This is a genomic window from Microcoleus sp. B5-D4 (assembly GCF_036705145.1).
GTDB lineage: Bacteria > Cyanobacteriota > Cyanobacteriia > Cyanobacteriales > Microcoleaceae > Microcoleus.
Genome location: NZ_JAUBTV010000026.1, coordinates 1 through 57,671, shown reverse-complemented (window position 1 = coordinate 57,671; position 57,671 = coordinate 1). Strand labels below are relative to the sequence as shown.

Here is a 57,671-nt window from a genome sequence, read left to right as displayed (position 1 = left end):
AAATTACTTTATGTTGTATAGCCTATCATCTGTCTCGGTCAAGAGCCCTGCTTGCGCGCTCCCGTAAAGTCTTCCTTGCGATCGTCGGTACAGCCTTGCACCGGACAAGGCAACGTCGTTTCCCTACGGATATTACGTACAATTATCGCGCAGTGCGATCGTCTCCCTGTCAGCGATCAACTTACCAAACATCTGGTAGCATCTCACATCAAAAATCTCATATCGATTGACGGCTGCCCCCCAAAGCGGCTACGCTGTGAAATTAAGGTTGCTTTGCTTGCAGAGGAAGCAGCCCGCGTCGCCCGAAAATCTAGTTGCACTGCCCAAAGCTGTTACCAGCAGCAATGGACAGCTAACCGCCAAACTGAGTACACCAGTATGGAGGCTAGTTGAGAATCGTAGCATTCTCTGTAGCCGCCCTGCTTGCGTTACCGTGCGGGGCGGCTGGGTTTTTTGGTTTTTCTAGAAAAAAACCAAAAACCAGGAGACCATATTATGTCACAGGAATTCTTGCCTGACGATAACTTGTCCGAGCGTCCAAATTCCGACTCAGCAGCATCCGAACAAGAAGTCGTGCAAATCACGGTTTTAGGTTCCCGCAAGGCCGTGTTAGAAACCATCCACACCTTATATCGGCTGGGATTTGCGGCTGTTGGCGATTGGAGTCCGCCACAGCGAGGCGCACAGCCGGGACAAGTGATAAGTGTCCTGATTCGCCGATCGTCGCGCAAAGCCTAGTCGAAATTGGGCGGGCCTCATAGGCGATAAGTCCAGGCGCATCTAAGTCGGGACTTATATCAATTCCGGTTGCATCGGAATTAATATCACCCGAAATCAGGATACGGCGAGTGCCTAAGTCCCTACAATAAATCTGGCGTAGGGAAACGGCACTGCCGTGTCCTCGCTGATCATTCCGGCGCAGCCGCCGGAATTGATATAACTTACCAAGGACTGCCGATAATGCTGAATGCTGCCCAATAATACGGATGGGATAAATCTTTGCTGTCGAGTTTGGGGATGGACGGGGGCAAGGGAGTGTCGCCTCGCGCACTTCGCAGTTGACCGCCTTCGATCGTCACTTTGCCTTCGATCGCGGCAATTTGTGCTTGCCTGAGAGCTTCAGCTTTAATGATTGGAGGGTCGTTTGGCCTGCGGATTTTTAACTGCTGGTAAAACTCTGTCATCAAGGCGAGAGTCCCCGCATCGCTGACGTACCACAGGCTGGCGAGGGCTGATTTTGCTCCTGATTGCAGCGCTAAGCCGGCAAATCCGAGTTCTGCTTCTTTGTCTCCCAAGGCGGTTCTACAGGCGCTTAATACTAACAGTTCAAGAGGCGGATTGTTCCATTTTAAATCTCTCATTTGATCGAGGCCGAGTTGGGTGTCCCAAAATTGAATGTAGGAGTTATTTGGGGTTCCGGGGCGGAATTCGGCGTGGGTGGCGAGGTGGATGATTCCGTATTTTTGTTGCAGTCGCTGGGATTGCAAGTTTACTATGGTGAAGTCTTGGTTGAGAAAGGATTGACCGGGCCACTGTCGGGCGATCGCGCCTAGTTCTAAGGGCACTGCTGGCAGCGGTTCTTTGTTCGCCGTTTCTGCGAAATCAGATGCTCCCATTGCTAGGACTTGCACGTTTCTGATGTCGGTGTAATTGCTGTCTGTGAGTTTGAAGGCGGGGATGCGGGCGAGGCTGTATTTTTGGATCAGAAATTGCTTTCCGTCGTGCATTGCTGCTAAGGGTACGGTTCGCAAACCTTGGCCGACACAGAACAGCAAGGTTTCAATTTTTGCTGTTTGCAAATCAGTTTCTAGGGGTGCAACTATCCATTTGTAGAGTTGTTGGGCTGGTTCTAGATAGGTGGTGGTGTTTAGTTTTACGGGGTTGGTGATTTCGCTACCTAATTCTTGGACTACTGAGAGCAGTTTCTCTTGTTTGGCTTCCGGGACACTGCGGAGAATGGGCGGGCGATCGGGTAATATTAAGATTAATTCTAGTTGGTCGGTGCGGGGGATAGCGTAAATTAAAGCTGGTTTTTTCTTGGTTTGAACTGCTAGACGGGAGAGAGTTTTTGATATTGCTTCGGCCGTTTTCGCACGGGTTTCAAAGTCTTGTTCAAAGTATGTTTGATAGTCTTCTTCCCAGCTTTCTTCGATTCTGGTTACGGCTTCGGTGAGGTTTCCCCGATCGAGCAAATTTCTCATTTCTTGCCCGTTAAGCCCGCCCTGGTCTGTGTTTTGGGCAATTGTAGCGAGGTTCGCGGTACTCCAGCAGAAAAATATTGCTGTCAAACAGTAAAAAATAGCTTTTTTAATTTTTTTCTGAGTCGTGTGTTTTTGGCGTTGCTGCTGAGATTGGTAGTGCATGATTTTGGGGCGGTTAATGGCGCCGTTGGTGGCAGCAGTTGGCAAAAGTTTGGATGTGGCTGGGAATTTTGACTGTGCTGGCGATCGCCGGCCGATTATAGCATTCAAGACCAACCCCAAATATCTACCGTAGGGTGTGGATACCAGCAGCAACAGAGGCCCCACGCCAAGAAATTCGCGATTTATGTAAAAGTTTGTAAATTATGCAGGGGTTTTGCATAAACAGGACTTACGCAAAAAACTGAGATGTTGCACCATTTTCAATAATCCTTTTATGAACAGGCTTTCCGGCCTGTTCCACAAAAAATTCATCTTTTGTGGAACGGGCCGGAGAGCCCGTTCTTAAGAATGGTGCAAGATGTGAGTTTAACCGGCATTAGCTATACGGGCGTCTTTGAATTTTTGCGGCACATCCGCACTTCTCAGGTTGAATCGAGTTTTGCCTTGGTATTAAGTGAGGAATACCCTGCATCGATCGCCGATATATTGAGTTACCTGAGTAGATATATTCTCTGTATTTACTTATTTTAAAATAGTTAGGTTTTTTCGCGCCAACTTACTTAAAGCTCGACTGATTAATTGTTTGGCATCGGATATCTACGCGGTTATTTATTACAATTCGTCGAGACTGCCTTTGGCCTAAGATTTTGCCGAAAACCTCCTAGTTTTTTAGAATCATTGGCGGCGGTTGCCAAGAGTTGATCAACATAAATAAAAACACTTAATTATTTAGAAAATTTTACTCTATGCGGGCGATCGCTTTTTCCTTGTTGATTCTTGCTTCTCTCCTAGATAACTGAAGCCTTCTTCCTTCTGCTATACATTGTGTGCGATCGAACTTGGCACGGTGCGTTAGCGAAGCACTCGTTGCAGGATCGCGATCCGATTGGGGGATGTGTCTTAGTATTTCTTCACATATCCTGATTTCGGTCTATGATATATGCCTTATGGCGTATTTGTGTTTAAAGCCCGTTACCGCGTACCGCTGATGAGTCAATCAACCAATTCACCGCTATCCCAACCAGTTTCTCGAAGAACCGCCCTCAAATTCCTCGGAGTCGGTGCCGCAGGCGGGCTGCTGGGCTACTCTCGATTTTCCAAGCCAGAGCCCGCCGTTTTTGTGCAAGATTCTCTTGACTTGCCGCGAATGCTGAATAACCGCAAAACCGTTGCAGTTGTGGGGGCAGGCTTGGCAGGGCTCGCCTGTGCTTACGAGCTATCCCAGCGAGGTTTCGCCGTAACATTGCTCGACAAATCGCCCCAACTCGGCGGCAAAATTGCTAGCTGGCCGATACAAGTCGGGAACGAAACTTTTATGATGGAACACGGTTTCCACGGTTTTTTTCCGCAATACTACAACCTCAAAAGTGTTGTCGAAGAACTAGAAATTACCGATAACTTTGTATCTTTAGAATCCTACGCCGTTGTGTTTCGAGACGGCAAATACAAACCCGAAGTTTTCCGTCCCAACCATTCAGCTTTTCCCTGGAATATAGTTGACTTGGGGATATCTTCTCCCAATCGGCTCAAGTGGGGAATCAATCTTACAAAACCCGCTCACTGGCAAGTATTTCGAGAAATCGGCGGTTTTCAAACTCAAAAAAGTTTTGCTCGCCTCGACAATATATCAGTAGCCGACTGGGTAAAAGGTGAATTTCCGCGCGGGCTTTATGACTTGTATTTTCTGCCTTTTGCCAAATCCAGCCTCAACGCTCCAGACGAATTGAGCGCGGGAGAATTAATGCAATTTTTCCACTTTTACTTTTTCGGAAATCCAGAGGGTTTGGCATTCAACGGTACGCGGCAAGATATGGGCACGAGTTTGGTGCAGCCTATTGCCAGAGCCATTGAAAGCAAAGGCGGCAAAGTATTGACAGATGTCGCAGTCAGTGAAATACGCTGGGAAAACGGCAAGATTGATTCTCTGAGTTATCAGTCAGGAGACGTGCAAAGTAAAATACCTTTTTGGGTGAAGCGAAACAGGCTGTTAACTGACAGCAACTCTACCGAATATTTCGGCGCTGGGGACAGCGTATTTGCCGCCGCGCCGTCGGGAAAAGAGGCAATTTCTCTGAGCTGCACTCACCAAGGCTGCACAGTTCAGAAACAAAACGACGGTCAATTTCACTGTCCTTGTCACGGGGCAGTTTTTGATGCCGAAGGGCGAGTTGTGAGCGGGCCTGCTCAGCGGGATTTACCTCGATTTAAGGTAGTAGATGAAAAAGCAGATGAAATACAGTTAGTAGCAGCGGTTAAGCAATCGCAGCCGCAAAATTTGGCGGAAACATTGAAGGCTGATTACTATGTTTTTGCGGCAGATGTTCCGGGGATGCAGCATTTGTTTAGTTTGGCCAGCGGTGAGGTAAATCCGCAGGTGCAGAGCCGGATAGAGAGCTTAAAAATAGCAGATCCGTTTGCGGTGGGCCGTTTTTGGTTCGATCGCGAATTTCCGTGGGAACACAGCAATTTCAGTTCGCTTTCCGGCTACAAACTGACTGACAGCATTACGCTTTACCACCGAATTCAGGATCAGTTCATCGAGTGGAATCAGAAAACTGGCGGTAGTGTTGTGGAACTGCACGCTTATTGTTACAAGGAGAAAGAATTTCCGAATCAGGAAGTTTTGCTGGCGACTTTTGAGCAAGAATTGTACGAAATTGTACCGGAATTAAAAGAGGCAAATATGCTGCACCGGGAATTGGTAAATCAAAAGAATTTCTCTGGCTATCCGCCAGGTAGTTATGCGGAACGCCCGGAGACTTGCTGCGCTGTACCTAATCTTTTGTTTGCGGGAGATTGGGTGAAAATGCCGTTTCCGTGCGGTTTAATGGAAAGGGCAGTGAGCAGCGGTTTGTTGGCAGCTAATGCTATTTTATATCAAGAGGGTTTGCAGAGGCGATCGCTCTTGACGGTGAATCCCGAAGGCGTGTTAAAAATCTAAGGTTTGCAGTGGGGCGGGCTTTATAAATCGTCAATCATCGGCTGGTATCCTCGGTGAAACCCGCCCCCAGCCCTACCATTTTAGATTTTAGATTTTAGATTTTAGATTTGAAGAAATGGGAATGACTGATCCAATAAGGGTTTAGAGGTTTCCTACAGTTGCATTCTTTTTTTAAGATTAGTTACGGTTTGCGGGGGTGGTTTCGCTGAGGGGAAAAGGCAGAGCTTGCGAACCAAAAAAATATCTGCGTTAAGCGGGGTGGATATGCGGTTAAAATATTATTGAATGAGTATAAAGCAATAATAAATGCTAAATAGTAACTGCAAAATTCGCAATAAATCTGTAACTTTTGATGCTTTTGCAACAGAATACGATTTCGTGGCCTCGTTGCAAAACCAGAACGATTTCTTTACTAACAACCTATCGGCCAGCAAAGGTGCAGCATTAGATATTGGCTGCGGTTCTGGAATTCTTGCTTTTGAATTAGCCCAGTATTACGATAATGTTGTCGCCGTCGATTTGTCAACAAAAATGCTGGCGATCGCCAGTCAAAAACGCTCAGCCCCCAATATCGAATACATCCAAATGGATGCCAGTCAATTAGCGCTCGATCGCCAATTTGATTTAATAGTTAGTGCTGCTACTTTTCACCACCTGCCCAACCTCCCCGCCGCCCTCGATGCAATCAAAAAAATGTTAAAGCCCCACGGAAAAATCGTTTTTTTAGATAATATTTCGGAAGTCGAAACACCTGCTACAATAGGCTACATATTAGGTGCTGCGAGAGATTTTAGACCCGACTGTTCCACCTACGGATTTCGCAATGCTTTAAGATTATTAAAATTTCGATTGTCGCCTGGGTGGTTGAAGCATTTAGCTAGCGATAGGTATTTGTCAGAACGGAGATTTAGAAAAATTTACGGTCGTTGCTTTCCGGGCTGTTATTTTGTAAAATTGGGTTGTTTTATGGGCGTAATTTGGGAACATTTGTAATGCAAAACAACGCGATAAAATCGGAATCTGCAAGGGGACAAAAAACTCACATCCGCCAGTTGGGCATTAATCTCGATCGCTGGTATGCGATCGCCCGCAGTACCGAGGTGGAAACTGGGCCCGTCGCTGCGAAAATCTGGAATCGGGCGATCGTACTTTTCCGCGACAGTGCAGGCAGAATCAACGCTTTAGAAGATAGATGTCCACACCGACAAGTTAAACTCAGCCACGGTCAAGTTAAAGGCGATTTAATCGAATGTGCTTACCACGGATGGCGGTTAAATGCAAGGGGAGAATGCGCCGAAGTCGATTATTTAGCAGAAAATCAAAAGCTACCTAACTGCAAAATTCGCTCCTATCCAGTCCAGGAAAAAAACGGTTTTATCTGGCTGTTTCCCGGCGACGAAACCCAAGCCGAAAAAACTAATTTACTGGATGTGCCAGAGTGGGAACATCTCAATTATATTGCCACTGTTTCAGTCATCGACTGTCAGGCACACTATTCATTTTTAATTGAAAACTTGATGGATATGTACCACGGGCACTTGCACGATGATTGGCAAGCTTGGGCCAATCCAGTCTTAGATAGTTTAGAAGAAAACGAGCATCAAGTAACTGCTCGCTATCAGGCCCAAAGTTATTACAAAATAGATAAAATTTGGTCAATTTCTCAGTTATTTTTTAAATCTTTGCGCCGACTGCACCCGGAACCGCTGGAGGTGAGCTATGTTTACCCGCATTGGGTTTCAACTTTGGGGAGCGACTTTAAGATTTACTGCTTGGTTTGTCCGGTGAGCGAGACAGCAACTCGCGCTTATTTAATTCATTTTACCTCATTAAATGCGTTTTGGCGGCTGCACAAATTGCCTGTTTGGTTTCGCAAGTTTATCAAAGATAGTTGTTTCGGTGCGGCTCAAAAGTTATTAGATGGTTTGGTGCGGCAGGATGTGTTAATGATTGAAGAAGAACAGCAGGCTTTTTTGGATAATTCAGAAAGAAAAAGTTATGAATTAAATCGGGCTTTAGCCAGCGTGCAAAAGTTGATGAGAAGTCAGGCAGAAAATGGATAATTCAGGATCAGATGGAGATCTGCACAGGCTAATATGTATATTTCACAAAAATCATGGAAGTACAACCGAGGGAAATTCGGCGTTATATTATAAGTGATGGCAGAGTTCCTTTTGCCGAGTGGATAGATTCCCTGCGCGATCGCAATACGAGAGCTAAAATTAACAATAGGCTAAGACGAGTAAGTCTTGGCAACCTGGGAGATTATCGCTCAGTAGGAGGAGGGGTTTTTGAACTTAGAATTGACTGGGGCCCCGGCTACCGCGTCTACTTCGGACAAATCGGATTAACAATTGTGCTTCTCCTCTGCGGGGGCGATAAAAGCACTCAAGATAGAGACATTCTCAAGGCTAAGGAGTATTGGGCAGAATATGAAGAACGTGATAGCGCAAACCAGTGATAGCTGGCTCAACGCACTAATTGAATCTCTCAAAAACCCCGCCGAAGCTGCGGCTTACCTTAGTGTGGCTTTAGAAGCAGAATCACCGGATTCTCAAATGCTGCGGGCGGAAATTCAAGACGTAATTGATGCACGTTTGCTGGCGAACAATCTTTCAAAGCAAGCTAAAGTACATCACGAGAAACTCGATAAAATGCTTTCGGAAAGTGGCGCTTCTGAAATTTACACTTTGATCGCGTTATTGGATGCGTTAGGATTTAGGCTAACAGTTACTTTAAAAGAAGATGAATTGGCGATGGGGGAATGAAACCCCTCGCCATTCATCTGCGTTAATCTGCGTCCATCTGCGGTCAAAAAAATCTAAATTCCGTCAGAACCAACTTTACTTTTTAGGTTGCTGCTTCTGGTAAACGCTGATAACTTTATCGGCATAAGTAGCAGTTGCGCCACTTTTACAAGCTGCGGAGTCCCCTGTCATCCACCAGCAAGCGGCGCGGCGTACAGCGGTTAATTCATTGTTGCTGCTAGCTTTGTATTCGTCGCGCAGCAAATCGCCCACGATACAGGTAACAATTGATTTGGCTTTTGTCGCGTCAGCCTCAAATTGTTGGGGTGTTAAATCTTGTTTGGTACAGAATTTGGCCCAGCGGGAAATATTGTTCGGTAAAACTTGCCACTGACTGTACATTCCGTCATTTGCGGCTTGTGGGGGGGCGGCTTGTCGCAGCGCTTCTACAAGGGCGGAAACTTGCGCGTCGGTGACTGCTTGTGCTGCTGCTGGAAGTGCTTGCAATCCGAGGCTAATTATCAGGCTGCCGAATAGTAGATTGGTTTTTGCGATCGATTTAAAATTCATTCACAATGCCCTGTTTGATTTAAACTTTGTTTCCTCAAACAAGGTTTACTATTTTGTCGCTCGAATACCTCTGTCTTAAGTATGATTTATTTGCCCACTTAATGCACTGTCATCGCACTTACGATAGAAATTGCCGAGCAAGTGCGATAAAATTATGGAAGTACAACCCAGGGAAATTACAAGTTACGGTACATCAGATGGCAAATTTCCTTTCGACGAATGGCTTGATTCCGTCCGCGATCGGAAAGTCAGAGTTAGAATCAAGTCTAGGCTTGACCGAGTTCAACAAGGCAATCTCGGAGATATCAAGTCAGTAGGAGAAGGAGTTTTTGAGCTCAGAATTAATTATGGCCCGGGCTACCGCGTCTACTTCGGACAAGTTGGGTTGACAGTGGTGGTCATCCTGGTAGCCGGAGATAAAAGCACTCAAGAACAAGATATTCGACAAGCCATAGCATACTGGAAAGATTATGAAAGACGTGAAAGCACCGACAAGTCATAGCTACCGCGAGTACCTAATTGAATCTCTCAAAGAGGCTGAAGAAGCTGCTGGTTACATCGGGGCTATTTTGGAAGAAAAAGACCCTGAACCCGCACTTTTGAGAAATGCCATCAGAAATGTGATTGAGGCTAAAATCAGGATGAATGCTCTTTCGGAGTCAGCAAAAGAGCATCACGAAAAACTCGATAAGATGCTGACTGAAAGCGGCGGTTCGGAAATTTACAGTTTAGTAGAATTGCTCGAAGCATTAGGATTTAAACTAGAAATTACTGTCGCAGATACTGAGTTGTCGGCTGACTCGGAATCAACTGATTTTGGGGAATCAGAATTATCGCCCGAACCAGCTAATTTCTAGCAGATTGTACCCTTATTTCGATCGCAGTAAAGGTTAATCTAGATTATTGGTTGTGTGGGGGCGGGTTTATATAAATTGTTTGCGGGTATTAAATATTATTGGTGAACCCGCCCCTACAGACATTTGTAGGGGCGGGTTTTACCAACCATTTATGTTAGAAACCTACCATCTCAAAAACCCGCCCCCACAAGGCGAAAAATATTTCATTTCGATCGCAGTAAAGGTTAATTTAGATTATTGGTTGTGTGGGGGCGGGTTTATATAAATTGTTTGCGGGTATTAAATATTATTGGTGAACCCGCCCCTACAGACATTTGTAGGGGCGGGTTTTACCAACCATTTATGTTAGAAACCTACCATCTCAAAAACCCGCCCCGCCCAGCGACAAATCCGCAATTGGTAATATCATCGCAGTTCGATCGCCCTCACCCTTCCCTCACAAAATCTAACAATCGGTGAGCCATTTCTAGCTTGCTGCAAGGTGCTATTTCTACTTGCTTGCCGGCGGCATTAATTAATATTGCTTGATTGGTATTGCTGCCGAAACCAGCACCTATTTGATCGATCGGGTTTGCGGCAATTACATCGAGTTTCTTCGCCCGCAATTTCTCCAAAGCAGGCTTGACAATATCCCCAGTTTGTGCTGCAAACCCGATTAATTTTTGATGCGGCTGTTTCAATTTTCCCAACTCTGCCACAATATCCGCTACCGGTGCCAACGGTAAACAATTCGGGAGCGATCGCTTCGGCAATTTCTCACTACTGTACTCAGCCGGCTTCACATCTGCTACCGCCGCCGCCATCACTGTCAAATCCGCCTCGTGAAAGCATTGCAGCATCGCCTGCCGCATTTCTTCTGCACTCGCAACTGCGATCGCCCGCACACCTGACAGCGGCAATTCGCCAGTTATACTGTGTACCAGCGTCACTGTAGCGCCGCGGTGCTGTGCAGCTTGCGCCAAAGCTATGCCCATTTTGCCGCTGGAAGGATTGCCGATAAACCGCACCGGATCGAGGTGTTCCCGCGTTCCTCCCGCACTGATCAACACCCGAAGCCCCGCTAAATCTCGATCGCCCTTCGCATACAACAGCGATTCAATATGAGGCAAAATCTCATCAGGTTCTGCCATCCGGCCGACACCCGCGCGATCGCACGCCAGCATTCCCGCCCCCGGATTCGCAGCATGATAGCGCCGATAACTCAACACTTCCCGCCAATTCCGCTGCACCGCCGGCTGTTCCCACATATCCGTATTCATCGCCGGTGCCAGCAAAATTGGGCAATTAGAAGCTAAGACAGTATTAGTCAGCAAATTATCAGCAAAACCCCCCGCCAACTTAGCCAAAGTATTAGCTGTCAGGGGAGCAATTACAAAAACTTCCGCCCATTCTCCCAGTTGAATATGCAGGGGGCGCCCGTGACTTGGTTGCCAAAAATCTTTGTCAGTAAAAGCAGGATGGCGGCAGAGAGTAGCAAAAGTCAAAGGCGTTACAAACTCATCGGCCGCATCAGTAAGAATAGCTTTAACTTCCGCTCCAGCTTTCGCTAAAGTTGAAACTACTTCGCAAACTTTGTAAGCCGCAATCCCGCCACTAACGCCGATTAAAATTCGTCTGCCCTTCATGTCATACCATTTTAGATTTTAGATTTTAGATTTTAGATTTTAAATTGGGAATGACTGATGAATACCAGGGTTGAGAGCTGGCCTACATTCACATTCTTTTTGGAAACGGGTGTCATTTTTTCATAAAAAAGAATCAAGAAAGAAATTAAGATAAAAACAGACTCAAATCTCTAATTCATCTGTTTAATCTGCAACCAAATATGCTGCTAACTTCTTCCTCAATTCCGTCGAAATTTTTGAGCTAGATTTTTCAGTCTATGCTTCGTCGTAGGCTTCCATATCCAGAAGGTGGAGATAAGGTTCAACCAGCTCCGGCCGCTGAAAAGCAAGCGATCGCAACAAATGCCAATCATTCAATCCCTCAAAAGGATCTGTATAATCGTCAACTTCCAAACGGACAGCCAATTCTGCCACGTCCTGAGAAGTAAGTACAGCTATATCGCGCGATGCTTTGGTTAAAGTTTTCATTTTTTTCCCCTGCCCGAGACTTCCGCCATACTATATACTAAACCTTTAATCAGATTTCGACACAGTTTCTACAACAAAACTTCGCATTACCTCTATAACTTCCGGCAGAATCTCGTGTCCCATGTTAAATTCTCGATACTGCACCGCAGCTCCCCAAGCCGTCAAACTCTCGCGCGATCGCACAGCAGCACTAATGGGCACAATAGTATCTTGAGTACCGTGTACGATTAAAACAGGTGGCAAAGCACTCCCAGCAACTGGCGAAATCTGGTGTAAATAACCGCTCAGACAAATTAAACCGGCTACGGGCAAAGTCAATCCCACATCTAGAGTCATCGCTCCACCTTGAGAAAAGCCGCCTAAAATTGTGCGAGACAAAGGCACGCCCGTGCTGCTTTCCAAAGACAGCAAAAATTCCCTCAGCAATTGCCGGCTTTCTACCAATCCCTGAGCGTCTTTGCTTTGAAGGTTATACCACGCTTTGCCACTCGTTACCTGGGGATGGGGAAAGGGGGCATCGGGAAACATAAACTGATAATCCGGCAAATTGAAAAAGGGTGCTAAGGAAGTCAAATCGCGAGCATTAGCACCCCATCCATGCAAAGCGACAACCAAAGCGACAGGTTTGCGATCGGTTTTTGGCGGAATGCTAATAAATTGTAAAGACATCGTAGTTAATAATTGGTAATCTGGCATCGCTACAATTATAAATTGTCACGACGGCTAAAACCCCAGATATTTGTTTTCGGCAGTATTCCAGTGGGAATTAGCACGCGCTTGCTAATAACTATAATAGTTGACTGTTGACTGTTAACTGTTAACTGTTAACTGTTAACAGTTGACTGTTAACCGTTGAAAGTAGAGTGCGACATCGCACCTTTCCAAAGTAGAGTGCGGATAGTTCACCTTTTCTAAACAGGAATTAGGGAGCATCTCCTATTTGTAAAAACACTTCTTCTGGCTCCTTCCTTCTGCCTCCTTTCTTCTTCCTCTTTCCTCCTGCCTCCTGCCTCCTGCCTTCTGCCCCCTGCCCCCTCCTGCCTTCTGCCCCCTGCCCCCTCCGGCCTCCTATCTCCTGCCTCCTGTCTCCAATTTATAGCTGGGCTGCTTTCATTGAGATGCTCCCAGAAAGACTCCGCTAGAAGCGAGATTTGTTCCGCTAATTCCAATTGACCGAAAGCATCCAGGATACAAGCCCCCAGATTAATCTATGAAGAAATAAAAAACTTATATCCGATGAAACTTGCCGAACGTATTTATCCGTGGGGTCGCCTCTAAAATCTAAAATCTAAAATCTAAAATCGATTGACACCTACCGCAGGTAAAACCTTAGAAACAGATTGCTTAGACTGTTGTCGCACCGGCACCTCAATCCAGAATTCAGTTCCCTCTCCCGGAGCCGATACGCACCTGAGCGAACCTTGGTGTTTGTCCACTATTTGATAGCCGATCGACAATCCCAAGCCAGTACCTTTGCCTACAGGCTTGGTAGTAAAAAACGGATCAAACAAACGTTTTTTGACATTCTCCGTCATCCCCGTTCCGTTGTCAGCGATTCGCACGCATACACAATTAGAACTTAAAAGTTCAGTGCGAATCCTAATCTTAGGTAAAAAAGCCGAATCATAGGAAGTTTTACCATTAGGTAAAAATTTACTTTTTTCTTCATCTAAAACATCAATGGCATTGCTCAAAACATTCATAAATACCTGATTCAATTGTCCCGCCCAGCACTCCACTAAGGGCAAATTTCCGTATTCTTTGATGACTTGAATGCCCGGAAAACCAGGTTGGGGTTTCAGCCGACTATCCAAAATCATCAAGGTGCTGTCAATGCCTTGGTGAATGTCAACAGACTTCATTTCAGCTTCATCTAAACGTGAAAAATTCCGCAGAGAAAGGACGATTTGGCGGATGCGTTCTGCTCCCATATTCATAGATTTTAGGATTTTAGGCAAGTCTTCACTGATAAACTCCAAATCAATCTCTTGGAGTTTCGCTTGCACTTCGGGCGTTGGGTTCGGATATTGCTGCTGGTATATTTCCACAAGTTCCAGTAAGTTTCGCGTATATGCACCTGTATGGATCAGGTTGCCAGAGATGAAGTTGACAGGATTGTTAATTTCGTGGGCAACTCCAGCCACTAACTGCCCCAAGCTGGACATTTTTTCAGTTTGGATTAGTTTAAATTGAGCTGCCTGCAAATTTTTTAGTGCTGTTTCTAGTTCAGCGGTGCGCTGTTTTAGTTGAATTGTACGATCGTACACTTGCTGTTCTACTTTTGCAGTACGTTCTAGAGACATCAACAGGTAAATCGTCAAGCTGCCAGTCATCAATAGCCCGATCGCGCCAATTGCCAGCGAACCCTGATGCGTCCTCATACTGTTGTACCCCTTTCCAGGCAAAACTAACAGTTTCCACTGGCGGTCTGCTACGTTAAATAAGCGAGTGCAAGCACTAGGATTTTGACAGATTTTTCCCCGCAAATTAGTTAACTCTGGCTTTTCGTGTTTTGGGTTATCTATCAACTGCTTAGCTTGTGAGTCGTAGCGCACCAGAAAGCGTTCTTTCTCTATAGCAGAGTTGTCATAGAGGTAAAAATTAATCTTGTCTAAATTCAGCGATTCTAAAGAAGAATCGACCATACTGGTGATCTGAAACAGACCCGCAATAACTCCCATGAGGTTTTGGCGGCCGTTGACCGAGTTATCAGCAGAAGTTGTGCGGCGGGGTACTGGTAGAAATACTTGCAATCCCGGTTGATTGTTGCTGACTAATCTAATCCGCGCGGAAGCCGCTATTTTCCCGGTATTCACCGATTTCTCTAAAGCTGTTTTGCGCTCGGGGCTGGAGGCAACATCAAAACCGATCACTTTGTTATCTTCTTCTAATGCTTCTCTGTAAATAATTGGAAAGTATTCCGATCGCACTTTTGCTTTGACCTGCTTTTTGTCAGGAGTTCGCTCGTAAATTTGAAATGCCGGAAAACCTTCGGCTCGAATTCTCCGTTCGTAAGCTGCTTTTTGGGCCATCGGCACGCGCCGAATCCAGTTAACAGAATGTATAGCAGTATTTCGGGCGAGTGCAGGTTGAGTGAATTGCTTAAAATCTTGTCTTGTAACTTCAGTAGATGCGCTGTAGAATGCTTCAAGTGAGTACAGAAATTCTAAATTTTTGTTGATGCTTTGCTGCAATGCCACATTCAGGCGATCGGCTTGCTGATGAAATTCAGCTTGCATTCGTTGGTTTTCCGAATGCCACACGACGGCTGCTGCTGCCAATGACAAACTCGTACCGGTGCAAAGAGTCAGCACTGCTGGAATGTAGCGACGGTGCGACAGTAAACTTTCGGTCAGCGAATTAAACCAATTGCTCGCAACATTCATATTCCCACACCTTCTGCCACCGGAGTGCAATTCGTTTAAGGACTTGTGAATTTCCTTGATAGCACGATCGACAGCGCACAAACCAGATTGTCTAAAAACTTATGATAGCAGGAATATGACTTACCCCGATCAACCGAATTTCTACGAAAATATTGATTTGGGAACGAGAAACCTGGGAAGAAACCGGGTTTTTTACCAATAGTGCATCCACGGCTGAGGAATTGAAACCAATTGTAACTAAGTGTAACGAAGCGAGCTCCAATCTGCGCGCTCCCCAAGTTCCTGCCCCGGAAGCACCCGCGAACGAGAAAAAGCCTTTATCGGGTGGGGCGGGTACTCAATACCCGCCCTATAAAGCCAACTTAAATGTGGAATAGCTTACAAAACAGTCCCTATTTCCTTCAAATAAACCCGTGTAAACGGTTCATCATCCCCCAGAGTATACTGTTCGATCAACCCTTGGCGGCGAATAGAAATACTATTTCCTTCCCTCACCACAACAGTATCATCATCCGTGCTTTCTCTGACCAACATCATCTCTGTTTCCCCCGGATTGTCCAGCACCACCATATTGCTCCCCCGATAAAACATTCCCTCAGCTTCCAAAATATTTCCGGGATATTCAGCAATTAACAAATCGAGCTTGGGATTCCGCAGCAAACTTTGCACGTTAAGATTGTAATTGTTATTCAAAACTTTCTCAGAACGGTTGACAAAAAGTCCCCCACGACAAACAGCACCGATCGTCCAATCGGGATGCTGCAATAGAATGTGGTCGATTGTTTCTTGCAGATCGTGCACCGAAATTCGGTTGAAAGTAATAATCGGAATTCTGGCGGATTTTCCCGAGTCAAAGAAAGTTTCGATAATATGCGAAGGCACATCAACACCCTCCCCGACAGCCGGGTTTAGGTGCATAAAAATTCCCGGCGCGGCATTGATTTCGAGAATCCCAAAATTGCCTGTTTTCCAAGATTTGGCGAGAGTTTCTGTTACCACATCAACCCCCAAACAAGCTAACCGAAAATGTAGGGCGATATCTTGAGCCAAAACAATGTTATCCGGGTGAATATTGCGGGTAGCGTCGATGCTGACGCCGCCTGCGGAAAGATTAGCGACTTTGCGGAGATACACAATGCGATCGCGCTCTAGGACACTATCCAATGACAGCCCTTGTTCTGCCAGATACATCTCCATCGCTTCGTCGGACTGAATTTTGCTCAGGGCCGAAGTTGGCGTATCCAAACGTTGGGATTTGCGGTTTTCACGGCGGATCAATTCGCGAATTGTTGAGTCGCCATCACCTGTTACCCAAGCAGGTCGGCGTTCAGTTGCCGACACAAATTTGCCATCAACGCACAACATCCTAAAATCCGATCCTTTGATGCTGTTTTCCACAATTATTCGCACCGGCTCTGTTTCGGGAATTGCCTTAACAGCTCTTTTAAAAGCGGCCTGCAATTCCTCACCATCTCGGACATCTGCTGTGACGCCAATTCCTTTATGACCGACTACTGGTTTGACAGCAACTGGATAGCCAATGTCTTTAGCAACTGCCAGAGCTCCGCTTTCTGTGGAGACGATATCGCCTTTGGGGACAGGAAATCCTAATGTAGCGAGAAAAGCTTTACAATCGTCTTTGCGCGTGGTAAAATCTGAGTCTAAATGGCTGTCAGAATCAAAAGTAGTTGCAGAGCCGCGAACAAGTTTTTTGCCGTACCCGTATTGCATCAATCCTTCATCCCACAAATAAAATACGGGAATGCCTTTTTGAGATGCCGATCGCATTAATGAATAAACTGTCGGGCCTCCGTAAACTGACTGCCGGAACATATTTTGCAGCGCGTCTATGTGTGATTCCAAGGGAAAGTCTTGATTTTGATTGATGGCTTCAAACCAATCCCAAACAGCGTAAACTACGGCTCTGGCGCTGCGGGCGTGAACTGCTTCTATGCTGATTCTGTGAAAGTGAGAAAACGGCTTGATGTTCCAGTGTTGGAAGTGCAAACCCATGTCGAGTTTTGCTACTTCTGAGGCGGTACGAGCGAACAGTTGGGCATGGTTGGAGAAAGTTTCGTGCAGCAGTTGCGGGTAGCGATCGCCAATAATTTCCTGGTAATGTGCGATCGGCAAAGGTTCGCTCGCGCCCGTCACCGCTAAATCAAAAACTAAAGCCGCGGTGTCTAAATAAGGGTTTGGCCCCATATAGTGTTTGAAATTGAAAACATCAAAAATATCGGTTTTTCGAGCATTGATGCGTGCTGTTTCTGTGCTTTTTTCTTGCAGCATTTTCTAACCTCCTTTGAGCTAATTTTTTACGTTAGCTTTATAGTCGGTGCATGGGATACTACCTGCGGGCATAGATATTATTGCACTGCTCAGTTGAGACAAATACTCCGGCCAATTCTGCCTCAGCATTGCGAGAGTGGGGGGAGTGGGGGAGTGGGGGAGTGGGAAAGTAGGGGAGATGGGAGAGGGGGAGAGTGGGAAAATATTCCTTCTTCCTTCAACATCTGACTAAGCATTCATGACTAAGTATTGATGACTAAGTATTGATGACTAAGGCTAGATAACTAAGCACTTATGACTAATGACTACTTCTTTCCCCCCTCCCAAAAAAAAGCTATAACTTTTGAGAGGTACACTCTGTACTTATAATTGTTTATGACAGTGAAAGAAAATTTAAGAGGCAGCAAATTATGAAGATCGCACAAACTGCTCTCAGGGACAAAGTTCACCACTTAGCTGAGGAAGCCTTTCACCGGAAGCTAATTTCTGGCTACGGCGATGGTCAAAACAGCAACGAATATCAGATTGTCTGGAACGGCAAACCCAGGCACCTCCCTTTAGAACGGGCGAGTACCATATTGAGCAATTTGATCGAGCGATCGCACTAACGGGCGATCGGGCTAATTGAGGACTTACGCTCATCAATCCGATTTCTACGAGCAATCAGAGGAGGATTAGCGAAGAAGCGGATCAGAAACCGGATTGATCACCGCGCGCGCGTGGGCCCTGTAATTTAAGCTCATTGGTTGACCCCCCCTATCTCCTGTTAGGGGGGGTAAGTTTGTTTTGTCTGTCGATCATCAAGGATGAGTAAACTCCCATATCACCCTTGCTGTGTGCGTCCTGCAGGGGTAGAAGTCTGAGAGGTTTTTGGTATCTATATATACCTTTTGGCGGTTTTCGGAAAAAGGAATTTTGTGTTTTAGTGAAGTTTAATAAATTAAAAGTGGAGATAATATGGCGAGCAACGAAATTCAGGGGAAGTTGCTAATTATTGGTGGCGCGGAAGACAAAGAGGGGGACTGCAAAATTCTGCGGGAATTCTTGCGCTGCGCCGGAGGAACTAAAGCCCGCATTGTAGTGATGACGGCTGCAACAAGCCTGCCGGGAGAAGTAGGAGATAATTACATCCGAGTGTTTGAGCGACTTGGCGCTCAAGATGTGCGAGTTGTTGACACCCAGAAACCGGAAGATGCCAACAATCCAGATTATTTAGAAGCGATCGAACAAGCGACCGGCATATTCTTTACCGGCGGAGATCAAGCGCGGATTATTAGCTGCTTGAAAGACACAAAACTCGACGCAGCGATGCACAAACGCTACTCTGAAGGGATTATCATTGGCGGCACCAGTGCCGGCGCGGCAATGATGCCAGACATGATGATTATTGAAGGAGACTCCGAGACAAATCCCCGCGTTGATGTGGTAGCAATGGGCCCTGGAATGGGTTTCCTCCCCGATGTTGTCATCGACCAGCATTTCGCCCAACGAGGTCGTCTGGGACGCTTAGTTTCGGCACTCTTGCTGCAACCGGCCGTGTTGGGATTTGGTATTGACGAAAATACAGCTATTTTAGTCCACGGTGACGAGTTGGAAGTCATTGGCGAAAGCGCTGTAACTGTCATCGACGAGTCGGAAAAACTCCACGACAATGTAGATGGACTTTTGAAGGATGAGGCTTTGGCGATTTGCGGCGCCAAGTTGCACATCCTCCCCCACGGATACCGGTTTAACTTGAGAACTCGCCAGCCGGTGCTCCATAACCTAGCAATTACAGCAGACAGGGAAACGGCGATCGCCTAATTTACTTGCAACTGGCAAACATCTTAAAATTATCTAAGGTGAGCACTGCAAACCTTACCCATTCTAGCAAGTAGGATGGTTAAAAACCCAGTTGCTCTCTCCACAAGTAATAAAAAGAAGAGGATTTTTCCTCTTCTTTTATTGCTGCGGTTTCGGGTTTTTTAAGCACTTTTCTGTTCGCCAAAAATCGACTGCTGCCCTTCTGCAGTCGATATTAAATTCCACCCTTGAGTTCTCAGCTTCTGATATGTTGCCCATCCCTTAGAACCGCCCGGTTCCCGGTAGTCGGATACAGCGAACTGCGGAAAAGCTGTATAAGGCCGCCACCCCTGACGGGCATCGGTGCGTAAGTGCAATATCTTTTCTCCATTGCGTCCCAATCTGGGCAACCAACACATTTGTTTTAGCATTTTTAACACTCCAGAGTTTTACAGTAACGGTAATTCGCCAACATCCCACATTAAACTTTTAGAGCCTTAGAGCCACTGCTCGGAATATCTAACGGGTAACAGGGACGAATGAGATTTTCACCAATTACCAATTACTGAGGTAGCAGCAGTCGTTAAAGCTGATGAAAGGTTCTACAAAGTTTACCCGTCACAAACTATAAAACAAGTAATCCCAAGACATAAGCAAAAATAATCATTGCTATTCTCGGCTCAAACTTGGCTTAAAGTCGCGGGAAAACCCAGTTGAATAAAGGATTCATGGTTCGGGTTTCCCTTGCCCTATAATTACACGCTCATCCTCGCTCTTTCCGCATAAAATGACATCTTTCTACGGTATTATTCCTGTAGCGTAAAAAATGTTTCTTTAGTTACAAATGTTAAATTTTCACCACGATTTATCTAGTTATCAAAAGTTAAATTACTTTTCATACAATACTTCGGACAGTTTTTGATAGCCAACCGTAGAATAAGGGTTTCAAGGCTCTAAGGCAAGTTCGCTATCAACGGAAAATCAAGGCTTTCAGACTACGAACTCAAAACAGTCCGCACTATTGTTCATAAACAGCGCTTAATAATTTTTAGTTACTTTCACTACATTTTTGATTAAAATCAGGTTTCCGGGTGCCTAGGGGTGTACCTTACTCAATCGCTAGGGTTCGCACTACTAAATCTTCCGGCTGCGCCCCCAAGTACCTTACAAAATAAGAGTTAGAGGTTTAACTCTTAAGAACGATGGCGACAGATTTACCCAATTGTAAAAATCAATACTAATCAAACTTATAAGTTCTGAAAACAAGGTATTCATGGCCGCTGCAATTGAATTCAAACTCTTCGCTCCCAACAACAAAGCAGCTACACTGCTCGGCTCGTTTTCCCAATGGGAAGAAGTTGTCTTAGAAAAAGATGACAAAGGTTATTTCCGCACTAACATTAAGTTAGAAGACGGTAAGTATCAATACAAATTCCGAGTTCAGTCGCAAAGTCCATGTTTTGAACCGGACGAATGGGTAGAAGTCAATGACCCCTACGCGACTGAAATTGACCGCACTACTAATACAAGTACAGTTCGCATCAAAGCAGGCGCGCGAATTATTGATACCTATGTTTGGCAGCACGACGACAAAAAACTCCCCGAAAATGAAGAATTAGTCGTTTACGAACTGCACGTTGCTGATTTTTCCGCCCCAGATGGTTCCGACAGTTGCAGTAAATTCCAGCATGTGAGGGAGAAATTAGATTATCTGTGCGATTTGGGGATAAATGCGATCGAACTAATGCCAGTTAATGAATATCCGGGCGATTATAGCTGGGGCTACAAAGTCCGCGATTTCTTTGCCGTAGAGTCCAGTTACGGCGCAACCGCAGATTTGAAGCAATTGATTGACGAGTGCCACGGACGGGGCATTCGGGTGATTCTGGACGGGATTTATAACCACTGCGATGAAGAATGTCCCTTATTGCTAATCGATCGCAATTATTGGTACTACCGCGACAAACACTATCCCGAAGATCCCGCTAACTACTGGGGCCCGGAGTTTAACTACGAAAATTTCGACCCAAAACTCGGCATTCGTCCCGCTTGGAAATTCATCGGCGATGTCGTTAATTTCTGGATTCAAGAATATCATATCGACGGCATTCGCTACGATGCTGTGCGGCAGTTGGACAATCGAGATTTCCTGCACTGGATAACTCGTGAAGCGAAAAAAACCGCCGGTAACAAGCCATTTTACAACATAGCAGAACACATTCCCGAACTTCCCGAACTCGTCGCTGCAGACGGGCCGATGGACGGGTGCTGGCACGAAAGTTTTCGCATTTTTGCCATAGAAAATCTGGCGGGGAAGACTTTCGATATCGAAAAGCTCAAGCAAGTTCTAGAACCCAAACAACAAGGCTATCAAAACACAACTAATGTGATCAATTATTTAGCCAGTCACGACCGTGACCACTTGCTGGCCGAAGCCAGCTTTCGGGATATCGCTCAAGAAGCGGCTTTTAAACGCGCTAAATTGGGAGCGGTTTTGTTAGTGACAGCAGTAGGAATACCGATGCTGTGGATGGGCGAAGAGTTTGGACAATCCACTGGGCAAACTCCCAACCAGCCGAATAAACTGCAATGGTCTTTGTTGAAAAATCAGCCAAATCATGAGTTGTTGGAATACTACAAACACGTGATTCGGCTGCGGGAAAAAATTCCGGCACTTTATACCGAAAACATTGAATTTATCCACGAAAATCCCGAATCCAAAGTGCTGGCTTACTATCGCTGGAGCGATGAGGGAACGCGAGCAGTAGTTGTCGCTAATTTTTCGGATACTTATCTATCTGATTACTGCATTCCTAAGTTTCCGGCGGGAACTTGGCACGAGTGGATGTCTAACAAAATAGTAGAAGTTGGGGAAGAAGGGTTTAAGTTTGATTTGCCGGAATGGTCAGCGCAAGTATTTGTCTGAGAGTGGGAGAATTATGTCTCCAGGCAGATGATCGGCACAGTTGTACAACAGTAAATTGTATTTAGGATGGGCGCACCCAACTCAACAAACCGGGTTTTTCTACCTAGGTGGATGGCTGTAACGATACTTTTTTGTAAAAAAACTCGGTTTCTGCATCCAAGAGTGCGATCGTAATTCCTGGTATTGAGAATAACAATTACAGGGCGACTTGCCAACCGTGAATTAACAAGTCAATTAACACGTCAATTAACACAAACTTTGTCGGAGGACAAACTCTATGGGCTGGCTAAAAAGATTGTTTGGTTTAGAAAAACTTGAAAATCAAGAAACTGTTGACGCTCCTGCTTACCAAGCACCTGTAGCTCAATCTCAAGCTCAAGCTCAACCTGCTGCGAGCGCTCAGACAATCCCGCCGGAACGCATGGGCTTGAATGGAGAATACGATCAAAGCGGTTTAGCTAAACGGGTGGCTCAAGCTTTCGATGCAAATCCAGATGTTGCGGATATTGAGACTGTTTATGTGGCTCAACTTGGCACTACGGTGGTTCTCAAAGGTACAGTTCCCAGTCAGGAAATTGTCAACAAGTTGGTGACAATTGCTAAAGGTGTTAAGGGTGCCACTGGGGTGCAAACTAATGAAGTTACTGTCGGCTAACGCGACGGTTATTTCTAACAGTTAGCAGTTAGCAATTAACAGTTAACTTAACTGCTAACTGTTAACTGCTCACAGTCTTTTTTATCTCTCATGGTTTTAATAAAAAATATGACAGGGGAAACCTTAGAACCTACTCGGGGGAAATTAGAACGGACTCTTTCGCAGGGAATTCAAGCTTTGTACCGCTCTCAACTCGGACATCCAACGAGTCAGGCGCTCTGCAATCTTTTGGATAACAAATTGATAATTGTTGTCGAAAATGGGCTTACTCAACCCGAAAAATTACTGGCTCAGAACGGTCAGCAAGATTTGGCGTTGCAGGTGCGGACACAATTAGAATCTGTTCTCGAATCGCCACTGAAAGAATTAATCGAAAAGGTTTTGGGCGTGGGAGTCACTGATTTGCTCCGCGATGCGACCTTGGAGACAGGCCGCACTGGTACGATCGCAATTTTGGACTCTGCACCTCAAGTTCGTGATTCTAATTATAAATCTAAAACTCAACCAAAACCATTTGAGAGCTGACATGCTGACGGATAACACTTTCTAAATCTTTGATGTTAAAAGGTTTGGAAAGGTATTCCACGCAGCCGGCTTGGAGAATTCGAGCGCGGTCTTCTGGTTTTGCTAGTGCTGTGACAGCAACAATCGGAATATGTCTGATCTCGGGGTTTTGTTGGACGCGCTTTACTACTTCCATACCGTCTATATCCGGCAGGCAAATGTCGAGTACGATTAGGTCTGGAAGTCGATCGACTGCTGCTGAAAGAGCTGCGTACCCGTCAACTGCTCCCACGCACTCGCAGCCGAATAAATCGAGTATTTGTGTCAGCAGTTCTAAGTTGTCTGGATTGTCGTCTACAGCCAACACTAAAGGACGCTTCTCAACCGGGGGTTGACCGCTAATCACAGACGAGGATTCCAATTTATTGTTCCAATGAGGGTAGTTCATAAATGCCGATCGAAACGATCAAAAAAATTGTCCCCGAGGCATTCTTCAAGTGGCGCTGCGGCACTTGAAACAGATTGGCTCGTATTTGTAGCTCTCCCATGACCATTTTTTGGTCTAACCCGATACAATATGGCTGCAAGCTGCGGGCAAAAATACCGCAGTTGATTAACCCCATAGCATCTGCTTAATTCTACCTCTCCGAGCGCCAATTACCAACTGAGGCCGTCTTGGTGCCTCAGCATTGGTAAAAATACGCAATAAATACGAAAAATCTTACCAAGAAAGCATCCTCGCTTAATAGCATTGAATAGTGGCGACAGCTTTTTAGGATATTAACCACATTAAACATGGCTTCCCATACAGGGATCTACCTAAAGGAAGATTCTCACCGATACTTAATTTTAATAACTTCCACCTGCTGAGAGATACTTGATTACTCTACTTTAGACTTCAATGTTTTTAAGTAGTAATCATCACAATTTAAGCCAGTAAAAAAATTCAGTTTTTACATGAGCTTTACCGGATATTAACCTAGGAGGTTTTAATGACAATTCCAATCAGAGACGACCTGACTTACATTTTGCTCAAAAAGATTGGCAGCGGCAACGGCAGGGGAGAGTCGGAAATTAGGAATGCAGCGGAAGAATATGTCGGTCACCCGGTGGCCGAAGCGGAATTGCTCGGTCATTTGGACTACCTCAACCAAAGGGAATTTATCAAAGCGGACTTTAGTGGCGAGCCTTATGGAGGAGCTGAGTTATTGCCGCCTTTAGTGGCATTTCAACAAGCTGATTTAACAGAAAAAGGTCGCAAACTGTTACACAAAATGGAGACGAATCCTCCGACCTCGCTCCACCAGGAAGGATCGGCAGTTCCTATCGCTTCAAAGGATATGCCGTTTTTGGAAAAAGTGATGGTAAACGGTAACATGGAGGATATTTTTGATGCCCGCGACATTACCGAAGTAGTGTACCGGGTCATGCGCGACGTGATGACAAAAGACGCCATCGAGCACGTGGAATCTGAATTGCACAAAGAAGTTTTGCCTACGGATGACAAAACCCTGCAACAAGAAATAGCAGACCTCTGGAAAGATACAAATCCGCTGGTGGGATTGCTGAGCCGGATACGTCAGCCTTTGACCGGCCCGCCTGCACCTGCGGGGATCGATGGCAATTTGTTTGCACGCAGGGTGGAACTAGAAGGCGCACTTCCTTCGGGTGTAAAACCGGAAACTGCGATCGCCGCTGTATTTTCGGCAACGAAGGATGAGCTGTCCGAGGAGCGAATTCAGGAAATAGCTGGCTTTTTGCCGGACAGAATTCGGGGAATTTGGGAGTCGGCTTAAAAAGACCTTTTAAGGTATAAATACTTACCAGCCGGGTTGAGCAACCAGTATTCTCCCTCCAGAGGGCAGAATACTGGTTGGTCAACCCGGTTTCTCTATACCTTTTATCTTGTAGCTCTGCAATTGCTTTGTAGTGAGGACGAAAGTCCGATCGCACTCGATCGGACTTTCGTCCTCACTAATTTTCTGATTGCTCTTTCCTTGCCTTGTAAGTGCTGTGAAAAACCCGGTTTATCACTGAAATTTGTCTAAAAAGTGGAAATATCCCCAGAAACAGAGTTTCGCGCTCTTGGGTTGGGTCAAGCCCCTAGACGGAACGAAAGTATTGTAATGTATAATACAGGGCAAGTTAAGACTGTGGCTCGCAAAAATGCTGTCAACAGCCCGGGAGATCAAAAGGCATGACCCGCACCAAAGTTACACAAATGTCACGATCGACTTTAGAACAAGAGATTTTACTCAATCGAATTACCAATCGCATCCGCAACTCTTTAGAACTCCAAGAGATTTTGACGACAACTGCCCGAGAAATCCGCAGCTTTTTAGAGAGCGATCGAGTAAAAGTTTATCGCTTTGAGACCGACGGTAGCGGTGAGGTAATTGCTGAGTCCATCAACGGCGACAAGTTGCCCTCGATGCTGGGTTTGCGCTTTCCAGCAGGCGACATTCCCCAGAGTGCTCGGGAAATGTTTCTCAAAGCGCGGCAGCGAGTGATTGTAGATGTGGAATTGCAGCATCAAACAATTAATCGGTTAGATTGTCCCGAAACCGGCAAAACTTTAGCAGTTGAAGATATTAGCTATCGTCCTGTAGACCCCTGTCACGCTGAATATCTGAAGGCTATGGGGGCACGTTCTTCTCTGACGGTGCCGATTTTGCATCAAAATCACCTTTGGGGACTGTTGGTGTCTCATCACAGCCAACCGAAACGGTTTAGCGATCGAGAATTGAAAATGGTGCAGTTGCTTGTGGATCAACTTTCAATTGCGATCGCCCAATCTTTTCTGCTGAGTCAAGCTAGACAGCAAGCGCGCGACGAAGCCGTTATCAACCAAATTACCAGTTTGCTGCATTCTCCTCTGGAACTAAACGAAATTCGGAAAGCAGTTCTCGAACAAACTGTCAAGCATTTGCGTGGTTCAGGAGGGCGACTCTACCTTGCAGCCGAGTTTGGCGATCGGCCCGCTTTGCTTTATACCTGTGGCCAGCAGCCCACGGACATCGACCTTGAACTCAGCCCGTTTTGGCAGCAGATTATGTGGAGGGCAAACCAAGACGATCGAGCACAAACTGCTAATCATAAAAGCCAATTAGGTATTTTTGAAAATCTCTATTCCCAGCATTACAGTTCAATTGACAGCAATATTTCTAGTTTTCTCGTACCGCACTTGTACGCCATTTCCGATATTTCTAAAGAACCTCAACTTAAATCTGTATCTGCCAATTTAGTCGCAGCTTCCATTCGTTCATTTTTGGCAGTACCGCTGCAATATCGTCAACAGTGCATCGGCTGTCTCACAGTTTTTCGCAGCCCTATAGAAACAGAAATTTTGTGGGCGGGCCGTTGCATTTCGGACGCCCGGAACGATCGTCCCCGACAGTCCTTTGCAGCTTGGAAAGAAATCAAAACAGGCGAAGCTCAAAAGTGGACCAGCGAGGAACAGAAGCTAGCACAATCTTTAGGAACTCACCTTTACATGGCTGCAATGCAGAGGCGCGTCGAGGCGATGATCCGACATCAAGCTTCTCACGATCCATTAACGGGTTTACCTAATAGATTACTGTTTAATGAAAGGCTGTCTTTAGCTTTAGCTAGCGCTCACCAAAATGGAGAAATGCTGGCAGTAATCTTTCTAGATTTAGATAGATTTAAAAATGTTAACGATACTCTCGGTCATCCCGTGGGCGATTTGTTGCTGCAAAGTGTATCTCGGCGTTTGACTAACTGTTTGCGCGTCGGGGATTCGATGGCTCGTTGGGGCGGAGATGAATTTACTGTGCTGCTATACAATATCAACACCCCGGAGGAAGCAACTAAGATTTGCCAGTTAATTATCCAGAGTTTAAGCAGTCCTTTTGATTTTGAGGGTCTGGAACTTTATATTAAGGCTAGCTTGGGAATTGCTTTGGCTCCTTACGACGGAGAAGATGCAGAAACTTTGCTGAAAAATGCTGATGCTGCGATGTACAAAGCTAAACAGAAAGGTCGCAATAATTATCAGTTTTACACGCAGGCGATCGGCAGTAAAGTCTCCGAGGATCTTAACTTAGAAAATCATCTTTACAAAGCTCTAAAAAAATCTGAGTTTGTCCTGTACTATCAACCGCAAATAAATTTAAAGACTGGCAAAATAGTGGGCATGGAAGCTCTGATTCGCTGGGAGCATCCCGAACGCGGTTTGATTCCTCCCGATCGATTTATTCCCTTAGCTGAGGAAACAGGATTAATCTGCCAAATTGACGAATGGGTGATGCGGACTGCTTGCTTGCAAAATCGAGCGTGGCAGTTACTGGGATTGCCGCCGATGCGGATAGCGGTGAATTTATCAGCCCGCCAGTTTCTGCAACCTCACACGGTACAAATCATCGCTGAAATTTTATCAGAAACCAAGTTAAATCCCGAATATTTAGAAATAGAAATTACCGAGAGCATTGCCATGACAGATGTGAGCTTTACAGTGTCGGTATTGCAGCAGTTGCAGGACATGGGAATTCACATTTCTCTGGACGATTTTGGCACCGGTTATTCTTCGCTGTGGTCTCTGAAAAACTTTCCGCTCAATAATTTAAAAATAGACAAATCCTTCGTGGCAGATTTGGTGACGGGCAGCAACGGTGCTACTATTGTGAAACTGGCGATCGCCTTGGGACAGGGCCTGAATTTACAGGTGATTGCTGAGGGAGTGGAAACAGCAGAACAGTTGGCGTTTTTGCACTCGCATCAGTGCGATATGGGTCAGGGTTACTTCTTTAGCAAACCAATACCGGCGGCGGCTATAACCCAATTGTGCCTAGAAAATCAATCTGGGAAATAATATCGATTCTGGTTGCACCGTCCGTGATTGTTGACTGTTGATTGTTGACTCACAGTGAACAGTCAACAGTCAACAGTCAACAGTCAACATCATTCCGGTGTAACCGGAAATGATATTACTGCCAAACAAACACTTTCGCTTCGTATTCCGGCAAGTCAATCATAATATTGTCATCGCCAGATTCAATATCATAATTCCCCGTCCATTCGTGCCAAGTTCCGTTGGCCGGGAAGTGGGGAACGCTGTAACCTGCCAGATAATTTTCCGACATATTCGCCACTACTACAACTCTCGAACCTTCATCGTTCCAGCGAGTGTAAGCAAAAACTTTCGAGTCAGGGTCTTCGTGGAAAAACTCGATGTTTTCTGTGTAAAGTGCTTGGTTATTTTTACGCAGGTGAATCAAGCCTTTGTAGTATTCCCACAAACCTTTATTCAGGTCATTTCCTAGCAGCGTCCAGTCAATTTTAGATTGCTCAATGGTTTTGGCTTTGTATTCGCCAAATTCTTCGCCCATCCAAATTAGGGGCACGCCAACTGCTGTCATTAACAGCACGGTTCCCAACTTTGCCCGCTTGAAGGCGGCTTCATCCAAAATTCCGCGCGAGCCCAATTCGGCAAAAATGCGATCGTGATCGTGATTGCTCAAATAATTGACTACATTCGTCGCACCCAAGTAACCTTGCCGCTTGCAGTCGATTACCTCTTTGAGGCGTTCTAAATCAAAATTGTCCCCGCAGAGTTGTGGAATTATGGAGTGATAGAAACTGTCGTGCCAGCAGCCGTCCATCGGCCCGTCTAGATTAGTGATGCTGGGCTCGTCGGGAATGTATTCGGCAACGGTATAAAAAGGTTTGGGGCCGGCGGCATTTTTGGCTTCTTGAACTACCCAGTGCATGAAATCGTAGTTAGCAATTTGTCGCGCCGCGTCGAAACGAATGCCGTCGAGATGATATTCTTGAATCCAGAAGCGGACTGTATCGCCAGCAAATCTGCGCGCCGGGAAAGTTCCTAGGTTTTCGTCATAGAATTCGTAGTTAAATTCCGGGCCCCAATTGTTATCTGGATCGCGGGGTTCGTGGTGATACCAATAATCGTGATCGATTTGAGTGAGGGGGCTCGACGCTTCCGAGTGGTTGTAAATCCCGTCCATGATGACGCGAATCCCGCGCCCGTGACACTCGTCTATCAGGTTTTTGAGTTCTTCTGTGGTTCCGTAGCTGGACTCGGCAGCGAAGAAGTAGCGGGGGTTGTAGCCCCAACTGTAGTCGCCTGGGTATTCTTTGAGGGGCATGAGTTCGATCGCATTGATGCCGAGTTCGACTAGGTAATCGAGTTTTTCGACGACGTGCTTGTACTGGCCGCGGGCGAAGGGATCATCTTCGCCACCGGAAAAGTCGGCAATGTGCATTTCGTAAATCACTAATTCGCGATCGGCCGGTAGCGGTTTATCGTCGTGTTTCCAAACATAGGTATCGATAATGCGATCGCCATCTTTGATCCGAACAATGCCGTTTTGAGTAGGATCGTCGATATCAGTGGCGTAGGGATCTACCACATCTACCCACTGATCTGCTTCCAGAAACCAGCTTTTCGACTGAACGCGGAATTTGTATTGATAAACGCCATCCTCCAACTCAACTCGCGTGCGGAAATAACCTTCTTCGTCCTTTTCCATCGGAATATCTTCCCAATTAGAAAAAGATCCAATCAAGGCAGCTCCTTTGTTGTAGGGAGCAAATAACTTGAATTCAATTGGGGCGGCCATAATACCTCTTTCTAAAATATTTCAGTAGCAGTTGATACTTTTAATTTCGCAAATTTAAGCGAACTCAGCATCACTCTACGGATATAATTTCTTTAAGGCTTAACTCTTCCTAAAAGTATCGTAATCTGGCCTCTGTCTCTGCCTTTTATGAAGTGAAATCGCGCAATATCGGCAGTGCGATCGAAATTTATCTAACTGGGGATCGCTCAACAATAAGTATTAGTAACAGGAGAGTTTTTTAACATCTATCTTAAGGTAGATTTACTGGTTAAATGATTTAAAAAAATATCTGTACTGGGATAGATCCGGCTTTTAATTTTAACTTTTTTTAACAATAAACAATTCGTGGGCTGGTGCACACTGCCTACCCTAATTTTTTGGTAACAATTAGTTAGTCGGTGTGCACTGCACACCCTTAATCAGTGACGGTAAGGTGCGCCCAGCGCACCCTACTTTTAACTTGATTTTGCCTGATGATAACGCTTCATCCAACCAAGCCAGAACGCAGGGCGAGAACGGCTGCCTGAGTGCGGTCATCAGCGCACAACTTGTTCAAAATATTGCGGACGTGAGTCTTGACTGTACCGACAGTAATGTAAAGCTTTTCGGCGATTGCAGCATTGCTGTAACCCTGTACGATCAGTTCCAAAACCTCTAATTCCCGCTCGGTTAAAGGGTAAGTCTCAATGATGTGACTAAACTCGGGTTCGGCTGCCTTAATTGTGACTCTTTTGCCCTCAGTCTTCGGTTCTTCCGGCGCGGGTTCCTGAGTGCGAGCTTGTTTCAGGACGATACGGGCGATCGCGGGATCGATCCAAGAGTTACCTTCGTGAGTTACTTTTACTACATCTAATAACTGATCGAAGCTAATATCTTTCATGCAGTAAGAGTCAGCTCCGGCGGCAAAAGCTGCCAGAACTTCTTCTTCATTGTCCTGAAAAGTCAGAATCAAAATTTTGGTATCGGGATCGGACTCCGCTACCGATTTCTTGAACTTTTGTGTAAGTTCAATGCCATCAAAATCCGGCAAGCCAATATCTACAATTGCCACGTCAGGTTTTGAAGACTGAAGCAGTTTCAATCCCTCTGTAGCGTTAGCTGCATCGCCGACAACTTCTATCGTGTCACGCTGTTGTAAAGCAGTGCGGATGCCGACTCTTGTCAGGTCATGGTCTTCTACCAAAGCAACGCGAATTTTACTCATCTTTCTTCCAATAGCCCGCTAAATTTTTAAAATATCGTCAACTGACTCAGCTAAACTGAGTAAATTTGAGAATGTGTCCTGATTTAGGGTTTTACAGGTCGCACATCATTTTAAAGCATACTCATGCAGCCGCCAAGAATGCAAGTTAATTTTTAAGTTATTTTGCCGCGATGCCTGCACGAGCCTTCCTCGGGACAGGTAAGCTCTCAATGTTTCAATAGTTTAACTGAATTATCTCATTGTCCGCCCGTTGATAGAGGTAAGGATACCACTACCCCGATAAATTTAAAGTATAAAAAATTTTGATGCACTTGGGCCCTCAAAATCAATAAAGCTAGCAGCACGAGTCTTTAATCGGTGTTAGGGATCTAGTCCAACGCTTATTTATATAACCTGTTATGACTCAGTATCACGGCAATAAGTCTTTTCCCTCGGAGTTTTCCGACTCGGAAATCTTACACAAAGTATCTGAAATAACATCGCCCCAACCCCAAGTTGGCGACTGCGAAACTCAGGACGATCGCCTGTGGTCGGCAATTCCTCACATTGTTTGGAAAACAAATGCCGACGGCTGGGCGACTTATTTCAGTCAGCGCTGGGAGGAGTACACCGGGGTACCAGCAGCAGAAGCTTTGGGTTTCGGGTATCTGGCGCGCGTCCACCCAGAAGACCGCCCTCGTCTATTGGCAAGATCGCACAGTTCTAAGTTCCCGCCGCCAAGCTACGAAATTATATTTCGTCTGCAGACGCGAGAGGGCACTTACCGCTGGAACGTGGCAAAAGGAGGGCCTGCTAACCCGGACAGTCAGGAAGTTTTGGAGTGGGTGGGAACCTACACAGATATGGAGCCGATCGAACAAACTCAACCCGAGCCCCAAGCAGAACCAGAGTTTTGGCGCCATCAAGCGCGCTCGGAAGCTAACTTCAAAGATGAAAAATGGTGCCAAGCCCGGACGGTAATAAAGGCTGGGGGGGAGTTACAGGTGATAGAGCAGTTTACAAATATATTGAGCCAGCGCGCGGGTAATTGGAATGAATTGTTGCAAGCCATCGCGGACGCGACTGTGGAGGCGATCGCAGGAGCGGAATTTTGCCTAGTTGCTCTTCTGGAGTCCGATTGCAGCGGTCTCAAACTCAGCGCTGTCGGGGGCACGGAAAACTTTGGTGGGGGCAAAACCCCGCACGTGCAAAACAAGCTGCTGTGGAAAGCATTTGCGACGGGAGAGTCTGTACTGTGGCGGTCGGAGTGCCGCAAAGGCTTGCTGCCGGCGGCGGCTTGTGCAGCGGCGATCGATTCAGGGCCAAGCGGGCGTTTGGGTGTGCTCGCCATCGGCAACGGGAAAGACAGCATGGCGATTGACGGGCATACTCAGCAACTGCTGGCGGTGATGGGAAAACAAGCGGCGATGGCAATTAACAACGCACTGGCGATCGAAAAATTAAAAAAGCAGGAACAGCTTTTAGACTTGCAAAACGAGCTACTAATTCGTCAGCAGGAAGAACTGGAAAATCAGGTGCGACGCATTCAACAGCAAAAATTGCAACTGCTAGAAGCTGCCAAGTTAAAATCGCAATTTTTGGGCATCATGTCCCACGAATTGCGAACTCCGATGAATTCGATTATCGGCTTTTCCCAATTGCTGCTGCGCCAGCACAAACAACTGCTGACCGCCCAGCAAACCGAAATGGTGGGGCGCATTTTACATAACGGCAAAAATCTACTACTGCTGATTAACGATATCCTCGACCTCTCCAAAATCGAGAGTGGCCGCACAGAATTAAAAATTGAAAAATTTGATTTAGCGCATTTAGTAATGGATGTCGCCCTGGCATTCGGAAATCAAGCCACCGATAAGAATGTGGCATTGTCCGTCAGCGTGTGCTTGCAGCATCAGTTTATAGTTAATGACAAGTTGCGCCTGCGGCAAATTTTGGTCAATCTCGTTTCCAACGCGGTTAAATTCACACATGAGGGCAGCATCTATATTGAGGTGCGGGAATTAAATCGCGATCGGCTAATTATCACCGTTCGGGATACAGGAATCGGCATCTGTGAAACCGATCTTCCCCACATTTTCGACAAGTTCCACCAAGGCGACCAAACCACAACTCGCAAATATCCAGGCACCGGTTTAGGACTAGCTATTTGTGCTTCTTTAGTCAAGATGATCGGCGGCACAATTACGGTCGAAAGTCAGCCCAAAAAAGGTTCGACATTTCGGATGGAATTCCCGCGAAAAGTTTACCCGAAAAAACTCATTTGCTGACTGGAAACCTTTTTCTATTTATCAAAATTGCCGATTTTTACTGCTCATACACTTTCGTCCCTCTCTAATATCAAATCCGTTAGCATCGGAATAGTAAATTCGAGTTAACTGTTGACGGTTGACAGTGAACAGTCAACCGTCAACAGTCAACATCATAAGGAGTGTAACCGGAAATGATATAAGACACGAAAGAATAAATAGGACTAAGAGCAAAAAAAGTTTTACCTACTAATTATAGCGGTAGGGTGCGCCGAGGCGCACCCTACATATAGAGGTTTTGGGTAATTCCTTTATTCTTGAGTCCCTCTCTGCTAGGAGGAGAGTTTGTGTAGGATAGGTTGCAACAGCAGACTTTTATGTCTTAAAGACTAGCAGTTTTCCCTACTTCCGCCTGAGTAGCAATTGGTTTAACATCGGTGTAGCCCATATTATTAGCTACGTCGCGCAGCACCGAAATTTGTTGTTCAAACTCAAGACCTTCAAATTGACCCAACACGCCATTGACAGCCTCAGTTGCCTCATATCCTTCGGGGATATCGACAATTGTTTCCCCCATACCAATAGCCCAAGCATACCAAACCACCAACTGATTGTTAGCAGTTAAAGCTCCGTAAGCGTGAGAATACGGCGTGTCGTCGCGGTTAACAATACCTCGCATTATATTCAGTTGTTGATCGTGGGAAAGCTTGTAAAAATCATCGAGCAGCATGGGAGCTAATTGTGGGTCAGCAGCGGCGGGAGCGGCTGGTGTAACTGAATCTCCCATTTTTTCATAAACAAAGTAGAGCAGCGCCAGTTTTTCATCTGTACCCAACCCGTTGATTGTCTGAACGATGTTTTGAGTGTCGTTGGAGAGAGAGTGAGGATTGGTGGCGGCGGGTGAGTTCATAAACAAAATTCCTTAAAAATGCTTCCAGAATATACAAATATCAAGATTTGTAAGTACAAGTCACCATCCCCTAGAGGTAATACGATTTGAGATTTGAGATTAGAGATTTGAGATTAAACAACGGGGAATGGCTCAGTATGTATGGGTTTTGAGCTTGCCTAAAGCTGCATTATTTTCGGAAACTTGTGTAATGTTGAGCCGCCACCCTAGAATAAATCATCCTTAAGATAGAAGCCAACGATACATCTGCGGGTAGATGAAAAAGCATGGAATTAAAGTAAGAATTGATACAGTGAATTGTTAAATAAAACTAGCAAGGAGTCGGCTATGTCTCAAATCAATACAGAACCAAATAACATTGAGAGCTTTGACGCTCAGCAGATCACTGAAAGCGCGGAAGCTGGAGAACAAAAGTTGCCGACCGTTGATGTATCAGCAGACTACGAAGCTTCAAAAGAATTCAGCGTTAGTGACATCGATCGCACGAGTGCCGGCGCCCAAGCTGCCGCCGCTGCAACTGCACCTAAATTTGCTATTCCCGCTCCTAAAGATATCCCAATGCCGGCAGATACAAGCGGCAATCCCGCTGATTTTCGTTCGATGGCTCAGGAAATTACGCCTGCTGGTACACCGGGCGAAGTTACCGACGATTTGATGCAGAAAGCGATCGATCTTGGTACTCCCGGCAGTTAATTTAGAAATTCTCCATCCTCGATGCAAAAGCTCTGTATTGTAGGGTGCTTAAGCCGCGCCTTACCCCTATAATTCGCGCGTCAAACCACTTTTTGCATAAGCCCTGAATTGTCAAGTGAGTGCACGATAAGCTGCAATACAGTAGGGACACAACAATGTTGTGTCCTTAAATCTTTAATTTTTAGTGTCCCTAATCGCTTAATTTTAAGTCGATCGCCCGACTGATTTTGCCAACAGTGCGATCGCTCAAAACTTCAATTACCAAATCCACTCGATCGCCCTCCACCATCGACTTAATAAATAAATCGGGATGCAGCGCTTTCCAGAAATATTCGACAAAGCGATTAATTTCGGCTTCTGACATTCCCGACTTCCCCGCCGCCATCATTTCCTGTTCCGCCTGATTGCGCCAGACTTGAGAAATGCGATAATCTTGGGGATACAAAACCATCAACCGATCTAATCGGTTCCACAGCGGCAGATAGTCGTGCAGCTTCGCATTCATATCGCGCGCAAACTGACAGTCGCCCTCTGTGGAAATCGGAAACGGTGTCCCCGCCAAAAACTCGCTTAATTTGGCATCAACTACCGGATTCACACCGACAAACCAACCTTCAAAAAGTACAATATCCGCACCGGAAATAATTTCGGGTTGACTTCTATCTCCCGCACCTCCGTAGGCAGATTTGTCAAACCGGGGAATTTCTACTATATTTTTAATTATATCCGGTTTTAGGGCATCAGATTTGGGATTGTCAACTGCTGCTAAATTGCGAGTTTGAGAACCGCGCAACTTGTCTAAAACTGCGATTCCCAAGTCAATATCATGAGTGCCGGGGGGGCCGCGCCAAATTAAACGCGGGTCAGCTTTTTGGAGTTGTTGGCGATCGGCATAAGTCTTATAAATATCGTCTAAAGAAAGGCTGACAGTAGAATATCCCAATTTTCCCAGAATCAGCCTCAAAACTTGGCATAAAGTAGTTTTTCCCGTTCCTTGCCCTCCTAAAATTCCTTGAATTAAAGGACGCTTTAAACTTTGTTGGGCAGTCGATAATTGCATTGCCAGCGGCAGCCAAAGATTCCACAAAGTTTCGAGGAAAATAGTTGACTTTAGGGGGAAAGTATGCAGTTCGTCAAGAATAGAAAAGAATAAATCGGTTTTGCAGCGGACAACATCGGCTACATTGTCGGAAGTAATGCCAAAAGCGCGCGTTAGCGAAGCCCTCGAAGAGGATCGCAAATCATCCGCCAGTTCCCACAAAGCCAGGTGATAGAAGTCGGGAGCTTTTGGGCGATCGCCGGCTTGCCACCGATGTAAAATTTCAACAGGGGTTACAGTCGATCGATCCATATCCTACAAACTCTCTATGCGGGGGCGGGTTTTGTACAAATACTATCGACAACTGACAAATATTTCATCCTAAACCTGCGCCGATTCAAAAAGTTTTTAAGAGCCTAGTTTGAAAGCCTCCACAAATAAATTGTAAGTCACGCCAATTTTCAGAGCATTGAGCATCTCCACCCAAAAAGAACGGGCTACAGGCCGCGGGCCGCCGTAAACGAGCCAGCTAACGAACTCCGTCAACAACACCAACAGCCCGGCCGCGATAATATCCCAATCCGCAGATTGTCCGGCGATCGTCGAAATAGCTGTCCCCAAAAAAGTGCCGAACAGCAGGCTAATTATCAGGAGGGAAATCCGCCGCCAAGGATTGCTCAGCCAGCCTCGGAAGCGATCGCCCAGAACATCAATTAATCTGTTAATTCGGGTATTCTGCATAAAAGTTATACAATTTGAGATTCGAGATTTGAGATTTGAGATGGGGAATTACTGATTACTATTGGGGTTTGGAGTACGCGCCTATAGTGGCACTCTTTTTTTCAACTGGTATGAAAAGCTATACCGATGAGTAAACAAAGGCCCCTCCCGACCAACTCCAAATCCTTACCGGGGTCAGTATGTCGCCATCTAAAATATAAAATTTAACATCTAAGATGGTATTGAGCGATCGGCGACTTATCGCCGAGAACGGTCAATAAATTTAAGTGTAACTGTATCTTGTGGCACAGCAGCCCCTGGTTTTACATTAAAAATAGTTAAGACTCATTGCCGGTGCAGTCTATCCTTTAAGCCTAAAATTTATGAATCTTAAAATTTACCAGATTGTAATTGGAGTGTCGATCGTCCTAATTACAGGAATGTTTCTAGGACGTTTTGAAATCACTATCTCCAACGGTTCAAATCAGTCGAGCGATTGGCCCTCACAAGCCACCGCACTCCCCCCCATACCCCCCGTTTCCCCAGTCGCGACAGCTTCTACAGAAACCGCCAGCGAGCCCAAACCCGACTCCACACCAACCCCCCCAGATGCAGAGGAGGAATTGCTTTCCTCAATCCCTGTAGATGCTAAAGCCGCCGGCAGTCTGCGCGTCAGCAACCGCAGCGAACACCCAGTGCGAGTGGCCCTCCTGTCGAAACGGCAAGCCGAGAAATCCTACGGCAAACCCGCGCACTGGGATTTTGCCCCCGGAGAAGGTGGCGACAAGGGACTGATGCTATCGCTGCCGGAGGGCAAGTTACAAGTCAAACGGGGAGACATTTTAGTGGTTTTTGCTCAGGATGGTTCTCGCCACTACTGGGGGCCTTACGTCGCCGGGGAGACACCCTCGCCCGCTTGGAACAGCACAGCCGGAGAATGGCAATTAATTTTGCAGCCGTGAACACTTAGCTGCAGGTGCCGAGATTTTGGTCGAGAAAGCCGATTGATCCGGTCTTGTTGAGAATGGTGCGGCGATGTGAGGTTAAACTCACATCGCCGCACCATTCTCGCTTAACAGGCTTTTCGGCCTGTTCGACAAAGAGTGAATTTTATTGTGGGGAGTAGGGGTTGGGCAGGAGAGCCCGCCCATGAAATACTTGGGGAGAATGGTGCAACATCTCAGTTGAACTGATATCTTGCACCATTCTCGCTTAACAGGCTTTTCGGCCTGTTCCACAAAGAGTGAATTTTATTGTGGAACAGGCCGAAAAGCCTGTTCATAAAAGCCTTGTTGAGAATGGTGTAACATCTCTGTTTAACCAGATGCGATCGACTTGGGAGTTTCGAGAATGCGAATCTTTCGGTAGACTCTCTATGCGAGCTAAAATTTTAAATCTAAAATCGCAGGAAGTTTGCGTGAAGGAAGTTATTAAAAGTTTGTCAGAGTTTAGGAAGCGCCCGTTAGCGTTAGCGAAGCGATCCGAAGGAAAGCCCGCCCCTACGGGGGCTACGCCAACGAAGAGGATCGCACCTTTGCTGCTATCGATTTTATGGCTGTGCGCGATCGCCTGGGTAGGTTTCTTGTGGAATCTCGGCAACATCGGTTTAGTTGACGAAACCGAACCGTTGTTTGCCGAAGCCGCCCGTCAAATGACGGTGACAGGGGATTGGATCACTCCTTATTTCAACGGCGAAACGAGGTTTGACAAGCCGCCGTTGATTTACTGGCTGATGGCTGTGGCTTACCGCACTCTGGGCGTTAACGAATGGGCCGTGCGTCTTCCGTCGGCTTTGTGTGCGATCGGTCTGACTTGCCTCGGATTTTATACCCTCTCGAAATCGAAGGAAGAAGGAAGTTCGGCAACGGATTCTGTAACGGATTTAACGGATGTCAGGAATAAGGAAGAAGGGCACGACACGGATTCGGACACGGATACACGGATGAATGTAACTGTCTTTTCTCCCTCGTTCTCCCACTCTCCCACTCCCCCACTCTCCCCCTCTCCTAGTATTCCTATTTTTCTTTCTACTCCTTGGATTGGTGCTGCCCTAATAGCTTTAAATCCCCAAACTATTGCGTGGGGACGGACTGGCGTTTCAGATATGCTATTAGTTAGTTGTATGTGTTCGGCACTATTCGCATTTTTTCTCGGTTACACTCTAGAAGAACAGAGAGAACAAGCAGAATTTTCCACTGTTTCCGCTTCCCGATTTCCTAATAAGTGGTATCTGACTTTTTACGTACTAATTGCCTTAGCAATTCTGGCTAAGGGGCCTGTGGGAATTGTCTTGCCAGCGCTGGTTGTTGGCTGCTTCGGGCTTTATTTGGGAAATTTTCGGCAACTTTGGCGCGAAATGCGTCCGGTGTCGGGAATCTTGATTATTCTGGCGATCGCCTTGCCTTGGTACATTTTGGTTATTTTAGCCAACGGTCAAACTTATATTGACAGCTTTTTTGGCTATCACAATTTCCAGCGTTTTACTGGAGTAGTCAACAAGCACTCGGCGCCTTGGTATTTTTACTTTTTTGTAGTGCTAGTTGGTTTTGCACCTTGGTCGATTTATTTGCCGGTGGCGATCGCCCGTACCCGTTTTTGGCAGCGCAGTTACTGGCGTCGTCAACCGCGATCGGCTCAGTTGAGTTTATTTGCCATCTTTTGGTTCGGGTGCATCTTTGGCTTTTTCACGATCGCCGTGACAAAATTGCCCAGTTATGTATTGCCTTTAATCCCCGCCGCTGCGATTTTGGTAACGCTGCTGTGGAGCGATATTATTGCAGGCAACGAACCAGAAAATAGGCGGGCAAAGTTAGAAAAAAAACCTAATTCTTTACCGCGAGGGCTGTTAGTTACATACATTTTCAATGTCATATTTTTACTGATTATAGCCGGAGCAACTTTCTACTGCTACAACTGGCTCGGAGACGACCCGGCTATGCCCAATTTTCCCCAAGCAATTCAGCAGTCGGGATTGCTGATTGTAGGCGGTACGATTTGGATAATTACAGCGGTGGCGATCGGACTTTTACTTTGGCAGCGGCAACAGCGCTGGATTTTGGTTGCTAACTTCATCGGGTTAGTAGCATTTATCATCTTTGGTCTTACTCCCGCCTACAAATTGGTCGATATCAACCGCCAGTTACCTCTGAGACAGTTAGCGCAGGTTGCGGTTCAACAAAAACTGCCGGGGGAAGAGTTTATTATGGTTGGTTTCTGGAAACCCAGTCTGGTTTTTTATACCCAAGAGCCGGTGACTTACTACCGAGCTGTCAGAAGGGCGATCGACTACATTAAGGAATCTAAAAACCCAACTTCTCCCTCTATTTTGTTGCTGGGATATCCAGAGAAATTTGTGGAATTAGGAGTGCAGCCAAATCAATATCAATTGTTGGACAGTCGGGGGGCTTACCAACTCGCCAGGGTTCCGAGAACAGCGTTTCGATAGTGCCTACAGTGTGATTTCATACTTGGTTAAACAAGCTCGAAAAATGATGAAAACTAAGAATCTTCAACTACTTGCCGTCGAAAGGATTCACATAGAAGCTTTCTTACGCAATAAAAGCGAGCTTGCAGCAATTTTAAATGTCATAGTACCTAATAGCTGGCCTCATTTCCCGGAAGCATTTTCCCTCCCTGCTGACGAATCTTGCGAATCCAATCCGCCTCCAACTGACTGGCGCAACTACTTCTTTATTCATCCAAAAAATGAAGTGCTTGTCGGCAATGGAGGTTTCAAAGGCTCACCTGATGAGTCGGGAACTATAGAGATAGGTTATGAAATTGCTTCCGAATATTGGAATCGTGGATTTGCAACTGAGGTGGCACAAGAAATGATCGATTATGCTTTTGCTCACGAGGAGGTGAAAGCAGTCATCGCCCACACTTTAGCTGAAAAAAATGTCTCGAATAGGGTGTTGCAAAAAGTTGGAATGAAGTTCATTGCAGAGGTGGACGATCCTGAAGAAGGCAAGATATGGCGATGGCAAATAAGCAGGGATGAATATCATCCGACTTGAACTGTAACGCCGTTTGGCTGTTTAAGTCACTGGTTGCGGCGGTAATTTGAAGGTCCTCGGTTGGAGCATTAAATCTGCCAGATTGAATAAAAGCTATAATCTAGTCACTACCTAAACCCCGAAGCTCGGAGCCTACAATGGTTTCAATTCTCAACAAACCCTCCTCGTTAATCCATGAGATTTGCATTGAAAAAGTCGATCGGTGGAAGTTGTTCAAATTTAGTGAATCGCTGCAACAGCGTATGGAACAATTGTTAGAGAAGAAAAAGGCAGATCAACTAATGGCAGAAGAGGTAGCGGAACTCGACGCCATTGGGGAATTAGATCGCATCTTTACCCATATCAATGCAATGATGGTGGCTCAAGATGTCAATCAGCGATCGTGAGTTAACTAGCGTTACGGAGTAGATTAGATGAATCCTGAGACAAAACAAGTATCACAGCACATGAAAGAATTTGGGCTTCATATTCTTGGGAGAGCTATTTATGATGCAACGTTTAGCGAGATGACGAGGCCTTTTGCTCATATGTTGTCGGTAGTTCATGCAGCACATGGAGCAGAAATACTTATCAAGGCACGCATTGCTGAAGAGCATCCGCTTTTAATCTTCAAGTCCTACCCTAAATCAAATACTACTAAGGATGTATTGAGTATCAAGGAACTCTTTAAGTACGGTCGAACTTTAATATATTCAGAGTTACCTGAAGTTCTTTGGGCGGCAACGGGTTATAGAATCAAGGAATTAGATAGATATCAAAAATTTGGCGCTCTGCGAAACATCATTGTCCATTGTTCTGCCGCTCCTGATTGCGAAGCTTCCACAGAGACATTAAAATTTGCTTTGGAAGTTTTAGATTATATAGTTCAGGATTTTTGGGGTGAGAGCTTGATTTACTATTCGCAAGAATGGGACGATGCAATCATTTCAGATGGTTATCTGCAAGAACAAATTGATCAATTGAATATTCAGGTGCACCCCGACACACAGAAACAAATAGAAGTCTTGACACTCCCTTAAAATAAAATGGAGATAGAAGTCAGTAAGGGGAACGATCGCTCATAATTAAGGGAGTGTCTACAGCCACCCAACATCATCGAGAAAAGCGTATTTAGAAAAGTGGAAGATTATGATCCCAATCAATGAAGCCCAAAAGCAGTTGCAGCAGTTGATCGATTCGGTGAGTCAGTCGCACCAACCTATTGTGATTGCAGGACAGACTAGCAATGCAGTGTTATTATCTGAATCTGACTGGGCATCTGTGCAGGAGACACTGTATCTTCTATCAGTGCCAGGGATGCGGGAATCGATTCGGGAAGGAATGGCAACGCCGATCGAGGATTGCGCTAGGGAGTTGGAGTGGTGAATTGGAATCTGGTATATACCAAACAGGCACAGAAAGATGCCAAAAAGCTCGCTTCTAGCAATTTACGAGACAAAGCGCAAGAGTTACTCGACATCATTCAAACCAATCCGTTTCAGAATCCGCCACCCTATGAGAAATTGGTGGGAGATTTGGAAGGTGCATATTCACGGCGAATCAACATTCAGCATCGTCTGGTGTACGAGGTGATTGAGTCCGAGAATACGGTAAAAATTTTGCGGATGTGGACGCATTATGAGTAGTGTTTCTAACAGGTTAACTAATACAGGGGTAGATCGATCGCTCTTTGGACTGGTGAGGAGATCCCACCATACGTGCCATAATCAGCCATATTATCTGGTACGCGATCGCCTGAACCTATGGATGCGCTAATCGGCAAAACTTTACAAGGTGGAAAATACACCCTAGAACAAGAATTGGGAAGAGGCGGCTTTGGAATAACTTTCAGGGCAAATCACCGCTATTTAGGACAGCCTGTAGTCATTAAAACCCTCAACGAATCTCTGCGGCAGCAACCCAATTTTGCTGAGTTCGATCGCAAGTTTCAAGACGAAGCGAGGCGGTTGGCTTCCTGCGTTCATCCGAATATTGTCCGCGTCAGCGATTTCTTTGTCGAAGACGGCCAGCCTTACATGGTGATGGACTACATAGCCGGTCAGAATTTGGGCGATGTAGTCGGTTCAAATAATCCGCTGCCAGAAAATCTTGCAATTCTCTACATCACTCAAATTGGCGCTGCTTTGAAGGCGGTTCATCAAAAGGGTTTGCTGCACCGAGATGTCAAGCCGCAAAACATTCTTTTGCGCCAAGGTACTCAGGAAGTCGTGCTGATTGACTTTGGCATTGCCCGCGAGTTTACTCCTGGTGCAACCCAAAGTCACACTAATATGGTGTCCGACGGCTACGCGCCGCCAGAACAGTATTTCGCTCAAGGAAAATATACGCCCGCCACAGATGTTTATGGTATGGCGGCGACGCTTTACACTTTACTGACAGCACAGGTGCCGGTGGCTGCAATTTTGCGTACCAGCCAACCGATGCCATCACCCCGCGACTTGCGGCCTGAGCTAAGTGCGGCTGTCAGCTCTGCGGTGATGCGGGGGATGACGGTAGAAGCTCAAAATCGCCCTGCTACCGTGGATGAGTGGCTGTCGCTGCTGCACGGGCAGGGGGGTGCAGGGTCGCCGAGCACCGGGCCGACGGTGGCGGTGATGCCGGGACACGGGCCTCAGTCGCCTGTGGGTTCCAGAACAGCGCCGGCACGGGTGCCTTCTGGGCAAGGCAGCCGCAACGTTTGGTGGATTTTGGGGTTCGTGGCGATCGCACTTATTGTTGCAGGTTTGGTCGGGATTGCTAGGGTTTTCCTCAGCCGGCCGTCTTCAGAACCCGCACCGGTAGCCCAGGACGATCGCACTTCGACCCCCGCAGATCCAGACGCGCGCTCAAACCCCGCACCCATTCCCGCGCCGACACCAACGCCTTTCTCGCCGACTCCCAGAGAAACTCCGCCGCCGGCGGCTGAAACACCAGCGCCGGCTGGTGAAACTCCAGCGCCGGATACTGAAACTCCAGCGCCGGATGCTGAAACTCCAACACCAGCCCCAGCGCCAACACCAGCGCCTTCTCCGGAGGCTGTCGAACCCACACCAACAGAAAAACTTGTTGACAAAGAGTTGCCGCCAGATCGATCGCCCGCACCCAGCGAACAACCGGGAACCAGTTATCAGAAGACTCCCACAATCCCTGGATTTGCCGTTGGTACGCCGGAAAGTCAGATTTTAGATGAATTGGGAGAACCGACTGACTCTCAAGCGCGGGGCTATTGGCCAAATACTCGCACCGCACTTTATGAAATATTGCCGAACCGAATTACTCTCGGCTACATTTACGATCGCGATTCGGGCCAGCTAGTACAAACAGAGGGTTCTTTTGCTCAGTCTGTGGACGCTTTGGTAGTGCGAACCGCCTTAAACGGGATGGTGGGCGGCGCTAGCCGGGAGATTTTGCAAGGCTTGGGCGACGTGCAGCAGCGCCGGAGTAATCGGTTTACGTTTAGGAAGGGTTCGCTGGAAGGGACGATCGAACGCAATGAGCGCGATCGGATTTACATCGGCGTCTGGGACGAAAATTTGCATTAAACTAGGCAGCGCTGACATTTTGCACCCTTCACCCTTGTCCATAAACCTGGGCGGGCAAGATGCCCACCCCACAGGAAAACTCAACTCTTGTGGAACAGGCATCTTGCCTGTTCAAGAAAATGGCGCAAGATGTAAATATTCTTGACTCAGCTTTGTGCCCAAATCGAAAATCCAAAATCGAAAATCCCAGATCGACTTGACGCAACACGAAATATTGTCTATGATAAAAGAACACACGAGGGGCTGTAATGGTTTCGACAGGGTGGCGAAAGCTGCTCCGTGATGCAGGTCGAGAGGGAGTCTACTCTCGTTAATATCGGCTCAAAAAAAATAGTAAATGCGAACAACATCGTTCCTTTCGCTCGTGTAAACAAAACTGTTGCTGTAGCCTAAAAACTTCTTAAGCCCAGTTTAGAGCGTCTGCCACCTCACTCCGTTAAAGGTAGCAGAACAACCCCCAACGGATGCCCTAGCTAAACGTTTCTAGTCGGCTAGCTAGGAAAGCAATCACTAGAAAATCCTCCCATTTAGGATAAAGATGGTTCCCGCCCCGAGGATCAGAGGGGATAAACCTGTGAACGATCGGAAGGTAAATACCCGCTTTGGACGGCAGTTCGATTCTGCCCAGTTCCATAAAATAAGTGACGTAAAATCAATGGTTTAAACCATTTGAAAGGCACTTTAAAGCATTAAAAGGGCGCAGAGTTAACTCTGGGCCCTTTTGTTTGGCCTATATCTGGCTTATAGCTGAGTCTAGATCCCCCTCGCATCCCAGGGCTGTTTCATTCTCAGGAAAATCATGGTTTTGTAGGGATAGCCCCCGTGCCTACCCCCCCACCGACGATCGAAGGGGCGTTTCAGGCATCGGGGCAACCACGGGGGGTTTGCCCCGGAGCGAGAATGAAACAGCCCTGCCTCGCATCCCCATAATTAATTAAAGGGAGTCGGGGGGATCGAGGTTTGAGAGACGAGAGTGCATAAATCCAGATTGATTTCTTACTCAAAATCGATCGGGCACTCAACAGTCAACAGCCAACAGTCAACAGTCAACAGTCAACAGTCAACCCTCAACCATAAGTTACCAACCCATTAGCTACGCTGCGGGCTCATATAATTAGAACTTCACCCTGTCTGTGCGTTCTTGGAGGCTGTCGGGCGATATACTATTAGGCGGTAAAGCATTAAAAATCTTTACAAAGACCCCGATTTCTAAGCCTACTCCTACAAAGGACGGGTGAAAAATTATATGCTGAGCGCTCAAAAGCTGGAAAAATGAACCCAGGAATTGACTTACAAGGAAGTTTTGTAGAAGCCCTGATGAATTTGGGCTTACCGGCGGACATCGCCCAACTGCTTTGGCTACCGCTGCCAATGTTGCTGATGATTGTCGCTGCCGTCTTCGGGGTACTGACTAGCGTCTGGCTGGAACGGAAAATTTCCGCCGCCGCTCAACAGCGGATCGGCCCGGAATTCATCGGCCCTCTGGGAGTGCTAGCACCCGTTGCTGATGGTTTGAAGTTGGTCTTCAAAGAAGACATCGTACCCGCAAAAGCTGACGCGCTGCTATTTACCCTAGGCCCGGTAATTGTGGTGATTCCAGTTTTTCTGTCTTACTTAATCGTGCCCTTCGGAGAGCATATGCTGATCGCCGATATGGGGACAGCAATATTTCTGTGGATTGCTCTTTCTAGCATTCAGCCGATCGGCTTGCTGATGTCCGGCTATGCTTCAAACAACAAATACGCCCTCCTCGGAGGACTCAGAGCCGCCGCTCAATCCCTCAGCTACGAAATTCCCCTAGCTTTGGCAGTATTGGCAGTTGTAATGATGTCCAACAGCCTCAGTACGATCGACATCGTACACCAGCAAGCCGGCTACGGCATTCTCGGCTGGAATATCTGGCGGCAACCAGCAGGTTTCCTGATTTTCTGGATCGCAGCACTAGCAGAATGCGAACGTTTACCCTTTGACCTTCCAGAAGCAGAAGAAGAATTGGTAGCAGGATATCAGACTGAGTACACAGGCATGAAATTTGCTTTGTACTATATCGCTTCCTACGTTAACCTCGTCCTTTCTTGCCTGTTAGTAGCAGTTTTGTACCTCGGCGGCTGGGAGTCCCCGATTCCTGTCGGAGTCCTGACAAATGCCCTAGGATTGAGCGAAACGACTCCTTGGTTGCAGGTAATTACCGGCTTGCTGGGCATTACAATGACCATGCTGAAAGCCTACTTTTTCTTGTTTCTGGCTGTTCTGCTCCGCTGGACTCTGCCGCGAGTTCGGATCGACCAATTGCTAAATTTGGGATGGAAGTTTTTACTTCCCGTTGCTTTAGTTAATTTGCTGTTGACCGCAGCTTTGAAGCTTGCCTTTCCCTTTGCTTTTGGCGGTTAATTCGTAATAGGTAACAGAACAGATAATAGCTAACCTAGAGTAGCTGTTAACTCTCATGACCTATTATCAATTAGCAATTACCAAAAACTCAAGTACAGAGAGAGAACACGATGCTAAAATTCCTCAATCAAGTAGGCGAATACGCCAAAGAGACTCTTCAAGCTGCTAAGTATATCGGTCAAGGGCTATCTGTTACTTTTGACCACATGAGACGCCGCCCGATTACGGTGCAGTATCCTTACGAGAAATTAATTCCTTCCGAACGTTTCCGGGGCAGAATTCACTTTGAATTTGACAAGTGCATCTCCTGCGAAGTTTGCGTTCGGGTGTGTCCGATCAACTTACCTGTAGTGGATTGGGAATTTAACAAAGAAACTAAGAAGAAGCAACTCAAGCACTACAGTATCGATTTCGGAGTGTGTATCTTCTGCGGCAACTGCGTAGAATATTGTCCGACTAATTGTTTGTCCATGACAGAAGAGTATGAGTTAGCCGCCTACGAACGTCACGAATTGAATTATGACAACGTGGCCCTGGGACGTTTGCCCTACAAGGTTACAGATGACCCGATGGTGACACCGATGCGGGAATTCGCTTATTTGCCGAAAGGTGCGATCGACCCCCATGAAGTTTCCTACACCGATCGCCGCGCCGGTCTGCGTCCAGAGGAAATTATCGAAAAGTAAGTCATTAGTCATTAGTCAGCAGTCATCAGTCATTAGTGAAATAACCAATTATTAATGACTGCTAACTAATGAGTAAAAACGAACAATAGAACACTAATAATTGAGGATAAAAAATTGTGAATCTAGCTGAAGGGGTTCAAATTGTTTCATTTGGAATATTGTCCGTAATGATGATTGCAGGAGCACTAGGAGTAGTGCTGTTCTCAAATATCGTTTACTCAGCCTTTTTGCTGTGCGGCGTATTTACCAGCATTGCCGGCTTGTACCTGTTGCTGAATGCCGACTTTGTAGCAGCAGCACAGGTATTGATTTATGTGGGCGCTGTTAACGTCTTGATTTTGTTTGCGATTATGTTGGTGAACAAGCGCGAAGATTTCCGCACAATTCCCAACGCTTGGGTGCGTCAAGTAGCAACAGCAGTAGTTTGCGTAGGCTTGTTTGCGCTTTTGGGTACGATGGTGGTGTCTACTCCTTGGACTATTGTCGCGACGACAGGAGCACCGGCCGAAAGTTCGATCGTCACAATCGCCAAACATTTCTTCACCGACTTTTTGCTGCCTTTCGAGTTAGCATCAGTATTTTTGTTAATGGCAATGGTAGGAGCCATTGTCTTGGCGCGCCGCGATTTCTTGCCAGATGAATTGTCCAACAAGCTATCTGAAACACCAGCTTTTAGTTTGCCGGAAAGACCTCGCGAATTAGTTTCGGCCGGAGATGTGTCTTCGCCAGAATCTAAGTAATATTATGGTGCGCTGAGCGCACCATAGTGTTAGTTTTGTAGTAACTTTAGATTGAGACAAAATCGCAAAATTTATGCAACTGCAACTCCAGTATTTCCTGTTATTAGCCGCCGCACTTTTCTGTATTGGCATTTACGGTTTGATTACCAGCAGAAATGCAGTGCGCGTGTTGATGTCGATCGAGTTGATGCTGAATGCTGTCAATCTCAATTTGATGGGTTTCTCCAATTATCTCGACCCCGTACAAATTAAGGGCCAAGTATTTACCGTGTTTGTAGTTACGGTAGCCGCGGCTGAAGCTGCGGTGGGTTTGGCAATTGTTTTGGCGATTTATCGCAACCGCAATACAGTAGACATGGAAGAATTTAACTTGCTGAAGTGGTAATTAATCAATAGTCATCAGTCATCAGTCATCAGTCATTAGCGACAAACTAATGCAGATTAAAGACTGATGACTAAGGACTAAGGACTAAGGACTAAGGACTAAGGACTAATGACTTCTAGTAATTTCTAGAGTAATTCTACCCCCGAAATCAGGGATGGGGGCAGCAGGTTTCGAGAGTTGTAGTTTAACTTTTTCGACTAACGGTAGTTGTAAAAGCGCTTGAACAATAGTATCTGCTAGGCGTTCGATTAATAAAAACTTCGACTCTTTGACTAGCTTTTGAATCAGAGTAATTGCGCTGCGGTAATCAAGAGTATGTTGAATATCATCACTTTTTCCAGCTTGCGATAAATCCAGCCAGAGAGTAACATCCACTTCAAACCACTGCCCCAAAACTTGCTCTTCCGGCAGATAGCCCGTATATCCGTAACAGCGAATTCCTGTAAGTTGAATAGAATCCATTTTGCAATAAACTAAAAGTGCGTTGTTCTATACCAATTTGTATTAAACCAGATAAAGTTCTCTTTCTCTTCCCTCTCTTTTTTTGCCCTTTGCCCTCTTCCTCTTCCCTCTGCGCCCTCTGCGCCCTCTGCGGTTCAATCACTCTTATTCTATCTTAAATTTCACAACCGTCCTCCTTTCTCCAACTTGTCCAATAAATCCTCAGCAACTTCATACCATTTCCGCCTAACTTCAGCATCTTCTGGCTTTTCTGTCAAGGTACGACCTTGGAATTCAGGATATTTATTGTAATATAATTCATCAACTTTTTGATAGAATATATCTTGCTCAATGTTGAGATTTTTGCGTCGTTTCCCAATCTTTTCTTGACGAATTATCTCTGCTTCCTCTAAAGATGTATCGGGAGGCGGTTGGCGCGAAGAAAATTTAGGTAAATCCGGCAACTTGGGCAATGTGAAACCAGATTTGACTACACTAAAAGCTAAAATTCCCGGTACCAAAATCACACTTAAACTCCCTAGGGTTTTCCAAGGAATTAACTTGAATGTGCTGTTGTGGTTAACAACTTGAGGAGTTTGGTGAACAGGAGTATGATTGCTAGTAGCAGTTTGAGTGGCGTTTTTGAAAGGGCGGCCGACAAAGTTCATTGTCACCATTTGGGAAATTATACTGCCAATTTGAGAGAGTTTTGGATCTTTGAGTGCTTCGCGGACTGCTTTTGCGGATTGGTAGCGATCGCCCGGTTGTTCTGATAACATCCGATCCAATACCGTGGCTAAATTAGGGCTGACACTGACGTGCGATCGCCAATCCCAAGTTTTATGATTGATATCGTACAATTTTTGAGGCTTTTTGCCGCTTAGCAGTACCAAAGCCGTGACGGCTAAAGCATACAAATCGCTAGCGGCAGAAACTTTCCCCAGTCGCATTTGTTCGGCTGGGGAATAACCCTGTTTGCCGATCGCCGTATCCGATTGTCCGTTAAACTGAAGTACGGCATTGGCTGCAATTTGTTTGACTGAACCGAAATCAATTAAAAATGGTAGTTTGTCAGCATCATGCTGAATAATATTATCCGGGGAAATATCGCGGTGAATTAAATTTTTTGAGTGGATGTATTCTAAAACTGGTAAAAGCTGAAATAGCAGTTGAGTAACTTCAGCTTCGCTAAAATTTTTACCTTGCTGCTGGCGCGATATCAATATTTCTTCGTAGGTTTGACCTTTGATATAATCTTGGACTAAAAATAAAGATGGATTCCCAGCCAAATCGGTTCGCAGGAGTTCTCGAAACCGGGGAATTTGCGGGTGTTGGAGGTGGTAAAGCATACTCGCTTCGCGATCGAACAATTCGGCGGCTTTCGGGCTGTGCACCACCGGAGAAAACTCTTTGAGCACGCAATGTTCGTTGTAGCGGTTGATATCTTCGGCGAGATAAGTGCGCCCGAAGCCACCGCGGCCCAATTCGCGGAGGATGCGGTAGCGTTTTTCTAGAGTTGAACCTGGGGTGAGGAGGGAGGAGTTAGACATAAACCACGGCAAATTGTTCGATGTGGGGAGTCGCCGAGCACAGTATAGCTTATTGTAGCTAAGTTTGTTTGAATTTCAGGGCGATCGCTTTTTTTGCGATGGATGAAGGAGAAGAGACACTTTGGTTAAGATTCAGTAGCTACAGGCTATCGTAGGCGTGAGTTTTACCAACCATCTATGTTAGAAACCAAAAATATAATAAACCCGCCCCCACCCTTTGGTTAAGATTCATTATCTACAGGATATCGTAGGGGCGGGTTTTACCAAGCATCTATGTTAGAAACCAACAATATAGTAAACCCGCCCCCACCTAACGACAAATCCAAATCTACATTTTTGGCATTCGATCGAACATCAGGTTAATCTGGATTATCTGCTGTGTGGGGCGGGTTTATATAAATTGTTCGTGAACATCAAATATTGTTGGTAAAACCCGCCCCTACAGGCTTTTTTATTGTCTGGTTTGATCGCCTATCGAGAATTTACAAATCTCGATGTGTAAATTCCTTAGCATCTTTCCCCACATAACTCGCGGCAACATGGCCATCCCCAACAACTCGATACTTATAGGTAATCAACCCCTCTAAACCGACAGGCCCGCGAGGCGGCATTTGCTGGGTGCTAATCCCCACTTCTGCACCGAAACCGTAGCGAAAACCGTCGGCAAATCGAGTCGAACAATTGTGATAAACTCCGGCCGCATCGACTCCATTTAAAAAAGTTTCGGCGACTTCGCTGTCTTCGGTGACAATGACATCTGTATGTCTGGAACCATATGTATTGATATGGTTAATTGCCTCTTCCACAGAATCTACTATTTTGATTGACAAAATCAAATCGCTGTATTCTGTAGACCAATCCGCTTCATTTGCTTCGGCAATATTTTCGAGGATGGCGCGAGTTTTTTCGTCTCCCCGCAGTTCGACTTTTTTCTGCTGCAAAGCTGCTGCAACAGCGGGCAGGAATTTGGGGGCGATCGCACTGTGAACTAACAAAGTTTCAATCGCATTGCAGGCGGCTGGATACTGAGTTTTTGCATCTACAGAAATCTCTACTGCTTTCTGAATATCCGCCGCTTTATCGGCGTACAAATGACAAATGCCGTCGGCGTGCCCCAACACGGGAATTCGGGTATTTTCCTGCACGAACCGCACGAAGGAATTAGAACCTCTGGGAATAATCAAATCTACATATTCATCCATTTTGAGCAGTTCGATTGTTTCTTCCCGCGTGGTGAGCAACTGCACGACTTCTGGATTAACCGCAGTTTCTGCTAATGCTTGATGTATCACTTTTGTCAATATTTCGCAGGAACGAACAGCTTCTTTGCCACCTTTGAGAATGACGCCATTTCCAGATTTTATTGCCAAGGATACTATCTGAATTAACGCCTCTGGGCGCGCTTCAAAAATAATTCCTAAAACGCCCAAAGGACAGGTGATGCGCTTCAGAATTAATCCTGTATCCAATTCACGGTGAATTTGCACGACACCGATCGGATCTGGGAGTTTCGCAACATCTCGCACGCCAGCGATCGCACTTTTCAACTTGCTCTCATCCAACTTTAGGCGATCGTACAGCGGTTTGGCAATTCCATCCGCCTCAGCCGCCTTGCAGTCAGCCGCATTCGCCGCCAAAATATCCGGCGCCGCAGCTTCTAAAGCTTTCGCAATAGCTTCAATAGCTTGATTTTTAGCCTCAGCGGACAAAACTGCCAATTTTCTAGCAGATACGCGCGTTTTTTGGGCAATTTCAATAATAGACATGGCAGTAACTTTTAAATAGTTTTGAGTTTTGGGTTTTGGATTTTGAGTTTTGAATTGAATTCGCACAAATAAATTTCGGAGTGGTTTTCAGTCTTAACAATTTTAGAGGAAATTCTCTATTTTTGTTGAGACCCCTTACAGCCATTCGCATTAACAGGTTAAAACAGTGAAGTATAGATAAAATCTCACGATCATTGCCATTTGTCAATAACCTTTGGAGATTATTATGTCATCTCATGCTCCTTTACGCAAGGCAGGGCGATCGCGCAAAGCCGGCGTTAAACTGATACAGAGATGCGGGTTAAGCTGTGTTGCATTTAGATTGCCTATGGTATTAGAGAGGGAGAGGGGGAGAAGGGGAGAGAGAGCATCTCAATGAAAGCCGCCCTCCGCTAGAAATTCGAGTTAGGAGTCAGGAGTCAGGAGCCAGGAGAAAAGAGGAAGAAGGAAGAAGGAAGAAGGAAGGAGCCAGAAGAAGTGTTTTTACAAATATGAGATGCTCCCAGGGGAGAGAGGGAGAGGATTTGACGATTTTTGATCGGGACTCGAAATATACAATTTAAATGCACAACAGCTTATACCTTCTCTTCTGATTTGAAATTGCTAGACCGAACGGGAATGATTTATCTGCGCTATGCTTCTCGTTTTGGGCCAATTGGTAATTTTATGTTTGGCATGAAACGGGTTAAAAGTTTGATTGGGATGGATGTTAGGACTTTGGGTTGGTTCCGCCTGGGTGTTGCACCTTGGATGAATTTGATTCAGCTTGAAAGCGATAGCGGTACGGTGGTTAACAGTTATCACCGCTTCAGGTCTTTTGTGAGGAGTATCGGTGCGATAGTTCTTGGTATTGCGGCGCTATTTGTTTGATTTTCCGCTTAACAGTTGACAGGTAAAACGTTTTAAGTTAAATATTATTAAGCTCGCATTTTCGAGCTTCTTTTTTTTGTTACATACGGTACTATCGAATTTAATACCGCTCTCAATTATCTTTTTTTGGGCTTAAAATAGTGAGTTTACGAACTGCTTTAGATGTGTTAGCTAAGGGGCGTGATATAGCAATCTTTGCAGGAGTGGTAAATTTTTGATCCCACCCCAACCCTCCCCTTATCAAGGGGAGGGAGTAAGAAATTCACAAATGATTTAGGATGCCTATAGGGCTCTTGTAGCAGCAAAAAAAGAATAAAGGAAGAAGTAAAAAACGAGATAGGTAATCTTATGGTGGGAAGGAAGTAATTCAGTTATGAGCAAACATGACAGTCAAAATTGCTACAATCAGTTTTTTGTTGATAGTATTAAGTTTAGCAGTCAGCAACCCCAGCCAGAAACTTAGGGGTAACTTAACAAATTTGACCGCCCAAACGGAAAACCAGGACAAAAAAAATACCATGCAACGTATTCTCGATGACAGCGCAAAATTAGAAAAACTAGCTGGCAATTTCCAATTTATAGAAGGCCCAATTTGGCATCCAGACGGCTTTTTGCTGTTCAGCGATATTCCCGCAAATATTATCTATAAATTCGCATCAAATCAGCAAGTTGAGGTATTTCGCAGCCCTTCGGGAAAAGCCAACGGCAATACTTTAGACAAAGAAAACCGCCTACTTACTGGCGAACACGAAAATCGCCGCGTATCCCGCACAGAAAAAGACGGCAAAGTTATCACACTGGCGGATAGATACGAGGGAAAAAGGCTCAACAGTCCGAACGATTTGGTTGTTAAATCCGATGGTAGCATTTATTTTACCGATCCGTCCTACGGTGTTAGTAAAGACCAGGAAGAATTGGGCTTTTACGGTGTTTACCGACTGGCACCCGACGGAAAATTAACTCTGCTGGTTAAGGATTTGGTGCTGCCGAATGGCATCGCTTTTTCACCCGACGAGCAAAAACTTTATGTCAACAATTCGGAAGCGGGATACATTGCTGTTTTCGATATAAAACCGGACGGAACTGTTACCAACCAGCAGCGTTTTGCGGAGTTAAAAGATGCTAGTCAAGGCGGAGTTCCCGACGGTTTAAAAGTTGATGTAGAGGGGAATGTTTACAGCACCGGGCCGGGGGGAGTGTGGATTTTCTCGCCGGATGGTAAGCTTTTGGGGAAGATTTCTGTACCTGAGACGGCGACTAATTTGGCTTGGGGAGAAAGCGATCGCAAAACGCTTTATATTACGGGAAGTACAAGTCTGTATCGGATTCGCCTTAAAATTGCCGGTGTGCGGGCTGGAAAATAATCTAAAATAGGGCGAAGTTGAAAATAAAGCGGTTTGTCGTGAGGACTTTATTCCTTACGGCAAACACTTTTTATTAGGGGTAATTGACCTGGCATAATATAATCCTACTTGTCAAAATCAGTCATTCCCAATTCTAAAATCTCCAATCTAAAATCTAAAATGGTATTAATAGCTCGGTTGCACAAATTTCTAACTGCTACAGTCGATCGCACATCCCGATCGCACACCATATTTTGGTTGACTCTGAGCTTGACATTTGCCGCCATCTATGCTATTTTAGGACTCAAGCAAGCCTTTAGCGGTGAGTATATCGTGCAAGACGATGCGAGGCAGCACGTTTTCTGGATGATGCGGTTTGTCGATCCTGAATTATTCCCCAACGATTTCATTGCTAATTACTTTCAATCTGTCGCCCCCGCAGGATACAGCACGCTCTACAAATTAGCCGCAACAATTGGCATTCATCCGCTATTTCTTCACAAAATATTGCCGCTATTTCTCGGCTTAATCTCCACTTATTACTGTTTTGGCCTGTGTCTAGAAATGCTGCCAGTGCCGATGACTGGATTTATTGCATCTTTGCTGTTAAATCAGCATATGTGGATGACTGATGATTTGGCTTCCACAACGCCAAGAGCTTTTATATATCCGATATTTCTGGCTTTTTTATATTATTTGTCGCGCAGTTCCTTGCTGCCTTGTTTGGGAGCGATCGCCCTGATCGGACTATTCTATCCTCCTTACGCCTTGGTTGCTGCTGGAATTTTAGTTTTGCGGCTGCTATGCTGGGAAAATGGCGGTTTGCGCTTGTCGGGCGATCGCACAAATTACCTATTTTGCAGTACAGGTTTGGGAGTAATCTTTTTAGTAATGCTGCCCTATGCCTTAGATAACTCTGAATTTGGCCCAACTTATACCGCAGCAGAAGCCAAGCAAATGGGCGAATTTGCACCAGACGGCAGAAGTCCTTTGTTTCATCCAAACCCCAAAGATTATTGGTTGACAGGGCGGGGCAGCGGGATGTTTCCCAAGTCGCTGTTTACGCCTGTAACTCACTGTGTCGGATTGTTATTTCCGCTACTGCTGTTTTTGCGATCGGTTTTTCCCTTAGCAAATCAGATTCAACGCCAAATCTGGCTTTTGCTTCAGCTATTTTTAGCATCCTCGGCGATGTTTTTTGCTGCTCATGCTACCCTTTTAAAGCTGTATCAACCAGGTCGCTATACAGCCTACAGCTTGCGATTTATTGTTGTTTTGATAACTGCGATTTCCCTAACTTTAATTATCGATGGAGTCGGTCATTTGGCATTAAAAAGCGCAACAACCTTTGATGTAAAAAATCTAGTTGCACTAATTACGACAGCGACAATCGCTATCGCCGTTGTCCTTTATCCCTGCTTGGTCAAAAAATTTCCCACCGTCGGGTATGTCGAAGGTAAAATGCCGGATTTGTACAAATTTTTTGAGCAACAACCTAAAGATACCCTGATTGCTTCAATCGCGGCAGAGACGGATTATTTGCCAACATTTAGTCAGCGTTCGGTTTTAGTGGCAAAGGAATATGCAGTGCCTTATCAGAAAGGCTACTACAGCAAATATCAGCAGCGAGTTAACGATTTAATTCGCGCTCAATACACTCCCGATCGAGCTGTCTTGCAAAACTTCATTAACAGCTATGGAGTTGATTTTTGGATGCTCGATCGCCATGCTTTGAGTCTTCAGTATGTAAAGGATGATGGCTGGCTAAATCAATTTGATTCTATACCGGAGGCGAGGCTTTCTATCGAACAAGGGAAAATTCCCGCCTTAGCTTCAGCAATGGCAAGCTGTGCTGTTTTTCAGAATGAAATTGTAGTGGTGTTGGATGCGTCTTGTATTGTGAAATAGGCTGGAAGTTAAGACGAGGCAGAGCCTTGGGATATGTGTTCTTAGGAAGAGCCTGGGAACTAGAAATAACTGTTCGGATTCCTCAGCTACATTTGCTGCATGGATATTCTGTAGGAGCGATCGCCCAATGCGTTATAATGCCGATAAGAGATAATGGTGCGGGTCAATGACACAAATTCTCGATCGCGAAATTCTCGATGGGCGAGTGGTGCTCAACGGCACTTGGGAGCAATTCAAATTAATCCAGAAGGTTTCGGAAGCTTCCCCTGGCATAAAGTTGTCTTTTTTCGCAGGGGCGATCGAGATTCTGATGCCGGGATTCCAACACGAAAATTTTTCGGAAATCATTGGTTACTTGGTGACCACTTTTCTGCTGCAACAAGGTATTAAGTTTTACCCTTCTGGTTCAATGACGCAGGAGAAGACGCCAGAAGCTTCTACTCAAGCAGACAAATCGTTTTGTTTGGGAGAACCTAAGTTGATTCCCGATTTGTCGATCGAGGTGGTTTATACTAGCGGTGGACTGAGCAAGTTGCCAAAATATCGGGCTTTGGGCGTGCCTGAAATCTGGTTTTGGGAAGATGGCACGCTGCGGCTGTATCATCTCCGCGCAGATGGCTACGAGCAAGTAATTCAGAGTCAACTGTCAGGATTGGAAACGCTGGATATCGATTTACTAAGACGCTGCATTTTAATGGGTGAAACTGATTTGGCTGAAGCGGTTAAGGTTTTTGGGCCGGGAATCTCGACTGTCTGCGAATGAAATAGACATCTCCAATAATTATTGTGGAACAGGCATCTTGCCTGTTCAAAGCTTGCTTTTTTGGAGATGTTTAATAGAAAATCCAGATACCTGACTTCTTTAATAAATCGGATATTTGCTGTTGCTGGTAAGGAGAAATATAGTCCTTTGTAGGGCAATTCCCCTATGGTTGTCATCCCCTGTGGGTGTCTTCCTGATAAAAGCTGAATATGTATCCGGGGTCAAGTTCGCAGACAATGAAAATTCCACAAAAGCTCGATCGCCAATTATCTCTTGGGCAAAAACATGACAACACTTTACGTCAACCCGCAAACAGGCAGCGATTCCGCAGTCGGCAGCCAATCAGCCCCATTCAAAACTATAGCCCGCGCGATCGGCCGCGCTGCATCAGGAACTACGATTCAGTTAGCACCGGGAACTTATAGCGCAGCTAGCGGCGAACAATTCCCCTTGGAAATTCCATCGGGAGTAAAAGTTATTGGCAATGAAACTAACAAAGGTAGAGGCATTCTGATTCAAGGAAGTGGCAAATTTGTCAGTCCCACCGCTGCCGGCCAAAATATCACGATACTGCTAGCAACTAATTCCCAATTGCGCGGAGTAACTGTCACCAATCTCGATAGTCGCGGCACGGGAGTCTGGATTGAGTCAACTTCTCCGACTGTGGCTAACTGCACTTTCACACTTTGTAACCCACATTCCGCACCCCCAACTGGCACATACGCGGATTGAGGAAGTAAAAGTGAATCATCGGAGATAATAATGAG

55 protein-coding genes and 1 other RNA gene are annotated in these 57,671 nt (G+C 45.9%); 38 read left to right on the top strand and 18 right to left on the bottom strand.

The features are described 5' to 3' along the window. Positions 1 to 51: 51 nt before the first annotated feature. Together QUB10_RS14690 and QUB10_RS14685 are read left to right on the top strand one after the other, a co-directional pair. A complete protein-coding gene (locus tag QUB10_RS14690) occupies positions 52 to 393 on the top strand; it encodes a hypothetical protein (protein WP_333145119.1) in 342 nt (113 codons plus the stop codon). Between the two features lie 102 nt (positions 394 to 495). Then, on the top strand, positions 496 to 738 hold the full coding sequence (locus tag QUB10_RS14685) for a hypothetical protein (protein WP_333145118.1): 243 nt from the start codon (positions 496 to 498) through the stop codon (positions 736 to 738). 203 nt (positions 739 to 941) lie between these two features. On the opposite strand, the gene QUB10_RS14680 is transcribed toward QUB10_RS14685, so the two are convergent. Beyond that, entirely contained in the window at positions 942 to 2,513 is a 1,572-nt protein-coding gene (locus QUB10_RS14680) for a CHAT domain-containing protein (RefSeq protein ID WP_445300767.1), read from the bottom strand. 198 nt (positions 2,514 to 2,711) lie between these two features. Between QUB10_RS14680 and QUB10_RS14675 the strand changes: the two genes are divergently transcribed. The 6 genes from QUB10_RS14675 (at position 2,712) to QUB10_RS14650 (ending at position 8,072) form a co-directional block, all read left to right on the top strand. Then, entirely contained in the window at positions 2,712 to 2,894 is a 183-nt protein-coding gene (locus QUB10_RS14675) for a hypothetical protein (protein ID WP_333203170.1), read from the top strand. A 457-nt stretch (positions 2,895 to 3,351) separates the two neighbouring features. After that, positions 3,352 to 5,304, top strand: a complete 1,953-nt coding sequence (locus QUB10_RS14670) for an FAD-dependent oxidoreductase (RefSeq protein WP_333203207.1) — start codon at positions 3,352 to 3,354, stop codon at positions 5,302 to 5,304. Positions 5,305 to 5,610: 306 nt separating this feature from the next. Continuing rightward, complete coding sequence (locus QUB10_RS14665) at positions 5,611 to 6,297, top strand: methyltransferase domain-containing protein (protein WP_333203168.1); 687 nt, start codon at positions 5,611 to 5,613, stop codon at positions 6,295 to 6,297. Beyond that, on the top strand, positions 6,297 to 7,367 hold the full coding sequence (locus tag QUB10_RS14660; protein ID WP_333203166.1) for an aromatic ring-hydroxylating dioxygenase subunit alpha: 1,071 nt from the start codon (positions 6,297 to 6,299) through the stop codon (positions 7,365 to 7,367). Before QUB10_RS14665 ends, QUB10_RS14660 begins: the two co-directional genes overlap by 1 nt. A 53-nt stretch (positions 7,368 to 7,420) precedes the next feature. Continuing rightward, positions 7,421 to 7,765, top strand: a complete 345-nt coding sequence (locus tag QUB10_RS14655) for a type II toxin-antitoxin system RelE/ParE family toxin (protein ID WP_333203164.1) — start codon at positions 7,421 to 7,423, stop codon at positions 7,763 to 7,765. Then, entirely contained in the window at positions 7,737 to 8,072 is a 336-nt protein-coding gene (locus QUB10_RS14650; protein WP_333203162.1) for a transcriptional regulator, read from the top strand. The genes QUB10_RS14655 and QUB10_RS14650 overlap by 29 nt, the downstream gene beginning before the upstream one ends. A 75-nt stretch (positions 8,073 to 8,147) precedes the next feature. On the opposite strand, the gene QUB10_RS14645 is transcribed toward QUB10_RS14650, so the two are convergent. After that, positions 8,148 to 8,621, bottom strand: coding sequence for a hypothetical protein (locus QUB10_RS14645; protein ID WP_333203160.1), 474 nt, complete (start codon positions 8,619 to 8,621; stop codon positions 8,148 to 8,150). A gap of 154 nt (positions 8,622 to 8,775) precedes the next feature. On the opposite strand from QUB10_RS14645, the gene QUB10_RS14640 reads away from it, so the two are divergent. Next, a complete protein-coding gene (locus QUB10_RS14640) occupies positions 8,776 to 9,123 on the top strand; it encodes a type II toxin-antitoxin system RelE/ParE family toxin (protein WP_333203158.1) in 348 nt (115 codons plus the stop codon). Beyond that, positions 9,092 to 9,478: a transcriptional regulator gene (locus QUB10_RS14635; RefSeq protein WP_333203156.1), complete on the top strand. Its 387-nt coding sequence runs from the start codon at positions 9,092 to 9,094 to the stop codon at positions 9,476 to 9,478. The genes QUB10_RS14640 and QUB10_RS14635 overlap by 32 nt, the downstream gene beginning before the upstream one ends. 425 nt (positions 9,479 to 9,903) lie before the next feature. On the opposite strand, the gene coaBC is transcribed toward QUB10_RS14635, so the two are convergent. The 4 genes from coaBC to QUB10_RS14615 all read right to left on the bottom strand — a co-directional run bounded on the left by coaBC (position 9,904) and on the right by QUB10_RS14615 (position 14,957). Beyond that, positions 9,904 to 11,103 (bottom strand): bifunctional phosphopantothenoylcysteine decarboxylase/phosphopantothenate--cysteine ligase CoaBC, encoded by a 1,200-nt coding sequence (coaBC, locus tag QUB10_RS14630; RefSeq protein ID WP_333203154.1) that lies wholly within the window; start codon positions 11,101 to 11,103, stop codon positions 9,904 to 9,906. A gap of 255 nt (positions 11,104 to 11,358) precedes the next feature. Next, entirely contained in the window at positions 11,359 to 11,571 is a 213-nt protein-coding gene (gene isiD, locus QUB10_RS14625; protein WP_006632739.1) for a protein IsiD, read from the bottom strand. 45 nt (positions 11,572 to 11,616) lie between these two features. Further along, positions 11,617 to 12,240 (bottom strand): alpha/beta hydrolase, encoded by a 624-nt coding sequence (locus QUB10_RS14620; RefSeq protein WP_333203152.1) that lies wholly within the window; start codon positions 12,238 to 12,240, stop codon positions 11,617 to 11,619. 626 nt (positions 12,241 to 12,866) lie between these two features. Beyond that, positions 12,867 to 14,957 (bottom strand): CHASE domain-containing protein, encoded by a 2,091-nt coding sequence (locus QUB10_RS14615; protein ID WP_333203150.1) that lies wholly within the window; start codon positions 14,955 to 14,957, stop codon positions 12,867 to 12,869. 152 nt (positions 14,958 to 15,109) lie between these two features. Here QUB10_RS14615 and QUB10_RS14610 point away from each other — a divergent pair, with 152 nt between their 5' ends. After that, complete coding sequence (locus tag QUB10_RS14610; protein WP_333203148.1) at positions 15,110 to 15,334, top strand: hypothetical protein; 225 nt, start codon at positions 15,110 to 15,112, stop codon at positions 15,332 to 15,334. 1 nt (position 15,335) lies between these two features. Here QUB10_RS14610 and QUB10_RS14605 read toward each other — a convergent pair whose 3' ends face one another. Beyond that, entirely contained in the window at positions 15,336 to 17,246 is a 1,911-nt protein-coding gene (locus tag QUB10_RS14605) for an ATP-binding protein (RefSeq protein WP_333203147.1), read from the bottom strand. 410 nt (positions 17,247 to 17,656) lie between these two features. Between QUB10_RS14605 and QUB10_RS14600 the strand changes: the two genes are divergently transcribed. Together QUB10_RS14600 and QUB10_RS14595 are read left to right on the top strand one after the other, a co-directional pair. Continuing rightward, a complete protein-coding gene (locus tag QUB10_RS14600; RefSeq protein ID WP_006632734.1) occupies positions 17,657 to 17,854 on the top strand; it encodes a hypothetical protein in 198 nt (65 codons plus the stop codon). Between the two features lie 349 nt (positions 17,855 to 18,203). Next, positions 18,204 to 19,049: a cyanophycinase gene (locus tag QUB10_RS14595; RefSeq protein ID WP_333203145.1), complete on the top strand. Its 846-nt coding sequence runs from the start codon at positions 18,204 to 18,206 to the stop codon at positions 19,047 to 19,049. A 161-nt stretch (positions 19,050 to 19,210) separates the two neighbouring features. On the opposite strand, the gene QUB10_RS14590 is transcribed toward QUB10_RS14595, so the two are convergent. Then, positions 19,211 to 19,459, bottom strand: coding sequence for a hypothetical protein (locus QUB10_RS14590; protein ID WP_333145102.1), 249 nt, complete (start codon positions 19,457 to 19,459; stop codon positions 19,211 to 19,213). Positions 19,460 to 20,301: 842 nt separating this feature from the next. Here QUB10_RS14590 and QUB10_RS14585 point away from each other — a divergent pair. From QUB10_RS14585 to QUB10_RS14575, 3 genes are all read left to right on the top strand, one after another. Continuing rightward, a complete protein-coding gene (locus QUB10_RS14585; protein WP_333203143.1) occupies positions 20,302 to 21,954 on the top strand; it encodes an alpha-amylase family glycosyl hydrolase in 1,653 nt (550 codons plus the stop codon). Positions 21,955 to 22,231: 277 nt separating this feature from the next. Then, complete coding sequence (locus QUB10_RS14580) at positions 22,232 to 22,609, top strand: BON domain-containing protein (protein WP_333203141.1); 378 nt, start codon at positions 22,232 to 22,234, stop codon at positions 22,607 to 22,609. 108 nt (positions 22,610 to 22,717) lie between these two features. Further along, complete coding sequence (locus tag QUB10_RS14575; protein WP_333203139.1) at positions 22,718 to 23,134, top strand: DUF2294 domain-containing protein; 417 nt, start codon at positions 22,718 to 22,720, stop codon at positions 23,132 to 23,134. On the opposite strand, the gene QUB10_RS14570 is transcribed toward QUB10_RS14575, so the two are convergent. Continuing rightward, positions 23,103 to 23,534, bottom strand: a complete 432-nt coding sequence (locus QUB10_RS14570) for a response regulator (RefSeq protein WP_333203137.1) — start codon at positions 23,532 to 23,534, stop codon at positions 23,103 to 23,105. The genes QUB10_RS14575 and QUB10_RS14570 overlap by 32 nt on opposite strands. Before the next feature lies 1 nt (position 23,535). Continuing rightward, positions 23,536 to 23,736: a hypothetical protein gene (locus tag QUB10_RS14565; protein ID WP_333203135.1), complete on the bottom strand. Its 201-nt coding sequence runs from the start codon at positions 23,734 to 23,736 to the stop codon at positions 23,536 to 23,538. A gap of 369 nt (positions 23,737 to 24,105) precedes the next feature. Between QUB10_RS14565 and QUB10_RS14560 the strand changes: the two genes are divergently transcribed. Beyond that, positions 24,106 to 24,909 (top strand): DUF2267 domain-containing protein, encoded by an 804-nt coding sequence (locus QUB10_RS14560; protein ID WP_333203133.1) that lies wholly within the window; start codon positions 24,106 to 24,108, stop codon positions 24,907 to 24,909. A gap of 401 nt (positions 24,910 to 25,310) precedes the next feature. Beyond that, on the top strand, positions 25,311 to 27,944 hold the full coding sequence (locus QUB10_RS14555) for an EAL domain-containing protein (RefSeq protein WP_333203131.1): 2,634 nt from the start codon (positions 25,311 to 25,313) through the stop codon (positions 27,942 to 27,944). 115 nt (positions 27,945 to 28,059) lie between these two features. Here QUB10_RS14555 and QUB10_RS14550 read toward each other — a convergent pair whose 3' ends face one another. Both QUB10_RS14550 and QUB10_RS14545 read right to left on the bottom strand, forming a co-directional pair. After that, positions 28,060 to 29,712 carry an alpha-amylase family glycosyl hydrolase gene (locus tag QUB10_RS14550; RefSeq protein ID WP_333153462.1) on the bottom strand — a complete coding sequence of 551 codons (1,653 nt, stop codon included), beginning with the start codon at positions 29,710 to 29,712 and terminating at the stop codon, positions 28,060 to 28,062. 484 nt (positions 29,713 to 30,196) lie between these two features. Then, positions 30,197 to 30,916, bottom strand: coding sequence for a response regulator transcription factor (locus QUB10_RS14545; RefSeq protein ID WP_333153460.1), 720 nt, complete (start codon positions 30,914 to 30,916; stop codon positions 30,197 to 30,199). 398 nt (positions 30,917 to 31,314) lie between these two features. Between QUB10_RS14545 and QUB10_RS14540 the strand changes: the two genes are divergently transcribed. Next, positions 31,315 to 33,183, top strand: coding sequence for a PAS domain-containing sensor histidine kinase (locus QUB10_RS14540; protein WP_333203129.1), 1,869 nt, complete (start codon positions 31,315 to 31,317; stop codon positions 33,181 to 33,183). Positions 33,184 to 33,544: 361 nt separating this feature from the next. Here QUB10_RS14540 and QUB10_RS14535 read toward each other — a convergent pair whose 3' ends face one another. Continuing rightward, positions 33,545 to 34,072, bottom strand: coding sequence for an orange carotenoid protein N-terminal domain-containing protein (locus QUB10_RS14535; protein ID WP_333203128.1), 528 nt, complete (start codon positions 34,070 to 34,072; stop codon positions 33,545 to 33,547). A 327-nt stretch (positions 34,073 to 34,399) separates the two neighbouring features. Here QUB10_RS14535 and QUB10_RS14530 point away from each other — a divergent pair, with 327 nt between their 5' ends. Next, positions 34,400 to 34,765: a hypothetical protein gene (locus QUB10_RS14530; RefSeq protein ID WP_333203126.1), complete on the top strand. Its 366-nt coding sequence runs from the start codon at positions 34,400 to 34,402 to the stop codon at positions 34,763 to 34,765. Positions 34,766 to 34,955: 190 nt separating this feature from the next. Here the strand turns inward: QUB10_RS14530 and QUB10_RS14525 are convergent, their stop codons facing one another. Together QUB10_RS14525 and QUB10_RS14520 are read right to left on the bottom strand one after the other, a co-directional pair. Beyond that, entirely contained in the window at positions 34,956 to 36,116 is a 1,161-nt protein-coding gene (locus QUB10_RS14525) for a glycerate kinase (RefSeq protein WP_333203124.1), read from the bottom strand. A gap of 96 nt (positions 36,117 to 36,212) precedes the next feature. Continuing rightward, the gene (locus tag QUB10_RS14520) at positions 36,213 to 36,545 is read right to left on the bottom strand and encodes a DUF565 domain-containing protein (RefSeq protein WP_333203122.1); all 333 of its coding nucleotides are present in this window, start codon (positions 36,543 to 36,545) and stop codon (positions 36,213 to 36,215) included. 362 nt (positions 36,546 to 36,907) lie between these two features. On the opposite strand from QUB10_RS14520, the gene QUB10_RS14515 reads away from it, so the two are divergent. From QUB10_RS14515 to nuoK, 13 genes are all read left to right on the top strand, one after another. Next, positions 36,908 to 37,486 carry a hypothetical protein gene (locus tag QUB10_RS14515; protein ID WP_333203120.1) on the top strand — a complete coding sequence of 193 codons (579 nt, stop codon included), beginning with the start codon at positions 36,908 to 36,910 and terminating at the stop codon, positions 37,484 to 37,486. A 455-nt stretch (positions 37,487 to 37,941) separates the two neighbouring features. Beyond that, on the top strand, positions 37,942 to 39,969 hold the full coding sequence (locus QUB10_RS14510; protein ID WP_333203205.1) for a glycosyltransferase family 39 protein: 2,028 nt from the start codon (positions 37,942 to 37,944) through the stop codon (positions 39,967 to 39,969). 43 nt (positions 39,970 to 40,012) lie between these two features. Then, a complete protein-coding gene (locus QUB10_RS14505) occupies positions 40,013 to 40,540 on the top strand; it encodes a GNAT family N-acetyltransferase (RefSeq protein ID WP_333203118.1) in 528 nt (175 codons plus the stop codon). Between the two features lie 137 nt (positions 40,541 to 40,677). After that, positions 40,678 to 40,926, top strand: coding sequence for a hypothetical protein (locus tag QUB10_RS14500; RefSeq protein WP_333203116.1), 249 nt, complete (start codon positions 40,678 to 40,680; stop codon positions 40,924 to 40,926). A gap of 27 nt (positions 40,927 to 40,953) precedes the next feature. Then, the gene (locus tag QUB10_RS14495) at positions 40,954 to 41,559 is read left to right on the top strand and encodes a hypothetical protein (RefSeq protein WP_333203115.1); all 606 of its coding nucleotides are present in this window, start codon (positions 40,954 to 40,956) and stop codon (positions 41,557 to 41,559) included. Between the two features lie 109 nt (positions 41,560 to 41,668). Next, the gene (locus tag QUB10_RS14490; protein WP_333203113.1) at positions 41,669 to 41,905 is read left to right on the top strand and encodes a type II toxin-antitoxin system Phd/YefM family antitoxin; all 237 of its coding nucleotides are present in this window, start codon (positions 41,669 to 41,671) and stop codon (positions 41,903 to 41,905) included. Next, positions 41,902 to 42,165 (top strand): Txe/YoeB family addiction module toxin, encoded by a 264-nt coding sequence (locus QUB10_RS14485; protein WP_006632711.1) that lies wholly within the window; start codon positions 41,902 to 41,904, stop codon positions 42,163 to 42,165. The genes QUB10_RS14490 and QUB10_RS14485 overlap by 4 nt, the downstream gene beginning before the upstream one ends. Before the next feature lie 117 nt (positions 42,166 to 42,282). After that, positions 42,283 to 44,061 (top strand): protein kinase domain-containing protein, encoded by a 1,779-nt coding sequence (locus QUB10_RS14480; protein ID WP_333203110.1) that lies wholly within the window; start codon positions 42,283 to 42,285, stop codon positions 44,059 to 44,061. Positions 44,062 to 44,300: 239 nt separating this feature from the next. Beyond that, positions 44,301 to 44,697: a transfer-messenger RNA gene (gene ssrA, locus QUB10_RS14475) on the top strand. A gap of 636 nt (positions 44,698 to 45,333) precedes the next feature. After that, the gene (gene nuoH, locus QUB10_RS14470) at positions 45,334 to 46,452 is read left to right on the top strand and encodes an NADH-quinone oxidoreductase subunit NuoH (RefSeq protein WP_333203108.1); all 1,119 of its coding nucleotides are present in this window, start codon (positions 45,334 to 45,336) and stop codon (positions 46,450 to 46,452) included. A 110-nt stretch (positions 46,453 to 46,562) separates the two neighbouring features. Beyond that, positions 46,563 to 47,138: an NAD(P)H-quinone oxidoreductase subunit I gene (gene ndhI, locus QUB10_RS14465; RefSeq protein WP_193975265.1), complete on the top strand. Its 576-nt coding sequence runs from the start codon at positions 46,563 to 46,565 to the stop codon at positions 47,136 to 47,138. Positions 47,139 to 47,254: 116 nt separating this feature from the next. Continuing rightward, entirely contained in the window at positions 47,255 to 47,878 is a 624-nt protein-coding gene (locus tag QUB10_RS14460; protein WP_333057044.1) for an NADH-quinone oxidoreductase subunit J, read from the top strand. A gap of 79 nt (positions 47,879 to 47,957) precedes the next feature. Then, the gene (nuoK, locus tag QUB10_RS14455; RefSeq protein ID WP_228042566.1) at positions 47,958 to 48,263 is read left to right on the top strand and encodes an NADH-quinone oxidoreductase subunit NuoK; all 306 of its coding nucleotides are present in this window, start codon (positions 47,958 to 47,960) and stop codon (positions 48,261 to 48,263) included. 105 nt (positions 48,264 to 48,368) lie between these two features. Here the strand turns inward: nuoK and folB are convergent, their stop codons facing one another. The 3 genes from folB to QUB10_RS14440 all read right to left on the bottom strand — a co-directional run bounded on the left by folB (position 48,369) and on the right by QUB10_RS14440 (position 52,020). Further along, positions 48,369 to 48,725, bottom strand: a complete 357-nt coding sequence (gene folB / locus QUB10_RS14450) for a dihydroneopterin aldolase (RefSeq protein ID WP_333057046.1) — start codon at positions 48,723 to 48,725, stop codon at positions 48,369 to 48,371. Positions 48,726 to 48,886: 161 nt separating this feature from the next. Further along, complete coding sequence (locus QUB10_RS14445; protein ID WP_333203105.1) at positions 48,887 to 50,254, bottom strand: serine/threonine-protein kinase; 1,368 nt, start codon at positions 50,252 to 50,254, stop codon at positions 48,887 to 48,889. A 482-nt stretch (positions 50,255 to 50,736) separates the two neighbouring features. Continuing rightward, on the bottom strand, positions 50,737 to 52,020 hold the full coding sequence (locus QUB10_RS14440) for a glutamate-5-semialdehyde dehydrogenase (protein WP_333203103.1): 1,284 nt from the start codon (positions 52,018 to 52,020) through the stop codon (positions 50,737 to 50,739). 594 nt (positions 52,021 to 52,614) lie between these two features. On the opposite strand from QUB10_RS14440, the gene QUB10_RS14435 reads away from it, so the two are divergent. The 5 genes from QUB10_RS14435 (at position 52,615) to QUB10_RS14415 (ending at position 57,636) form a co-directional block, all read left to right on the top strand. After that, positions 52,615 to 52,890 (top strand): hypothetical protein, encoded by a 276-nt coding sequence (locus QUB10_RS14435; RefSeq protein WP_333203101.1) that lies wholly within the window; start codon positions 52,615 to 52,617, stop codon positions 52,888 to 52,890. A gap of 518 nt (positions 52,891 to 53,408) precedes the next feature. Beyond that, a complete protein-coding gene (locus tag QUB10_RS14430) occupies positions 53,409 to 54,254 on the top strand; it encodes an SMP-30/gluconolactonase/LRE family protein (protein WP_333203099.1) in 846 nt (281 codons plus the stop codon). Between the two features lie 159 nt (positions 54,255 to 54,413). After that, positions 54,414 to 56,141 carry a hypothetical protein gene (locus QUB10_RS14425; protein ID WP_333203097.1) on the top strand — a complete coding sequence of 576 codons (1,728 nt, stop codon included), beginning with the start codon at positions 54,414 to 54,416 and terminating at the stop codon, positions 56,139 to 56,141. Between the two features lie 166 nt (positions 56,142 to 56,307). Continuing rightward, positions 56,308 to 56,904: a Uma2 family endonuclease gene (locus QUB10_RS14420; RefSeq protein WP_333203095.1), complete on the top strand. Its 597-nt coding sequence runs from the start codon at positions 56,308 to 56,310 to the stop codon at positions 56,902 to 56,904. A gap of 285 nt (positions 56,905 to 57,189) precedes the next feature. Then, complete coding sequence (locus QUB10_RS14415; RefSeq protein ID WP_333203093.1) at positions 57,190 to 57,636, top strand: DUF1565 domain-containing protein; 447 nt, start codon at positions 57,190 to 57,192, stop codon at positions 57,634 to 57,636. Positions 57,637 to 57,671: the final 35 nt, after the last annotated feature.

Excerpts from the sequence above, each read along its gene's own strand:
- QUB10_RS14685 (WP_333145118.1), top strand. The coding sequence starts at position 496 with ATGTCACAGGAATTCTTGCCTGACGATAACTTGTCCGAGCGTCCAAAT.
- QUB10_RS14675 (WP_333203170.1), top strand. The coding sequence starts at position 2,712 with ATGGTGCAAGATGTGAGTTTAACCGGCATTAGCTATACGGGCGTCTTT.
- QUB10_RS14670 (WP_333203207.1), top strand. The coding sequence starts at position 3,352 with ATGAGTCAATCAACCAATTCACCGCTATCCCAACCAGTTTCTCGAAGA.
- QUB10_RS14665 (WP_333203168.1), top strand. The coding sequence starts at position 5,611 with ATGCTAAATAGTAACTGCAAAATTCGCAATAAATCTGTAACTTTTGAT.
- QUB10_RS14660 (WP_333203166.1), top strand. The coding sequence starts at position 6,297 with ATGCAAAACAACGCGATAAAATCGGAATCTGCAAGGGGACAAAAAACT.
- QUB10_RS14655 (WP_333203164.1), top strand. The coding sequence starts at position 7,421 with ATGGAAGTACAACCGAGGGAAATTCGGCGTTATATTATAAGTGATGGC.
- QUB10_RS14650 (WP_333203162.1), top strand. The coding sequence starts at position 7,737 with ATGAAGAACGTGATAGCGCAAACCAGTGATAGCTGGCTCAACGCACTA.
- QUB10_RS14645 (WP_333203160.1), bottom strand. The coding sequence starts at position 8,621 with ATGAATTTTAAATCGATCGCAAAAACCAATCTACTATTCGGCAGCCTG.
- QUB10_RS14640 (WP_333203158.1), top strand. The coding sequence starts at position 8,776 with ATGGAAGTACAACCCAGGGAAATTACAAGTTACGGTACATCAGATGGC.
- QUB10_RS14635 (WP_333203156.1), top strand. The coding sequence starts at position 9,092 with ATGAAAGACGTGAAAGCACCGACAAGTCATAGCTACCGCGAGTACCTA.
- coaBC (WP_333203154.1), bottom strand. The coding sequence starts at position 11,103 with ATGAAGGGCAGACGAATTTTAATCGGCGTTAGTGGCGGGATTGCGGCT.
- isiD (WP_006632739.1), bottom strand. The coding sequence starts at position 11,571 with ATGAAAACTTTAACCAAAGCATCGCGCGATATAGCTGTACTTACTTCT.
- QUB10_RS14620 (WP_333203152.1), bottom strand. The coding sequence starts at position 12,240 with ATGTCTTTACAATTTATTAGCATTCCGCCAAAAACCGATCGCAAACCT.
- QUB10_RS14615 (WP_333203150.1), bottom strand. The coding sequence starts at position 14,957 with ATGAATGTTGCGAGCAATTGGTTTAATTCGCTGACCGAAAGTTTACTG.
- QUB10_RS14605 (WP_333203147.1), bottom strand. The coding sequence starts at position 17,246 with ATGCTGCAAGAAAAAAGCACAGAAACAGCACGCATCAATGCTCGAAAA.
- QUB10_RS14600 (WP_006632734.1), top strand. The coding sequence starts at position 17,657 with ATGAAGATCGCACAAACTGCTCTCAGGGACAAAGTTCACCACTTAGCT.
- QUB10_RS14595 (WP_333203145.1), top strand. The coding sequence starts at position 18,204 with ATGGCGAGCAACGAAATTCAGGGGAAGTTGCTAATTATTGGTGGCGCG.
- QUB10_RS14590 (WP_333145102.1), bottom strand. The coding sequence starts at position 19,459 with ATGCTAAAACAAATGTGTTGGTTGCCCAGATTGGGACGCAATGGAGAA.
- QUB10_RS14585 (WP_333203143.1), top strand. The coding sequence starts at position 20,302 with ATGGCCGCTGCAATTGAATTCAAACTCTTCGCTCCCAACAACAAAGCA.
- QUB10_RS14580 (WP_333203141.1), top strand. The coding sequence starts at position 22,232 with ATGGGCTGGCTAAAAAGATTGTTTGGTTTAGAAAAACTTGAAAATCAA.
- QUB10_RS14575 (WP_333203139.1), top strand. The coding sequence starts at position 22,718 with ATGACAGGGGAAACCTTAGAACCTACTCGGGGGAAATTAGAACGGACT.
- QUB10_RS14565 (WP_333203135.1), bottom strand. The coding sequence starts at position 23,736 with ATGGGGTTAATCAACTGCGGTATTTTTGCCCGCAGCTTGCAGCCATAT.
- QUB10_RS14560 (WP_333203133.1), top strand. The coding sequence starts at position 24,106 with ATGACAATTCCAATCAGAGACGACCTGACTTACATTTTGCTCAAAAAG.
- QUB10_RS14555 (WP_333203131.1), top strand. The coding sequence starts at position 25,311 with ATGACCCGCACCAAAGTTACACAAATGTCACGATCGACTTTAGAACAA.
- QUB10_RS14550 (WP_333153462.1), bottom strand. The coding sequence starts at position 29,712 with ATGGCCGCCCCAATTGAATTCAAGTTATTTGCTCCCTACAACAAAGGA.
- QUB10_RS14545 (WP_333153460.1), bottom strand. The coding sequence starts at position 30,916 with ATGAGTAAAATTCGCGTTGCTTTGGTAGAAGACCATGACCTGACAAGA.
- QUB10_RS14540 (WP_333203129.1), top strand. The coding sequence starts at position 31,315 with ATGACTCAGTATCACGGCAATAAGTCTTTTCCCTCGGAGTTTTCCGAC.
- QUB10_RS14535 (WP_333203128.1), bottom strand. The coding sequence starts at position 34,072 with ATGAACTCACCCGCCGCCACCAATCCTCACTCTCTCTCCAACGACACT.
- QUB10_RS14530 (WP_333203126.1), top strand. The coding sequence starts at position 34,400 with ATGTCTCAAATCAATACAGAACCAAATAACATTGAGAGCTTTGACGCT.
- QUB10_RS14525 (WP_333203124.1), bottom strand. The coding sequence starts at position 36,116 with ATGGATCGATCGACTGTAACCCCTGTTGAAATTTTACATCGGTGGCAA.
- QUB10_RS14520 (WP_333203122.1), bottom strand. The coding sequence starts at position 36,545 with ATGCAGAATACCCGAATTAACAGATTAATTGATGTTCTGGGCGATCGC.
- QUB10_RS14515 (WP_333203120.1), top strand. The coding sequence starts at position 36,908 with ATGAATCTTAAAATTTACCAGATTGTAATTGGAGTGTCGATCGTCCTA.
- QUB10_RS14505 (WP_333203118.1), top strand. The coding sequence starts at position 40,013 with ATGATGAAAACTAAGAATCTTCAACTACTTGCCGTCGAAAGGATTCAC.
- QUB10_RS14500 (WP_333203116.1), top strand. The coding sequence starts at position 40,678 with ATGGTTTCAATTCTCAACAAACCCTCCTCGTTAATCCATGAGATTTGC.
- QUB10_RS14495 (WP_333203115.1), top strand. The coding sequence starts at position 40,954 with ATGAATCCTGAGACAAAACAAGTATCACAGCACATGAAAGAATTTGGG.
- QUB10_RS14490 (WP_333203113.1), top strand. The coding sequence starts at position 41,669 with ATGATCCCAATCAATGAAGCCCAAAAGCAGTTGCAGCAGTTGATCGAT.
- QUB10_RS14480 (WP_333203110.1), top strand. The coding sequence starts at position 42,283 with ATGGATGCGCTAATCGGCAAAACTTTACAAGGTGGAAAATACACCCTA.
- nuoH (WP_333203108.1), top strand. The coding sequence starts at position 45,334 with ATGAACCCAGGAATTGACTTACAAGGAAGTTTTGTAGAAGCCCTGATG.
- ndhI (WP_193975265.1), top strand. The coding sequence starts at position 46,563 with ATGCTAAAATTCCTCAATCAAGTAGGCGAATACGCCAAAGAGACTCTT.
- folB (WP_333057046.1), bottom strand. The coding sequence starts at position 48,725 with ATGGATTCTATTCAACTTACAGGAATTCGCTGTTACGGATATACGGGC.
- QUB10_RS14445 (WP_333203105.1), bottom strand. The coding sequence starts at position 50,254 with ATGTCTAACTCCTCCCTCCTCACCCCAGGTTCAACTCTAGAAAAACGC.
- QUB10_RS14440 (WP_333203103.1), bottom strand. The coding sequence starts at position 52,020 with ATGTCTATTATTGAAATTGCCCAAAAAACGCGCGTATCTGCTAGAAAA.
- QUB10_RS14430 (WP_333203099.1), top strand. The coding sequence starts at position 53,409 with ATGCAACGTATTCTCGATGACAGCGCAAAATTAGAAAAACTAGCTGGC.
- QUB10_RS14425 (WP_333203097.1), top strand. The coding sequence starts at position 54,414 with ATGGTATTAATAGCTCGGTTGCACAAATTTCTAACTGCTACAGTCGAT.
- QUB10_RS14420 (WP_333203095.1), top strand. The coding sequence starts at position 56,308 with ATGACACAAATTCTCGATCGCGAAATTCTCGATGGGCGAGTGGTGCTC.
- QUB10_RS14415 (WP_333203093.1), top strand. The coding sequence starts at position 57,190 with ATGACAACACTTTACGTCAACCCGCAAACAGGCAGCGATTCCGCAGTC.